Below are 56904 nucleotides of genomic sequence, written 5' to 3' on the forward strand. Positions count from 1 at the left end.
GTTATCTTTACAGATATCCCAGGACGGTTACTGGGCAGCGGGCTGAACATCCCTTCCACCCGCGAGTTGGCTGATGTAAGCGGACTCGATGTCATTGCTTCCGTGGTGAATAAACCACTGATTGATAGAAGCAAAGGATGCTGCTGGCTTGGCTGGTTGTATTATCGGCAGGGCGTTGTATGAAGGACTATCAAATTGAACGATGCTCAATCAAGCCTTGATGAAGAAGGTAAATTGAGCGATGAAGTAGGAGAAGATCCTGATGGAAAGAGCAATGTTCTGAGTGATCATTGGAATTCTACGAGGGTTGATAACGGCATCGAAATTATGTATAGCAACAAACTGATAATAATCGATGCAACGAGCGCTTTTCTTTGAATCTCCGTCCGGTGAGAGTCGCGACGCAAGGGAAAGAACGGATTTCCCAGGTCTATGCTGAACCAACCGCTGTGCAAATAGAATAGAATAACCCAAAGAAAACGATTGTCATTAGAGCGGATGTCAAGGGAGATCCCATACAAGTATGGAGAAGACTGAGCTTAGGATAAATCTTGAAATGCAATATGGGAAGAATTCTTTTTTCATTGGTTGTTCTCCTGCAGCCAAAAGATTTTTTCAATGTGAATATTTACTGCCTGACTGATACGCAAAGCTGTTTCAACAGTTGGAATAAAGCGCCCGTTTTCGATCGCAATAATGGAGACTCTCGCAATTCCAACAAGTTCGGCAAGTTGAGCCTGGGTCATTCCAAGTTTTGCACGTAGCTCTTTGAGGTGATTTCCAACATTTTTATGTACCATAATGTTATATACTTAACATTACTGAATGAATCAAGTGTGCTTAACATAAGTCGCATTGCAGTTTTGAAGGAGATATTTTATGCTGGCTAAAAGAATCATTCCATGCCTTGATATTAAAGATGGACGCGTGGTAAAGGGTGTCAACTTTATTAATCTGCGTGATGCAGGTGACCCTGTGGAGCAGGCGCGTTTATACGATGAACAAGGCGCGGATGAATTGGTCTTTCTCGATATTTCCGCGACGAACGAGGGACGCAAGACCACGCTTGAATTGGTCAGCCGCGTGGCGGAAACTGTCTTCATGCCATTGACCGTCGGCGGTGGCATCCGTGAAGTGGATGACATGAGGAATTTACTTCTCGCAGGCGCGGACAAGATCAGCGTCAACTCTGCGGCGGTCAAGAATCCTGAGTTATTATCAGAAGGCGCGGCGCGTTTTGGGGCGCAATGTATCGTGCTGGCGATTGATGCGCGTCGAAGCGGCTTGAGCTGGGAAGTTTATGTCAACGGCGGACGAGTCCCGACAGGAATTGATGCAATCGAATGGGCAGCCCGCGGAGTGAAGTTGGGTGCGGGTGAAATTTTATTAACCAGCATGGATGCAGATGGAACTTTGGCTGGTTATAACATCGAATTGACTCGCATCATTGCCGAGGCCGTATCTGTGCCCGTTATCGCTTCGGGCGGCGCGGGGACTCCATCTCATTTTGCCCAGGTGCTGACCGAAGGCAAAGCGGATGCCGCGCTGGCGGCTTCCCTTTTCCACGATGGCAAGTTAAAGATCGCAGAATTGAAAAGAATTGCAGGATTGGGGCGTGCCTGTGAGGATTAAAGCTGATCCGCAGATTATTGGATTTTGCAGATTTTATTTTTTTGATCTGCGCAATCTGCCAGATCTGCGGATGATTTTTTTTACTGGAGAAATAAATGAAAATACCTGAAATAAAATTTGACTCAAACGGCCTTGTCCCTGCCATTGTGCAGGATGCGGAGACGAATCAAGTCTTGATGCTGGCGTACATGAATGAAGAGTCATTACGTTTGACATTGGAAAAAGGCGAGACAATTTTCTGGTCACGCAGCCGCAGTGAGTTGTGGCATAAGGGCGAGACGTCGGGGAATATTCAGAAAGTCATTGAAATCCGCGTGGATTGTGATGCGGATACGCTTCTGATCCTTGTCCACCCTGCGGGACCAGCCTGCCATACCGGAAATCAGACTTGTTTTTACCGTGAAATAATAATTGGAGAAATAAAATGAGCATTCAATGGCTGTTCGATATAATCGAAGACCGCAAAAATAATCCGTCCGAAAAATCATACACTTCAAGCCTGTTCGCGGAAGGCTTGCCAAAGATCGCGCAGAAAGTCGGCGAAGAGGGGACTGAAGTCGTGGTGGCGGCGCTGGCGCAGGAAGATCAGCGTCTGGTCGAAGAAGTGGCTGATCTAACCTATCACACGCTCGTGCTTCTTTCTGCGCGTGGACTCACCCCCGCGCATATCCTCGCCGAGCTGGAGAAGCGCCACAAATGACGAAGATCGTTTTACTGGACATTGACGGCGTGCTGGTCAGTCACGGCGGATATCGCGCCGCTTTGCACTCCACATTGAATCATTATGCCAGCCTGATGGGACTTGACCATTTCGATTTCCCCGAAGAAAAACTGGCTGAATTGGAGAAGCGCGGAATCTTTAGCGAATGGGATATGGTTCCGCTTTTGCTCGCTACTTTGTGGAATGATATTCTTGCCCATTACCCAAAATAAATCTGCCCGCGGCCCTGTCATCCGCGGCGGTGGAGATCGGCCGTCACGTCAATGGGTATCTGCCCCGTGAACTTCCATGTCCCTGAGTTTGAGTTCACTGCGGGCAATATCCCGCCGAGGCTGCCCTGCAGCAGGGATGTTTTCCTTTTTATCCCTGCGGATCTCCGCACCAATCTTAAGTCAATCCCGTAATGTCAATTTTTCGCACACCATGCGATTGTTTCAGCACTACACCCTGGGCAGCCAATATTCAGCCAGACCTATAAATTGCCCGCAGAAATTGAAACGGACTCTTTCGCATACTCACTGACCGCTCAAAAATAGATGATGAAATTCGTGGACGATTGCGCCGATCAACCCTTCGCCTGGCTGGATTAACAGCCCGTCCTTCTGCGCCGCCGAAAGAGGTTTCTGATTCACATTTTGGGTACGCACCTGGAAGCGGAGATCGCGCTCGAACTCGTTGGGTTGGCTGATATTCCCTTGATGGCTTTTGGCAAGCTGGAATATCTTGCCGCCCAATATCAACTTGACCCCGCAGCATTAAAGAAACCTTCACCTTTTCAGGCTTTGGCTGCAACTCTCGCCGCATGGACAGGCGAAGAATGGCCTGCTTTACAGGCGGCGCATCAATGGCGCGAGACTGGCAAGTTGAATGGCATGTTCAAGCAGCTGCCGAATAAATTTGAATTGATCGTGGTGGAAGATACGATGGGGGGGATCCGTTCGACGCGCAAGGCGGGTGAGATATTAAAGGACGCTGGCTTTTATGTGGATGTGCAGGCTTATGGATTGACCTCAGGCAGTGCTTCGAAAGCTGAAGCGTTCGATCAATTTGATGTTCCGTATTTTGAAGATTGGTCAGCGTTGATGAATGGTGTTGCGCTTTAGAAGGGATGTCGCTGCGAGCAGGTTTATCGCGAAGCAGCCCCCTGATATAAGGAGATTGCTCCCTGGCACTGCGCGCCAGGGCAAGTGTCGTCGGGCTAAAGACCTTCTCGCAATGACATTATTGTAGCTTTTCCAACTCTTCCCAGCGTTGATATGCTTGCGCGAGTTCATCGTGTAATTGATTTAACTTGTCCACTGTGGATGTGATCCTGGCGCTGTCTTGTTGATAGAAGGAGGCATCGGCCATTGCGGCGCTGAGGGCGTGGACTTCGGCTTCTGAGGGATCCGATGCGCTGGGGAGTTCGGTGAGTTCCTGTTTTTGCGCTTCGAGTGCGCGTTGTTCCTTGTATGTTAATTTGCGCGGAGCCGACGAATCTTTCGGCGCTGATTCTGTTTGGGTTGTTGAGGCAGGCTTTGCTGAGTCTGAAGCGGGCTTGTCGAGCAGATCAGCCTGCCGCTTCCACTCATCATATCCACCGACAGTTTCTGTGACTTTGCCATTTCCATCCATTGCAAGCGTGCTGGTGACGATGTTATTAAGAAAGGCGCGGTCATGACTGACGAGCAGGAGCGTGCCATCATAGTCGAGCAAAAGTTCCTCGAGAATTTCCAGCGTTTCAACATCGAGATCGTTGGTGGGTTCATCCAGCACGAGCAGATTCGCGGAACGGGCAAAGAGCCGCGCCAGCAAGAGACGATTGCGTTCGCCGCCCGAAAGCGCGCTGATGGGCGCATTGACCCGCTCGCGCGTGAAAAGAAAATCTTCGAGATAGCCCATCAGGTTGCGCGTGCGCCCGTTGATCGTGACCGTGTCGCGCCCCTGCCCGACGTTATCCAAAATGGATTTGTTGTCATCGAGCTGCGCGCGCAGTTGATCAAAATAAGCGATCTCCAAATTCGTGCCGTATTCAACGCTTCCAGTTTGCGGAGTTAATTCATTGAGCAGTAAACGCAGCAAAGTTGTTTTGCCCGAACCATTTGGGCCAATGATGCCAACCTTGTCGCCGCGTTGAATGGTGGTGGTGAAATCGCGGACGATGGTTTGATTGCCATAAGAATAGCTGACGTTCTCCGCCTCGATGACAAGTTTGCCAGAACGCTTCTCAGCCTGGATTTGCATCTTCACTTTGCCTGGGCGTTCACGCCGTTCGAGCGCTGCTCGCGCAGACGCTTCAGCGCGCGCACGCGGCCTTCATTGCGTGTGCGCCGCGCCTCGATGCCTTTGCGGATCCAAACTTCTTCCTGCGCCAGTTTTTTATCGAAGAGGATATTTTGCTCCGCTTCGGCGGAGAGCATGGCTTCCTTGCGTTCGAGAAAGGTTTGTAACTGCAATCCCAATCGAAGAGATGACCGCGATCCAGTTCAATGATGCGCGTGGTTAACTTTGCAGAAAGATGCGGTCATGCTTGACGAATAATAATGTGCCGCCCCAGCGCTTTAGAAAATCTTCGAGCCAGTTGATCGAGTCAATGTCAAGGTGGTTGGTGGGTTCATCCAACAAAAGCAGATCGGGCTTTTTGACCAGTCCGCGCGCGAGCATGACGCGGCGCTTCATCCCAGCTCGCGACGATGTCAAATACTTTGCCTTCAACACCAGCGGGGACTTCCTGCGGTAGATAGGCCACACGTAAATTTTGCTGACGGGCAATGGTTCCGCTTAGTGGTGAAATGTCGCCATTGACCAACTTAAGCAAAGTGGACTTCCCCATGCCGTTCCGACCCAACAGGCCGACCCATTCGCCCTGTTCGATCTGCAAGTTGATCTCGTCAAATAGGCGCGGTCCGCCGAAGCCGAGACTCACATCCTGTAAACTGATTAATGCCATATATGATCCATGTCCTTTGAGGTGGAAAATATACTACGAAAAATTGATAATCAGGGAAGAAAAAGGCGGCCGCCAGAAGACCACCGCTGAATGAGTTTTAAAAAAAAATAGCAGGTTGGGTTGTTTGTCAATTCCGGATATACAAAAAACACATCTGCCGGTATAGGTTCTTTTATTCAGGCAAAATATCTGGAAGATACCTGTTGAGTTGTTCTAGATTCCTCTCTACTATTTCAATAATGATGATGTCGGGATTGAAATAGTGGATGGATTCTTTGTTTAAATATTGGGACACGCTCGTTAGGTGAATAAAATGCGATTTTTTGAAATTTAAACTTAAGAAATCATTCAAGTAGGTAGCGCCAAAAGAATCGTGGAACATAAGGAGCGTTGGCAGATCACTATCTGGGATTTGGGAAAATTGATTGTATCCACTGTAATCTTCTGGTTGTTCTGTATGAACTGTGGTCGTTTTTGGCGTGAAATATAGACTTGACTCTTTAATGAAATTTGCGTTCATCAGCTTTGAAATATCCTGTACATCAGGATCCGTTGTCACTAAATTAAAATCAGCGGCCTCGTAGGGCTGAAGTTCAGGATGCGAACTTGCGAGAACGTTAATGATCTTCGTGTATGCCGTAAAGGCGCCATAGCCATTCCAGTGGGTGTTTGTTTTGTAATAGACATCCTGATCCTGGCGTGCGGCCCGTAACGCCGGCCTGAGGTCCAGGATTAATGGCGGGTTGTTTGTTCCCAAATAGGAAATTAGGCTGTCAAGCCTTGTTTGCGCGGAGAGGGGCTTTATCTGATCTGGAAGTTTGTCCGGATAAATACTGGCTTTGTTGGGTGCAACTACAATTACCAATGAAATACCCTGCTCATTTAAGTATTGGTTTAGACTCGTTATTTTCTTTGCAATATCCTCCTTGCTTTTAAATCCTTCCACATTCTGAAAGTCGTCGATATTGCCGTCGCTTGTGTATTCCATCCAGCCGTTTTTCCAATTAGCGCGTTCGGATATACCCTGTCTTTCAAGGTGATTCGGAATAAATTGCCTTGCTCTATAAGCCAGTCCTTTTTGTAGAGATTATCCTGAAAGTCTGCCATGCCGGAGTAAAGACTCTTGGCCATTATGAATGCGGTGGTACAAAAAATAAAAAGAAGGAAGAATTGGGAATAGCGATGGGGTGGCGATGGTATGTTGGACATGGTTGAACCCAATATTCTTAAAAGTTTGCGTAAAGATTCGGCTGAAAACTGCTGCCTAGCAGCAGGGCAAGCCCTAATATAAACAACAAGACAAGCGATGCATCTTCAAAAAATAATAATAAGAAAATACGATGTCCGTCAAACTTCGCACAAAATTTATTCCATACGGAAGAAATGGGTAGTGAAAAGAAAATACCCGCTGTCAACGCGAGGATGAAAGACGGCTCAATAAATGGCAGTGGAGTTGACGCGCTGAAAGGAATCGGCGTCAGGTTTGATGTGTTGCCAGCCAAACGACCAAAAAACTCAAAAGCAAAAAGCAGGCTGTTCGAGCGAAAAAATACCCAGCCCGCGCTGATGGTGAACAGGGTGTATATGTGACGGATTGGCCGCCATGCTTGTTTTAGCGAATGTCCAAAACCGGCGCTTTCCACGGCTAATGCAAATCCGTGCAGCAGCCCCCAGACAATAAACGTGGGTTTGAATCCATGCCATAGACCAGTTAATACAAAAACGATAAGAATGTTCATTTGCTGGCCGGCCCACTTAAAACGCCTTCGCTCCAGCGGAAAAAATACATATTCACGGAACCAGGTGGAAAGGGTCATATGCCAACGACGCCAAAAATCGTTGACGCTTTGGGCAATATATGGGAAATCAAAGTTTTCAGGTAAACGGATGCCGATCATCATTCCCAGACCGACTGCCATGTCGGTGTACCCGGAAAAATCAAAGAAAATTTGTACCGCAAAAGCGATTAGTGCCAGCCATGCAAATTTAGGCTCAACATTGGCTGTGGGAAGATTGAATACCGCATTCACCATCGGAGATAATTGGCTGGCAATCAATGCGCGTTTTACGAAGCCTTTGAGGAAACGTCGAAAACCTGCTGCTATATCGTCGCTGGAGGGATTGAGCTGCTCCATCTGTCGTGCAAATGACTTGTAATTTGTGATCGGCCCGGAGATAAGCTTTGGGAAGAATAACAGGTAGGTTGACAATGCGATAAAGTTTTTTTCAACGGATATTTTTCCACGCCAGACATCTACCAGGTAGGAGATAACTTGAAAGGTGATATAGGATAGACCGATGGGAACTGCCAGCCCGCTTGCAGGGAAGGACGGGATTTGAGGTAGGTGCAACTGTATAAAATCAGACTCACCAAAGGCAGTGCTGAACTTGAAAAAAGAAAGGATCGCCAAATCCACCACAATTGCAGCCCAAAGCCATAATGAAAAACGCCCGCCAGTTTCCCTGGTTTTCGCGATGACAAGCCCCGCGGCGTACCCGGAAATTACGATGCCGCCCAGCCACCACAAAGCTGTCTGCTCTCCCCATGTTAGAAAAAGAACACTTGCTGCCAAAATTATGGGCAGCTTTAATCCTTGGATTTGGAACAGGTAATTATTGATTAAATATATAGATAAGAAAACAGGCAAAAACAAAAACAAAAAAAGCGGTGAAGAAAGATCCATGAGTCGCTATTGCCTTTGAAATTGCAGGGATGTGTTGAATGACTTAATCTTTACTTCGATGGATTCAGCGTATTTGCAGGAACCGAGACTCACCTCTTTAAAATCGATTAATGCCATAGATGATTCTCTTCCTTTGAGGGGGAAAATATACTACGAAAAATGGATAATCAGGGATGGAATCTTTGCCTTGCTGTGATACTTTTAGCTCAAAAACGTATAATGTTGTAGGATGACAAATCAAATACGCTTCTTCGGAAAATCGCTCGTTCCCGCCCGCGAGGTGGATTGGGAAGCCGCATATCAAGCAGACTTACCCCGCCTCTTTAACTTCTTCCGCTATCGAGTTGGCGATGACCATGTGGCTGAAGATTTAACCGCTGAAACATTCGAGAAGGCATGGCGGAATCGTCACCGATACCGGTATGACTTGGCCGCATTCTCAACTTGGCTGTTTACTATCGCCAGGCATATACTCGCCGATTACTTCCGCAAACCACATCCCGAAGTTTCGCTTGATGCTGCCATTCACGTATCTGATGACGAGACCGTGGAAGGTTTGATCCAAAAACGTTCAGAATTTGAGCGGCTTTCAATCCTGCTCGCCCAACTAACAGACCGTGACCGTGAATTATTTGCACTCAAATACGGCGCCGGCCTTGCCAATCGCACAATTGCCAAGTTGGTTGGAATGAGTGAATCCAATGTTGGCACCATTCTTCATCGCGTAACGCAGCATTTGCGCGTTGAATGGGAGAAATAACCATGAACGATGATTTCTTTTCGAAGTTTCGCCAATCGCCTCGCCCTGATTTTAACCAAACTCTTTACACAAAGCTCGTCCAAGATGCAAAAACAGGAACGTTTATTAGTCGGCGTTCTACTTCAAAACGAATAGCCTTTGTACTGGCTATCCTATGCTTGACCTTTGCCTTGATTTTAACCGTGTCGCCAACTGTCCGTGCGGCGGCCCTTACGGTTGTAGAAAATATTATTGAAAAGATAACGGTGAGAGGTGTGACGGTTTTGGTCAGGGATGAGCTCCTACCCACACCTGCTAAAGGCCAAGAAAGTGAGTCATATTCTGAGGTTTGGACTCCGTTAAGCCCTCAAGATATTTCTACTAACTACCCATTCTTTGCAAAATTACCAACTTGGGTTCCAGCTGATTATGTGCTTCAAGAACGGGCAGCCCTTTATTACGGTTCCATAATCGAGACTCCGCCATCTTCTGCTCTATTTCAGTGGAAAGATAATTCTGGCGAGACGATTCAGCTTGAGGTAAGGGAGGGCTCTTGCCCTAACGGGTTATTATATGATTCTAACGGGCCTTTGCATGATTATAGATCAGATTGCACTGTTGCAACTTTCGTCACCGTAGGACCAGAAAATGAACCACAAGTAATAGCGATAAATGATCAACCCGCCGTCTTTTTTCGTGGCGCTGCATGGCTTTCTGATTTATCCGGTTCAGTTCGAAAATGGAATCCTTCTCGCTGGGGGCCAACCAAGGATGATACAAAAGGTGCGTGGATGATCTGGGAAAACACTGGAAGAACATTCATGTTGGTTGCTACATCAGCGACAATCACAAAAGAAGATGTAATCCGTTTGGCCGAATCCATTCCTTAGTTTTAGTACACTGTATGCGATTGATTGTGTCGCTTGGCAACACCTTTTACTTCTCACTCCCCAACTCCTTAAAAACTTTTCCCTATTTGCCGACCTTGCCGTCTTGCCGCTGGATGTTTTCACGATCCATTTTTCTCCAAACCTTGACATACTTCAGCGATGACCTACTGTCCCAATTTTACATGCCTTTACCAATTTTGAACCTTTTCGCATCTCGCTGGTACATACTATCGAGAAGCAGATACAATGCAAACAGCAGACCTTGCCATTCACTGGAACCCGCAAGAGACGCAGCCCGCCATGACGCAACCCACCGACGACCTCGACCTGATCCATCGCATGCAAGCTGGCGATGATGATGCCGTGCGCGATCTGTACGCGCAGTATGGTCAGCGACTCTATGCGTACGCGTTGCGCCTGACCGACGACCCCGCCACCGCCGAAGATGTGACGCAGAACACGCTTGTCACTGCATGGCGCACGGCAAATAAATTTCGCGGCGAGGGCCGCCTCATTGCGTGGCTGTTGGGCATCGTCCATCACACGGCGATGAAGGCCATTCGCAGCACGCCTCATTTTTTAGGCGAAGCAGAAGAAACCATCCCTGCGACTCTGCCCACGCCCGAGGAGCAGGCCCAAGTTAAAGAAGAGAAGGTTGGGTTCGTGATGGCTTGCAAAGCCTGTCGCCTGAACATCGCGCTGTACTCGAGCTCATCTTCTATCAAGGGCTGTCGCTCAACGAAGCCGCGGCTGTTTTGAAATGTCCCGTTGGCACGGTCAAGAGTCGTTTGAGTTATGCGCGTCAGCATTTGCGCGGCGTGCTCAGCCGTAGCGAGGAGAATTGGCGATGAACCACGAAGAACAAATTATTTTATACGCCGCGAATCAACTCGATGAACAAGCGCGCGCCGATTTTGAAAAACATCTCGCGGACTGTGCGGACTGTCAGGCGGATCTGCTTCTCTGGCGATCTGTCGCGGATGAAATCAACGCCTCAGACTCACTCATGCCTGCTCCCGTCCATTTGGCAGATTCTGCACTGGAAGCAATACGCCAACCGAACAAACTCACACGCGCATTGCGCAGCACGGGACAGTTATTGCGCATGCAAATGCTCATCATCCACAACGAGTTGTGGATCGGCTCTGCCGCTTTGATGTTCATCTTTTTGGCGATGGCGTTATTGGTGAAGCGCGTGGAAGTGCTGTATTTCTTTGCGCCGATGATCGCCGCTGGAACAGTTACGCTGATCTACGGCTCGGAGAATGACCCCGCCGCCGAGTTGACCTTTGCCACACCCATCTCACCGTGGAAAGTCTTACTGGCACGGCTCACTCTTGTCTCTGCGTACAACGTGTTTCTGGCAGGCTGTGCCACGCTTGTCCTGCTTCTCATCATTCCACCGCGAGCACTGGGAGAATTCATCCTTGGCTGGCTCGCCCCCATGACATTCCTCTCCGCGCTCGCGCTCATGCTCTCGCTGTGGATCGGCACTGGCAACGCCTTGTTCATTGCATACCTGTTTTGGTCGGCGCAATATGCTTCTCTCATATCATTTGGCGAATGGTTCGCGTTTGATCCTCCGTGGCTCGAAACCTATCGCCAGTTCTGGCAAAACCCCGCCATGCTTTTCGTTTTCGGTTTTGCGCTCATCGTGTTCGCGCTCTGGTCATCAGGCCGCGATCAGGTGCAGTGGCGTAGATCGATAGCAATGTAAAAACCTTTTAACCACAAAGTGTCACAAAGGTACACGAAGGTTTTCCTTTGTGACACTTTGTCTCCTGCATGATAAAGAATTTGGAGAAACCCATGTCTCGTTTTATCGGCGTCTTTCGCCATGAATTCAATATGTCCATTCGCCGCTCAGGCATGTGGATCGCTTATGGACTGTTGTTCCTGTTCTACACCGTCTCCGTCCTTTGGCCTTCGCCTGATGAACGGGATATTTTCACCGATGCCACACTCTGGCAATTCGCAGGCCAACTGGCGTACACCTTCAATCTTTTTCTGCCCGTTGCGGCTGGCATCCTCGCCGCGGACCGAATGCAGCGTGACTTTCGAGTAGGCGTGCATGAGTTGCAGTCCAGCACGCCGCTCAGCAATTTGGTGTACATCCTCGGGAAATATTTCGGCGTGCTCGCGGCTTCCCTTGCTCCCGTTCTTGTGTGGATCTGGGTTGTGACAGCCGGCCTCGTAGCCACTGGCAATGCTCCCATCAATTTGATATTTGCCATGACGGTTACATTCTTCGCAATGATCGTCCCCTGCCTTTGCATTCGTCATTGCCTTCTCACTGGCATGTCCGCTCATCATGCCCTTGCGTGTGTATCAGATCCTGTTCACAGGCTATTGGTTCTGGGGAAATTACATCCCGCCAGAAATTTTCCCCACCCTCAACGGGACATTGCTCACCGCAGGCGGGATGCACGCCTATCAAGGTTACTTCGGCGGCTTTCATGGCTTGCAGGACCCGCTGACCTACACCGCCACGGATGCAACCTCAACCTGCTTGTGCTTGGTCTGTGCATCACGGCTGTGATGGTTGTCCTCAACTATTACCTGCAATGGCAGTCCCGCCGCGCATAATTTTCGGATAAAACGAATAGCTTCACGGAAAACAAAAAATGTCTTTTCCGTGTCATCCGTCCATTCCGTGTACAAAACAGGATTTTGAATGAAACGCTTTTCCTTGAAATACACTTTACTCACCTATCGCCTCGACCAGCTTTGGTTCCCGCTTGCTTTCCTGGCATTCTTCGTCATCCTGACCTTGCTTCTTCGCAACGAAGTGCAAAACTATGACATTGCTCGCGCCTATGTTGGCTTTGCTGTCCCGCTGGTTGGCGGCTTCATGGCGGCGTATGCCATCCTCGATGACCCTGCGCTCGAACTGCGCTTTGCTACACCCATCCGCGCCGCGCAGATATTGCTTGAACGCACCACGTTGATCTTTCTCATTCAAGCAGTTTGCGCCAATGCCTTTTTGCTTTTCTGCCTCATCATCGGCGTGGATTTTTCTCCACTTGGCAATTGGGTGAATGTCCAACTGTGCTGGCTGCTGCCCACCTTCACCTTGATCGCGCTCGGAACCTTTGGCGCATTGGCCGGCGCTCAAACCATGGTCGGTTCATTCCTCGTCGGCCTCGTCTGGTTCGTGGAGTTGATCGTCCGCGACGGAATGGCTGCCAACAACTGGAAATATGCCTACATCTTCATGAGCATCCTCAGCCCCGAACACCCCGACCTTGTATCGAATCAGATCGCGCTATTCGCTCTCACTATTGCCTTCCTCTTTGTCGCATGGGCTTTGCTGCGAAAACAGGAAAGGTATATCTAATCCGTCATTGCGAGGGCGACAGCCCGAAGCAATCTCCAAGACTGTAATTGAGATTGCTCACCGCACTGGCGCGCGGCGCAAGTGTCGCCGCAAAAAGCGCGGCTCGCAATGACGCAATAAAAAGGAACTCACCATGATCGAAATTACTGGACTCACCAAAACCTACGGCTCTGGAAACAAAACGGTCAACGCCCTCAACGGCGTGGACTTGCAGATCAACTCTGGCATGTTTGGCTTGCTTGGCCCCAACGGCGCAGGCAAGACCACCCTCATGCGTATCCTCTCAGGCATCGTCAATCCCAGCGGCGGCTCCATCCGCGTCAACGGACATGACCTCACCACCGAAGCGGGCAAGTACGCGGTCAAGTCCATGCTCGGCTATCTTCCGCAGGAACTTGGCATGTACACCGAACTGACCGCCGAGCAATTCGTGGATTACATGGCCATCCTCAAGGGCCTGGACGACTCCCGCAAACGCAGCCAACGTGTGACGGAAGTGTTGGAGATGGTCGGTCTGCGCGAAGTGGCGAAGCGCAAAATAAAAGGCTTCTCAGGCGGGATGAAACGCCGCGTCGGAATCGCTCAAGCCTTGGTCAACGACCCGAAAATGCTCATCGTTGACGAGCCAACAGCGGGGCTTGACCCCGAAGAGCGGATTCGCTTCCGCAATTTATTGGTCAACCTCGCCGCGGATCGTATTGTCCTGCTTTCGACTCACATCGTCGAAGATATCGGTCAAACCTGCCGTGATCTGGCTGTGCTTGCAAAAGGAAAGATCCTCTTCCGCGGCAGCCCCGCCGAAATGCTCAAAGCCACCGAAGGCCATGTGTGGACGTTGACCATGTCTGGTTTGGAGAAGCCCAATCACGATCTCACTGTCGTCTCCATGCTGCATCTCGCGGAAGGGACTCAATATCGGCTGGTCGGTGCAAATGTCAACGGGTATTCGAGTGCCCAGCCCACGCAGCCCGGTTTGGAAGATGGGTACGTTTGGCTGATGAAGAATTCCAATCAACAAGTGGAAGTCGCGTAAACAAAAAGAGCATCCTGTTCAAGGGATGCTCTTTTTGTTTCCTGATGATCTATTTTACTAGGATGGCTCCAGCCGCTATTGGGTCAAACCCCAGCGGCCATTGGGTGAACGTATTGTATTTCGTCTCTTTTAAAATTGTCCCGCTCAAGTTCGCACCAACTAATTTGGAATAGCTTACATTCGCATCGGTCAAAATGGCGCCGCTCAAGTCAGATTCGCTCATGTCGGTGTCGCTCAAGTTTGATTCTGTAAGGATTGCCCCATGGAAGTTAGCCTTGCTCAAGTTGGCTCCATCTAGGTTTGCTTTATATAAGTTGGCATAACGCAGCTTGGCTTTATCAAGGAATGCGCCATTCAGGTCTGCTCCGCTTAGCTCAGCTTTGCTCAAGTCCGCTCCGCTGAGGTCTGCTTTGCTGAGGTCAAGGCCCGCCAGTTGCAGCGGTTTTTCTCCATTCAATAATTCGCCGAGTTCTTCTTTTGTAAATTGCATTGCGTTGCCTTTCAGTATTACAGAATGTTTCTTCTAGTTTACATCAAGTTCTTTAAAGAACTTTTCTTTATTTGCCGAACGCGCCGTTTTTCCGCTGGAGGTTTTCACGATCCATTTTTCTCCAACCACCTTGACGTGCCTCAGCGCAATGGCGGAGCTTTTGGTCACATGCTTGCGGATCGCGTCCGCGATGGCTTCCTGCTCGGACGGTTCTTCGCTGTCCACTTCGGCGATGATGACGACTTCCTCCGTCCCTGCTTCTTCATCGTACATGCCAAACGCCACCGCGCGGCCAGGATGCACGCCGGGCACTTCACTGGCCAGCGCTTCGAGGTCCTGCGGGTAAATATTTTTTCCACCGACGATGATCATATCCTTTTTGCGGCCTGAGACATACAACTCACCGTCCGAAAGAAAACCGTAATCGCCGGTCAAGTACCAGCCATCGCGCATCGCCAATTCGGTCGCATCGGGGCGGTTGTAATAACCGCTCAACATGCAGTCGCTTTGCAGCATGATCTCGCCGACCATGCGGTCAAGGTTTTCCTCACCGTTCTCGTTGACCACGCGGATTCTTGTGTTATCAAGCGGACGTCCCGACGACATTACTTTCATGGATGGGCGATCCGCTTTCGGCGGAGTCACGATGCGTTCCATCATGAAGGATTCGCGGTCGATTTCAACGACAGTTGGTCCGGTTTCCAATGAACTTTGAGTGACCCCGAAGACATTCTCTGCCATCGCATATGACGTTTGCAAAGCTAGCGGATTCAGCCCGAACTTCTCGAACTTCTCCGCGAAGAGGCGATGGCTTTCAGCGTGGACAGGTTCGGAGCAGTTGATGATCGCCCGCCATGAGGAGAGGTCAACACCTTCAAGGTTTCGCTCGCGGATCTTGTTCGCGCAAAAGTTGTAAGCAAAATTGGGAAGCCAGCTTAATGTCCCTTTGTATTGCGAAACAGCCTGCATCAACTTGTAAGGTGCGCGCACCCAATCGAAAGGCGACAATTCAACGACCGGCACGCGCAAGAGAACTGGCATGAGGAAGCAAGAGATCAATCCCATGTCGTGATAAAGAGGAAGCCAGGAGACGATGACATCTTTTTCGGGGTCGAGTTGAATGGCTTTGCTGTATGCCTCAAGTTGATTGAGCACAGCTTTGTGCGAGAGCGCCACACCTTTTTGCAAACCCGTTGTCCCGGACGAATGCTGTAAGATGACAATATCTTCTGGTGATGCCTTCATGCCTTGCAATGAATCGAAATCAGGTTCAGATTGCCGTTCGATGGTATTTGTAATGATTACCCTGCGAATCGAGTCGCCGGGCACGAGTGCCGAGCGCGCCTCAGATTCGAACTCGGCAGATGTGATGATCGCTACTGGTTTTGTGATTGAGATTAACGAAGCCAAATCCGCGCGATACCGTTCTGGTGATAGTTTCTCGCTCAAGAACGGCATGATCGCGGGAATCGCGCCATGTAGAATCGCACCCCAAAAAGAGAAGGCCAAATCCTGTCCGTGCTGAAGGATGAGCAAAACCACTTCGCCGGGTTTGATTTCTTCGCGGGCATAAGTCAAGGCGTATTGATTCGCGCCGAGGATCAACTGGCGATAGGTCAACTCCGAATCAGGCTGACCGGCAAATTGCAAAACAATGCTCTTTTTCTCAGGGACTTCCAAAAAGGAGCGGTGGAGAAGGTTTGAGAGTGTTGTCATGAATTTCCTGTCCGCAGATTTGGCAGATGGCGCAGATTTTTCTTTAAAATCTGTTCAATCTGCTATCTGCGGATTATTCCTTTACTGCCGCGAAGCGATCAACTCTGTCAGCTGGGACAAATTATCGAATGTCTGGGCATTCAACTCGGTATCCTCGATGCGCACATTGAAGGTGTCTTCAATAAATAATGCCAGATCCATCAAACTAAAAGAATCGATCAATCCGCTGGAGATCAGGGACTCGTCGGGTGTGATAACTTTATTTGCTTGTTTCAATATTTTTTCTGCAATGAATTTTGCAAGGGTGGCAGTGATATTTTCAGTCATGGGTTCTCCTATTATTTATTTATTTTACTTCTTACAGCATCCAGCACCTGCAGTGCTGTGAGATTCCGCACAGGCCATGCGCGTTCCATGTTTGCTGGATCATCAAAGTAATAATTTTTCCCAAGCGATAAATGGAAACCATCGTTAAGACCCAGGTCAAAACCATTGTTTGGCAGGTCGTGGACCGCGGCCCAGAAATTCCATAGGGGAACATCGTAATCGCTGGCGATCTCTGCGATCTTGGCATTGATACTGTGATTACCTTCGAGGTTATCAGCTTTTGTCGCAAGGATCGGTACCACGCCTTGTGAAATGGAATATTCAACGATCTTGCGCATATAACTGCCATACTTGGCGGCGGTTTGTGAATTGAAATTCGTCTCCATACTGATCAGCACAACTGATGGATGGTTCAATCGGATCTCGCAAGCCAGCGGGGTTTCACCTTTCTCGCATAATTTCGGATCTGCCCGTAGAGGAGAAAGCACCGCCGCCACATTGAATCCATCCTTAACCGCCAGGCTCTGGCGTGAGAAAGATCCCTGATAATGATCAATTGTAGGCTGTAGATTAGTGTATTCTCCGAGATTGTAACGGTCCTCATGATCGAAATCCACCAGAAAGAAATCTGTGCTGGTTTGGCAGTCACCAACCTTTGAGAACGCATTTGGGTCATTTCCCAACTCAAGGCCGTGTCGATAGATTTCTATGACTGTGTCGCTTATAGCTGGTACGATTGGTAGGTCCTGCCATTCTCCCGCCGCCAAAGTGGGGTGTGCCGTGGGAGGGAGAAACACCTCGGTTGGGATTTGAGTCTCTGCGGCTGGCGGCGCGGGTTTTTGTATGGTCGGTGTTGAACTTTTTAAAGAAGCGGCAACGGTGGGCTGAGTGGCATTGTTGCCGCAGGATGCTATTAATAAAGAGAGTGCCAATAGCAAGATGAACCGAACTTTATACATTCCTTCTCCTAAACTTATTTGCATATCCCCTCAATAGTGGGTTTGATTTTTTGAGCAAGGAATGCTTCCCCTGCAGGGGTGAGGTGGATCGCGCTGTTGGTGAATTCACTTGCAGGGACCGCATCCCAAAGATCCGTATAAGTCCAGTTATTTTTCAGGCTTAGCTCGCTCATCATCGAACGATATTGATCATAGGCCCAGCGCGGGTAAAAGAAATTATAGCGGATATCGCTGTTTATGCCTGTGCTGATCAACATTGGTTCGTTGACAATTATGACGGCGGTGTCTCCTGCCATATTCATGCCAGCCTCAAGAACATTCAACGCAAGCAGGTCTTCATCCATTACAGGCGGCTCGAACTTATGAAATTTTTGGTCGGCTTCCAGGTCAGTTTGCGCCTTCTGATAATCAGTCGGGTAGGTCTGATCAATGCCGGTGGCAGCCCACATCACACCATACAATTGCAGGCGGAATACATCTGCGAGCGCTCTCTGCTTCCCGATAATAGTACTACCCCAAAATGAGTCCCGGATAAAAGCAGGGTCATTCGCGTCAACCATAAGCCCGTATCTGGTTGCCAGACGAAGGAGGGTTTCCTCGTTGTTGGCGACCAATGGTGATGCGGTCTGTTTTTCCACTGGGAATGCTTCCAGGGTGGTCAGCCAAATGATCAAGTCTGGTTGATATTTCATTGCATGTGACAGCAGAAGCACATCCTTGGTCAACGAAATGGTTGGATATCCCAGATTATAGGCGCGGATACTTTTCCCGCACACTGAAAAATCTGCAGAATTAAGCTGCCCTGCGAGAGTCTCCTCAGGTTTTAGCAATGTCCCCCAAACAGAAGAATCACCGATCAGGATCACGCGGAATTCATCAACTTGTTTATTATCACCATTGATTTCATGCGACGCGAACATCGCATCCAGGTCAAACAGGCTCAGGTTATAAGCCTTGGCTGAGTTCTCCCCAAACGGCAGCCGTTCCCGCCCTGGAAAAATGACATTGTATGCCGAAAGACTACCAACCCGCGGTTGCAGAATGGCGAATACTACATTAAAGATAATGAAGAGAAGGAAGCCTTTTAGAATGATATTAATTGTTTTCATAAAGCCTCATTATCTCATCCCAAACAATTTCAAAAATACCTGCACCGAAGTGGACGTTGAAGATAAGGCGAAAAATATCCAGCCAAGCGCGACGAAGTTAAATGTAATTACAACTCCGCTTATATTCAAAATGTTTTTTCTAAAAGGAGTTGTCGCCCACTCCCCAGCGCGGACTTTGGCCATGTCATTCCAACGGTTATGAATGAAGAGACCAACTCCATGCCATAGTCCCCACAGCGCAAAATTCCACGTTACGCCGTGCCAGAATCCGATCAATAGCATTGTCGCGATCTGTGTTGATGCGATCATAACCGGCGCAGGCATGGGGTTGTTCCACGATCTCAGCCAGCGTGTGACCGGGTTGAAGAAATACGCGCGGAACCATTGCGTCAAGGTCATGTGCCAGTTATTCCAGAACTGAGTCAGGTTTGGTTTTAGATAAGGCGCAGAAAAATTCTCAGGTAATTGAATTCCCAGAAATTTGGAAATGCCAATGGCAATGTCGGTGTATCCGCTAAAGTCAAAGTAGATCTGAAATGCGTAGGCGTAAAGAAGAATCCACATCCAACCAGTTGTGCGGACTTGTAACGCATTCGTATCGTTCAGCGCGATCAAAGCCAGCGCATCCGCCACAACGAATTTTTTGAACAAGCCCAGCATGAAGCGCTGACCCGCGATCAGCAATTCATCGTTTCCAAGTGTGGATGATTTTCGCAGATCTTTGATAAATCGTTCAATGCGGTCAATGGGACCTGCGGTGAAAGCGGGAAAGAAAATTACATAGGTTACGTATTCGGCCAGATCAACAGCGGGCAGTCGACCCATTTGGCGGTCACGCAGGGTGTGGATGATGCGGAAAGCGACGTATGAAAATCCCAGCCAGCGCAGGTCAATGGCTTTTGCTTCGGTCAGTGATTGATCCGTAAGGGAGCGAATTCCGTAACTGACCCAATACGCCAGAGCTGGAATTTTTATGGATAGGAAAAATGCGATCAGACCAATGATGCTGACCGCTAATAAAGCGGCGTGGAAGTGCGTCACGCGAGTCACTAAAAGGAAGATGATGCTCGAGAATGCCAGGATCAGCATCAAGGTTAAAGATTGAGGCGGGCGGGACGGGGTGAGGATCGAGTCGAAGGGCAGGAAGCGGGTCAGGTTAAGAAGTAGAACAGTCCCGGCGAGAATCGCAACGACGCCCCAATTCTTTTTTTCGCGGCGTGATTCTTCGGCTGCGGTGATGAACCAACTGAAAACAGTGATGGTTAGTGTTGCAAGGGGAATCCAAAAATCGAATCCGCGTAAAGGCAGGGCAGGCTGCAGCCAGAAAATGAACAGAACGCTCGCGATCAGTAGAAAATACTTGCGGCCGCGCTCGCGCATGACCAGCCCCCAGAACAAAGCGGCCGCCGCAACGATCAGGATTTGGATGATCGTCATTTAGAAACCTTGATAGATCCACGTTGGACTGCTGTCTGCGGTGAAGATGACCAGCGCGATCAGGATCAGGCAGAAGATCAGAGCGAAGATGTTTTCGCGGGATAGGATTCTTTTCATAAAAATTATTAACCACAAAGGGGCACGAAGAAAAATCTTTGAGATCCTTCGTGACCCTTCGTCGTGAAATTCTTTTAGCGGACTCCGCAAATCAGCCAGTCGCCGCTTTGTTCCACAACTTGATAAGTGCGGGTGGACAGGTCAAGTTCCTGGTTTTCGCCGTTGTAGCTGAGGATCATCTTTCCGTCGCAGTGGACCAGGGTTGCCTCTCCGTCTGTGCCTGTCTCCTGACAGGCGAAACCATCGAGAGTCGAAGTCACCGCCTGAAGTGAATCCAGTTCGATCAACGCATCCGATTCCCAGTCCGCGCAGGAAAGCGCTGAGAGTTTGTCCGCATCGTTCGCAACGATTGCGTTGACGTAACCTTCCACTGCTCCGACGGCAGGACTGGATGCGGCGCTCGATCCGCAGGCGGATAACAGGATGCCCAGCCCAAATATACAAATAAGCAATACTTTTTTCATTAAATTCTCCATTGTTGGGGGGTTGAGTAGGCACTCCTCACTTTGTATCAGGTCGTTGCGATGGCGCTCTTGTCTTTGCCCGGGAGCAAGTCTGCCTATAACGACAGTATGATTTGCGACATTTTGTTGATTATGAAAAACAATGGCGGATTATAGCATGGAGATATTTGCCGGAATATCTTTTTTGGTGGAGGCGGGTTTTATTGTGCAAACCATTTCTTCAGGAGTTTCACTTGAATAATTACATCGCCCTCATCATTACCTTTGCACTTTCCATGCTGTTTTTGCGTTCCATGGATTACATCGCGCACCGCGGCTGGATGGACAGCAAGCTCAGCCGCAAGGTCATTCATATCGGGACGGGGCCGCTGTTTGTGTTGTGCTGGTTCCTCTTCCGCGATACGCCTGACGCGCGCTGGCTGGCGGCGCTGGTGCCTTTTGCGATCACAGTTCAATTTGCATTGATTGGCTTTGGCGTCATCAAGGATGATGCTTCGGTGCAGGCCATGTCCCGCACGGGTGATCCGAAGGAGATCTTGCGCGGTCCGCTTTATTACGGGATCATGTTCGTGGTCTTGACTCTGGTGTACTGGAAGGATTCCCCGATTGGCATTATCGCCTTAATGATGATGTGCGGCGGCGACGGCATTGCAGATGTTGTGGGACGCCGTATTGCTTCGCCTAAACTCCCGTGGAGCCGCGAGAAATCCATTGCGGGGACATTGGGCGTTTTCGCGGGCGGGTGGTTGATGTCTTTTGGAATACTCTTTATTTATGTTCTTGCCGGTGTTTTTTCTGCGCCGATTACCAGTTATCTTTTTCCCATTACAACAATAGCCCTCGCGGGTGCGGTAGTCGAGTCATTGCATTACAAGGATATTGATAATGTCACAATGACATTGGCTTCGACGTTGATCGGGAGTTTGTTCTTCTGATTTTCAAGGCTATGCGTTCAAATGATACGTGTGATATGCGTTCTCACAGGGATTGCCCCATGCGATGTGCATTTCGCGCATGGTCAGGTCGATCACCATGGCATTGATGGTCTTTTCACGGTCAAGCGGGTCAAGCCCTTCGATATTATGGTTGCAGATTGAGTTGGGGATGTTGACGTGGTCTTTCTGAATGGCTTGCAGGCTTTTGATGGTGTGCTGCTGGCTCTGGCGCAACAGGCGTGACGCACGGAAATAACGCACACGTGATGAAAGTAATTCTTCGGGGTCTTTCTCAATGTTTTTCATCTTCGGGTCAATGTAGTGATTGGTGTGAACCATATAACCATCGTGCCCATACAGGATCTCAAAATTGCGCGCCGAGACTTCGATCGAATAGATCTCGCCGCTTTCGTGGATGATCAGGTGGTTGTAACCCGCTGCGCGGTGTTGAACCAGGGTACGGCCGATCGCTCCCGAAATGCGTTTGGATGATAGTACTGCGCGCGCAACTACAAGACGCGGGATGCCGACACGCGAGTCGCTTGGGTAGACCGAGTCTATTAGCTGACAAATGCCATAGGCATTGAATCCCACATTGGGCAGCAGCCCGCCGTAGGTCATGGCAAGAAACGGGGGTTCCTTATCAGGTGTGGCGGAAATAACAAAGGTATCGTTCTCATCCTCGGGGATCCAATCTTCATTATGCGCGGCCAGGATGTGACCGTCCGCGGTGCATTGTTCGTTGACCGCCATGCTGGTGCAGCGTGTCAGGTGTAATGCGTCGGTCGTGACTGCTTCCATTACATTGAGCACGACAATATCATCGAAGGCGACATTAGCGCCTTCGGCGATTCCGCGCATTTCATCAACATATTGCGGATAGCGTTCTTCTGCGAAAGGCAGGTATTTGCGGGACTGGATCTGCGCGCCTTCCCAGGAAAGCTCAAGGTCGTTATAAGCCGCGTCGATCAAGACATGGGCGTTGGCGATACTGTTTGCGATTTGGGGGCGCATGGCTTCGCCGATCTGGCGTCCCATTTCGCGGTGTGTACCTGCAATTTCAATCAGGGGTGGGGGGGTGGTATGAACTGGTGTGTTTGGGATTTCGTGCTTGAACATATTCTTCTCCGAATGAAAACCGCCCTGAGGTTATCCTCAGGGCGGGGCAGATTATATCATGCGGATTTAGGGCCAAATTTACGAGGTCGGCGGGATGATCTCAACCTGCGGCTGGATCATTTTTCCAGGCGCTGAACGAGTGCCGAACACTGTCATGGCTACGGCGCCGATCGCGATCAGAGAGACCAGGAAGGATGCCAACCAGCCAAGGCACGGGATCATCCCGACAAGCCCGACAACCAGCACGAGCAGGAAGGTTCCCAGGCCTGTTGTGAGCACAGGCGCCCAGGTCTGATTAATGGCTTTTGTAAAGCGCTCGCCTACTTCCTGACCAAGCGCAACCATGCCGAACAGCCATCCCAGCGGAATTATCAACGCCACGATCAGTGCCACTGGAATGAGCAGGATCGTAACTGCCAGGATGATAATGGCTAGCGGGGCGACAACAATTGTCAGTAATCCGAAGCTTCCAGACATTAAAGGTTGTTGTGCCATGGCATCCACCACGCGTTCCAATTGTGGCTGCAGGAATAGTGTCAATAGCATCCCGATCAGGGCAATTGCTACTGCACGCCCAAAGACGCCTGCTACTTCCCAGAATGGATTAATGTTCACATCGACTGAAGGAGCGTCGGGTACATTGGGTGTGTTAGGTACGTTCGGTACATTGGGAACATTAGGTACTTCCGGTATCGTAATGGGCGGAGCGTTATTGACAATATTACCGCTGACTTCCGCACCGGGTTCCTTCTTGACCTGGCCGCCCATTGTGGTGACATCGCCTTTAACAACTGCAGTCTTGGTCAACAAAAGTTGACCTCCAACCACAACGATGTTGCCGTTGACCTGGCTGGTCACTGTCAAGTTTCCGCCGACCAGAACCACATCGCCGTTTGATTCTCCGTCCATGTCAAGATTTCCGCCGACCAAAACCATATCACCATTTACGATGGCGTCTTTTTCGATCGAGACATTTCCTCCGATCACGGCGAGGCTTCCGTCGAGTGTCTTATCACTCTTCAGGGTGTAGTTCTGCCCCAACAGGAACACGTCACCATTGGGGCTTTGCGCGTACGCGGTGCTGCCGGGGACGAGCAGAAGTGCGAGTAAGAGAAAGAGAATTGTTATTTTTGTTTTCATGCTGAAACTCCTTGCGGGGCGCGGTGACTAAACCGCCAAATTGACACGATCCACAATAGGCCGAACCCGGCCAGGGCGGATACGAATACCATCCATACATACGGCGGGATGAATCCCGGCGCAACACGGACCAAGACAGCCAAAACCTCGGTCACGGCTTGCAGGGAGGTTATGGCAAATAGAAAATAACCGATGACCACCGTGATCCACTCGACCGGTGCGGTAATGACAGAGTAAATAGCGGGAGCGGTAAACCATCCGAGCAGACCCAGTCCGCTCAAAACCAAAATGATCACGCCCCAAAGTCTGCGGCGTCGTTCGGCGATCTTTTGCGCGGCAAGCCGCTGCTGGAAGCGCACCGAGAATCCCGCCGCAGGTGCGATCACATTCGCAGAACGCAAAGCCAGCCCTGTTGCAGAAAGAGCCGTGCAATGTACGCATGTCCGCAGGTGTGAATTAAGTTCGCGTTTTTCAACGGGTGTTAGATTTTTGTCGTTCAATAGCCATTCTTCAAAAGGCTGGTGATTCATAGGGTCTCCTTTCGGTCTCGATACGAGTTTCTTCTTCCTGCCATAGTCCAGCCAGTTCCTTGCGGGCGCGGTGTAACCTGCTTTTTACCGCGCTGACCGTCAATCGTAATGATGCGGCGATCTCTGCCTCGGAATAATCGTACCAATATCTCATAATGACCGCGGCTCGATCGGTGTCATCCAGGTCTTTTAGCATGGACTGGATTCGGTCACGAGTCTGTCCCTGGACGGTTTCAGCCTCGGGGTCGGGTGAATCGGGGTCGGGTAGTTCAAATGTGTTGCCTTCATCATCTTCCGCATCCATGGAGAACATGGAGAATTTGCGTCGGCGGAGCCTGTCAATGCAATAGTGCGCGGCGATGGAAAGCAGCCACGTGGCGAACGGTCTTTTCTGATCATAACGATGCAGGTGTTGATAGGCGCGCAAAAATGTTTCCTGCGCGGCATCCTCTGCCAGGTCAGGCTCTCCCAACATGCGATAGCACAGGTTGTAAACTGGGGTTTGATAGGTTTCGACGAGTTTGGTAAAAGCCTCGTCACTGCCTTGTTGAGCCTGAGTTACCCAGGCCGTTTCTTCGTTCACGCATGCTCCTTGTGGACTTTCTACCTATCTTACGCAGAAGATGATGGAAAGTTGCACTTAATGCGAATGCCCGTCTCCTTCCGGACCGAGAAATTGCTCCCATTTCCTAAGCGACTCAGCTCTGGAGGCAAAGAAAATGGCGATCGTAGTTGTGAGTGGAACAGCCGCGATCAACCCAAGCGAGCCGACCAGCGTCCGCACGATCTCCTCGGCAATAAAGGAAAAGTTGACCAGATACCCATAATCTCCCTTTGCAAAAGAGAACATCAACAGCATGGGCAGGGATGCGCCTGCGTAGGCCAGCACAAGAGTATTGACCGTGGCCGCGACATGGTCCTGCCCGATCCGCATGGCTGAATTGTACAGATCGCGGAACCTGAAATCCGGGTTGGCGTGGTGAAGCTCAAAGACAGCCGATGCCTGGGTGGTGACCAGGTCATCCAAAACCCCCAGCGCGCCGATGATCATGCCGCCCAGTAAAAGTCCGCGCAGGTTGATCGGCGTTTCCATCAACTGCATCAGGAACATCACATTTTCATCGCCAGTGCCGTTCAATTTTGTGAACACAACAAATAAAGCCGACAGCGCGCCTGTTATGAGCAGGACGATCACCATGCTGATGACCGCCGCATGCGTTTTGAGTGTCCAGCCGTAGGTGAGATATAGGGTGACACCGAGAAGAATGATCGAGCCGATAATGCTTACAGTCAGCGGGTCTTCCCCTGCGAGGATATGCGGAATGATATAGCCGATGATGATATATAAACTGAACACCGTGCTAAGAAGTGCGCGTACACCTTTCCAGCGGCTGATTAGGATGATGGAAACTGCGAAAATCCCTGTTAACCATAAGATCGGTGTTGTGCGGACAAAATCTACAAAGTAAGCATTGACTACATTCTCAGGTGTTTTGCTGATGGAGACCACCACCTTTTCGCCAATTGCAAGATTGTAGTCGTCCGAGCGGATCTGGCGTTTGCCGTAATCTATTTCCATGACAATGCCGGCATATTGCCCTTCAAGAATATTCACACGCGCGACCTGATAGGTCTGCATATGTCCGCCCATGTCGATCTGGCCTTCTTCGATGATCTGGGTCACTTCAGCGCGGACTGTATCTGCGCCGTAAGTGGAAAACCCGTCGCCGGGGATGGTGACGTTGTTAAAATATGGCCATGCAAAAAATACGGCAATCGCAGCCAGAATGAGAATGATCTGCCATTTAAATTTTTTCATATATCCCTAAGCAAACGCTATTCGTTACTTAACCAAATCATTGGCAGTGGATTGCATCTGCGCCAGTATCGCTGCAACTTGTCCGCTGGGTGTGCTGACGCGGTACATGTGTCGGAATCCGTCTCCAAGCACGATCTTTACTCTGCGCCAGGAAGCTGCCTGAGGTTGTACTTCGCCTTGTGGCAGGAAACTGATCGCTTGCGCCCACTGCGGGTGTGTCTTTTCGTAATCGGCAAGCAAATCAATCGTTGAAGTACGCAGTGGAAAGAGATGGGTCGCTTCCACCCAGCGGGCATCCTGTTCATTCTCAAGCAGCCAGCGTACGAACAACCATGCGGCAAGTTGACTTTCGTCCGTTGAATCCAGAATGACATATGATGAACCATATACTATCAGGGTGTCTTGATTCTCTGCGGGGTATGGAATTACCTTCCATGTGTCGGTATTATTGGCGCTGGCAAAAGCACGGGCCACGGTTGGTAAATTTTCAAGGGTCGCAGAAATAAACAGGGCTTCGCGATCTACAAATGAAGCAACGGGATCCATCTCAGAGGTGGTCTGCCATGCGCAGCTTGTTTCAGAAAGTTCGCGCAGGAATTTAAATGCGTCAATATTGTTTGGTTTGAGGAAGCGATAATTATTCCCTTCCAATACTCCGCCATCAAAAGCCAGCAGCCAGGCATAGGCAGTTGCTGGCTCGGTGTCCACAGCCCAGCCACCCATGAAGTCATTTTGCGCCGCCTCATCTTTTTGTAGAGATTGCTGTGCGCGGCAAGCTTGTTGACGAAAATCCTGCGGGTCGGCGGGTATGGAATTAAAACCCAGCGTGCTGGCCCACGTTTCATTCCAAAGTAAAAAATTCGCAGTGCGCTGGGCAGGGATCGCAACGCGAATATCTTCAGATATATCCTGTTCCAAAAATACAGACGGGATATCGTTTGAGTCGATCCCAAATTCTGGATCATTCACATAAGGCGTCAGGTCTGTCACAAAATCATCAGCGTTCCATTCCAGGGCATGTTCAGGCAGCGCGATCACGAGGTCAGGTTTTTCCGCTGTTGGTAAAGAAGCTGTGACAGTTTCATATAAATTGCTAAAGTTGACTTGACTCTGTACCGTGACGTTGATGCCCCACTCATTTTGTGCATTGAAATCTGCGACGAATGAATCAAACAGGGTCGACTCGATCCCGTACCACGGAGTCCAGACAGTGATCTCGAGGCCTTTCAACGTTTCTTTATTAACAGCGAGTCTGCTGCCCGTTTCGACAGTGGATTCAACCTGTGGTTTTTTTGTAGCGCTTGGCGTAGTGGATGGCTTGGCTGTCGATGTTGTGTTCCCGGCGGCGCAAGCTGAAAAGAGAATGGATGTAATAAATAACTGTAAAAATATTTTCTTCATGGCGCAAGTGTCATAAATGGGACTGGCATCAAGACTAAAAAGAAGACAATGATCATGGCAAACCCGACCAGCCGTCGGACGGGGTCGAGCGTGGTGATCTGATCGAGTGGCTCCGCGTTAACCCTTCCCAGCCAATATAGAATGATCGCCCACAGCCACCAGCCGTTCCAGAAGTAGCCAGCTACGACAAGTAATCCGACAATGAATGGGAATGCTTTTCTTGCCTTGTCGCCGAATAAGGCATAGATCACATGCCCACCGTCTAATGTGCCAGCGGGGATGAGATTTAATGCGGTCACGAGCAGCCCTGCCCAGGCCGCGAAGGCCACAGGGTGAATGAACACATCCAATCCCCCAAATGGAACCGGTCGGCCTGTAAAGAAATATTTAACCCAGTACAAGATTCCCTGCGGTTCAACTGGAGCAGGGAGCAGCCTTCCAAAGGTCGCGAACTTTGCAAATAGATAGATCAGCGAATTCCCTTCGAGAAAACCATTTGGGTCTGGCTCGATGATTCCGGTTGTCGAAAGTGCTAGCCCTAAAAATAAAACGGGGATCGCGACGATAAGCCCTGCTATTGGCCCCGCCACCCCAATGTCAAAAAGCACGCGTTTGTTCTTGGGAATTCCGCGCATGATGATCGCCGCGCCCATCGTTCCGAGTAATCCAAGCGGAGGTGGAAGTGGGATAAAGTACGGCAATGTTGCTGGCGTCTTGTGATAACGGCTCATGAAATAATGCCCTAGTTCATGCGCCAGTAAAATCCCGAGCAGACTTAATGCGAACGGCCAGCCAGATAGGATGCTTTTTAACAGCATAAGCATTTGACCGCCAAAATCGGTTGGGAAGTCACCTTCAGGCTGCGCGCCCGCCAGCATCACGCTTAATACGGTCAATACGAAAAGGATGATGTTCGTGGATATCTTGTCCTTTTTCAGTTCTGGCGGTTTGGGCGCAAGATAGATCACTTGGCGGCCGCCTTCGATCTTAAATAGGGGGATGATATTATATGGGATGAGCGCATCCGCCAAACGGTCGTAGAGTGACGCGGAATCTTCATCCAGTAATTGTCCGCGATAGCGCAGAAAAAATCCCTTGCGCGGGTCTTCACTGGTGACATCTTCTATATGAAAGACTCGTGCTACTAAATTGGTTAATACTTCGGTTTCAGGAATTGACATGTGTTTCCTCTTATTTACGAAACCCTAAAGGTCTTGCGTTTCTGACATCAGAAAAGAATACAAGCAGACCTTTAGGGTTTTACAGCACTAAAGCGGGAGTGGATGGGAGTCGAACCCACCGCGGCTCGCAACGCGACCCGCCACAGGTGTTGAAGACCAGGAAGCCCACCGGGACCTAACCACTCCCGCTTGCAAGGATAACCGAGAGAAGATAGATTCGCAAGTTGATAATTGATGATCCTCCTAGAGTATGCAAAATCCGTTCATTTGCCGAATTTGCATTCCAGAACTTGCAATTCTCAGTGGCTGTGCGGCGACCATAGGATGGTGGTCTTTGAGTAAAAATGTTCCCTGCTAAATATCGAAGCTATGTAAGAAAGGCGCTGCCTGAATTAAGTTGGGCGAAAAGATGAAAAGTGATCCAATCGTAATGACCATGCAGATCACGCAAAATAAAATAAATCCCCCGGCCATGATCCCGATCCACGCCATTGGACGCCCCGATTCATTCCGCTGGTGAATCCGATTTAAGGAGATTATTCCGAAGACCAGCGCGAGAATCCCAAACAGAAAGCTGAGCGGGAAACATATGATTGTAGTAAATGGGAATGGGAACGTACTTAGGCATAAAAATAGAAGCGTTAAGATACCAAAGACTAAACTTAGGGTGGATTGTGCGTTTATTGGGGAATGTGTATTTTCTTCTTTTGTTTCCATAATGGAAAATGTGGTGTATGAAATATAAAAATAAAACCGTCCTATTATAAGGACGGTTTTATTTGGCTGTCGGGGCGAGAGGATTTGAACCTCCGACCTCTTGCACCCCATGCAAGCGCGCTAGCCGGGCTGCGCCACGCCCCGATTGAGCGAAGCGGATTATAGCCGTGTTTTCTTATTCTGGCAAATCGAAATGGCGGATTTATTTATGCTAAAATATACGAACTGGAGCATCCCATGTCAGATATGATAGAAGTAGTTATTGATAGCATCCGAGTTCACTTAATGACACCTCAGCGCATTGTTGTATTAAAACAAGTTGGCGCTGAAGAACGCTACCTTACCATTTGGGTGGGACCTTATGAAGCAGAAGCGATTACGGTCGCCCTGCAGGAAGTTGAAATGGTGCGCCCGCTTACGCATGACCTGCTAAAGAATGTCTTTCGCGAATTCAATGCGCGCATTACCCGCGTAGAGATCGTCCGCTTACAGGATAAGATTTACTATGGGAATATTGTCGCTGAAGTGGATGGACGCGAGATCCTTGTTGACTCCCGTCCCTCTGATGCCATCGCCATCGCGGTGCGTTCACATGTGCCGATTCTTGTTCATGAAAGTGTAATGGAAGCGGCTGGCATGGCGCCTGATTCGGACCTGCCGGAAACAACGGCCGCGCCATCGCGCAGGGAAAGCGCTCCAGAACCGCTCTCAGATGATGCCAACGACCGTCTATCTATTTTCAAGGATTTCATAGATAAGCTCGATATAGATAATCCCGATACAGACAAGCCCGACTCTCCCATACCCTAAAGTTGGTCCAACTCAATGGCTGATCATTTCCCTGAAGACATCCCCTACGGGGATGATAAATCCGCCGCCCCATCGCCATCAGCGCTTCCGCACAACCGCGAAGCTGAAGAAGCGGTTGTAGGGGCGGTTCTGATTAATCAAGAGGTTTATTATGATGTCGCCCAGTTCCTCTCGGCGGATGATTTCTACATCCACCGTAACAAATGGATTTGGGAGGCGTTTACGCGTTTGCACGAACAGCGTATCCCCATTGACCTGTTGACCCTCTCTGAAGAACTCGACCGATCCAATCAACTGGCTGATGTTGGCGGTTCTTCTTATATCACCTCACTTATCAATCAAGTACCGTCTTCGTTAAACGCGGAGTCATATGGCCGTATCGTCGAGGGACATTCCGTCCGTCGAAAGATGATCACGGCTGCGAACAAGATCGCGTCGATTGCCTACAATGAAGCCTCATCCATCGACGATGTGATGAACGAGGCGGAGAAGGCTGTCTTCAATGTCAGCGAGCGCAGACTCAAACACGACCTTCAGCCGATCTCGGCTGTGTTGAGCGATTACTACGACCGAATTGATGAGCTTGCCAAACACCCCGATGAAATTCACGGCGTGCCGACAGGTTTTATTGATCTCGATAGATTGTTGACTGGCTTGCAGCCTTCAGATCTGCTCATTATCGCGGGCCGCCCTGGTCAGGGCAAAACAGGCTTTCTGCTTTCCATCGCCAAGAACGCCGCCCTGACCCATAAAAAACATGTCGCCATCTTTTCATTGGAAATGTCCAATGAGCAGGTGGTCCAACGCTTAATAGCCCAAACTACAGAAATTTCCTCACAGCGCTTGCGTAATGGCAAGCTGCTTGAAAGCGAATGGCCGCTATTTACTCACGCGGTCGAGGTTCTTTCAGATACTCATATTTATTTGGATGATACGCCCGCCATCACGCCTTTGCAGCTGCGGACGAAGTGCCGCCGCCTGCATATGGAATTCGGCATTGATCTGATCATTATCGACTACCTCCAACTCATGGGCGGGGATTCGCGCAATGATAATCGCGTGCAGGAAGTCTCGCATATCTCGCGCAGTTTGAAAGTGCTGGCGCGCGAATTAAATGTTCCTGTCTTAACCGCCGCGCAACTAAGCCGCGCGGTTGAACAGCGAACCGATAAAAAACCCGTGCTCTCCGATTTGAGAGAATCAGGTTCTCTCGAACAGGATGCCGATATCGTTATGTTTATCTACCGTCCTGATGAGTACGAAAAGGATTCAGATAAAAGCAATATCACGAAAATTGTTGTGGCAAAACATCGTAACGGACCTGTCGGCGAGATCGATCTAATATTCCGCGGCGAATTGACAAGGTTTGAGAACGCCACAACAAAAGTATTCAATCCGAATCAATGATGTTTTGAAAATGACGACTTTCAACGGTTTCACTTCCTCTGAAACATTCACTCAATTGCCTGATTCGCTTATTCATCTTTTAAAAGAGATGGATGATGCGGCGGAGTTGAAGGTGACCCTGTATGCCATTTGGCGTATTGAACATATCGAAGGCCATTTTCGGGCGTTATGTGAAACCGATTTCGAGGCTGAGGTGTTGGGGATGGGGCTTGAGGAGATCCAGAGCGGGCTGAGAAAATCTGTCGAGCGCGGAACCATGCTTCGGGCGCAGCATGAAGCGGATGTTTTTTATTTCCTCAACTCGCCCCGTGGACGTCTCGCTGCCGAAGCGTTCGAGAAGGGTCAATGGCGCGAATCCGCAAAGATATTTTCCGCGCCCATGAACAAATCAAATATCTTTCGGTTGTATGAAGAGAACATTGGAGCGCTCACGCCTTTATTGTCAGACATGCTGCGTGAAGCCGAGAAAAATTATCCGGGTGTGTGGTTCGAAGAGGCGTTTGAAATTGCTGTCAGCAGGAATGTTCGCAATTGGAAATATGTGGAAGCCATTTTGACGCGCTGGAAGGAAAAAGGGAAAGATGAAAGAAAAGATCAACAAGACACTGTCAAAGATGCAAAACGATACGCCGAGGACGAATTTTCAGAATTCTTCAAGTGAGAGCAATATAGTAAAGCCACTCGGAGATCCCAACTGCCCGCATTGCGGTGGAATTGGATACGTTCGTTATGATGTTCCTTTGGGTCATGAAAAATTCGGCAAAATCGAGTCGTGTGTCTGCCGCGCAAAGGATATGGCCGATGGCGCGCGCAGTCGTTTGTTTGCTTTAAGTAATCTGGATCGGTTAAGTCATTTGCGTTTTGAAAACTTTAAAGCTTCGGGGAATGACAAGGCAAAGTTCATGACGCCGCAGGAAAAGGAAAACCTGCACAAAGCATTTGAAGCTTGTGAAGAATTTTCCCGCCTGCTTGCAGGCTGGGTGCTGCTTGAAGGCGGCTACGGCTGCGGGAAGACACATCTTGCCGCGGCGATCGCGAATGACGCGGTCAGCAGGGGAGTTCCGACGCTTTTCATTACCGTGCCGGATCTGTTGGATTCATTACGATTTGCTTATGCGGATCCGGAAACCACTTTTGAACAACGCTTTGATGAGATCCGCAGCGCAGACTTGTTAATTCTCGATGACTTTGGAACCCAGAATGCAACAGCCTGGGCGCAGGAAAAATTATTCCAGATCATTAATTACCGCTATATCAATAAACTGGCGACTGTTATCACAACTAATTTGATGCTGGACGAGATCGAAGGTCGTATTCGTTCACGTTTGCAGGATGATGAATTCGTAAAATATGTCAAGATCAGCGCGCCGGACTATCGCCGTCCGGAAGAGACCAGCAATCCCGGTATCTCGATGTTATCCCTGCCTGAAATGAAAGCCATGACCTTTGAAAAATTCCAGATGCGTGAGGATGAGATCGGCAAGGAAGCGATCACAACCACCATCACCGAGAAGCAGGATAAGTTCGGGAATAAATATAAAGACAAGGAAATTACGCGTGTCAAAGTCACCAAGGAAGATGTCAAGACTTTACATGAAGCCTTTGGCGCGGCAGCGCATTTTGCCGAAGAGCCGCATGGCTGGCTGGTATTGCTCGGGCAATCCTTTTGCGGGAAGACCCATCTGGCTTCTGCGATCGGCAATTACCGCATCGGTCTCGGCGGGCAGGCGCTTTTGGTGGAAGTTTCGGCTTTGCTCGATTATTTGCGTCAAACCTTTCGCCCCAGCTCCGAAGTCCCGTTCGATCGCCGTTTTCATGAAATCCGTACCACTCCTTTATTGATCCTGGATGATCTGAAGGAAAGCGGAGCGAGTTCCGTCTGGGCTGAGGATAAGTTGTATAGCGTCTTGAATTACCGCTACAACGCACATCTGCCTACGGTGATCACTTCCACGATGCGGGCTGATGCTTTTGCGCTGAGTTACTCCAACTTGTGGAACAAATTACTCGACCCAACCATGTCACAGATCCTTGTGATCGACATGCCCCCGTATCGGCGTGTGATGAAGGCAAATAGGCCAAATCAGCACAAAAAGAAGTAATTTGGACAAGTCATCCCTTATATGTGATGACTAATATTTATCAAATATGTGATAAATATCTTGTCAATAATCAGACCTGCATGATACAATTTTTGGACAAAACAGCCTATTTTATAGGCTGTTTTTCATTCCCCATTAACACGAGGTTACAAAAACATGGTCTCCTCATTTTTACTCTCTCTGCGCGAAGGGCTGGAAGCGGCTCTCATTATTGGTATCGTGCTTGGCGCACTTCGCAAGATCCGCCGTACAGACCTTGCGCCGGCCCTCTGGATTGGAACCTTGGCCGCAACTGGCGTTAGCATTCTCGCGGCGGTTCTGCTTACTATCTTCGGCCTGAGCCTCGAAGGCAATGCCGAAAAAATTTATGAAGGTATTACGATGTTCCTCGCAGCAGGCATCCTGACCTGGATGATCTTCTGGATGAGCGGACAGGCACGCCACCTTAAAGGCGAGCTTGAGGAAGGTGTTAATAAGGCCGCCGTTTCGACAGGGAAGCGTTCTCTCTTTTGGCTGGCTTTTTTCGCAGTGGTGCGTGAAGGCGTGGAGCTTGCCCTGTTTATCACCGCCGCATTTTTTGCTGGCAATAATGAACAGGTTGGCACGAATACCATTCAAACCCTTGCGGGCGTTGTGCTTGGACTGGGAACCGCCATACTGCTGGGCTGGTCATTACTCGCCACCACAGTACGGCTTGACCTGCGCCGCTTCTTTCAGATCACAGGCATGCTGCTTATCCTCTTCGCGGCTGGGCTTGTCGCACATGGCATCCATGAATTTAACGAGATCAACTGGATACCTTCCATTGTTGAGCATGTTTGGGACGTGAACTCATTTATTGACGAAACCTCCGTCTCCGGCGAATTGCTCAAGACCCTCTTTGGATATAACGGAAACCCCTCACTGACAGAGATGATCGGATACATTGGCTATTTAATCACCGTCGGTATTTTCTTCGGCCGCAGTACATCGAAACGTGATGTGAAAGCGGTTCAACCTCAAGTGTAGAAAAAACACATTGAAAGCAAAAACAGGTTTCGGGTCAGGTATGACGCGAGACCTGTTTTTCGTTACAAAGTTCCCGCGAGGGTATACTAGGGCAATGAACACTCTTCCCATCCCATCTTTTTTTGATACCTCCCGCGTTGGCGAGATCTGGAAAGTGGATTACGCCGCCCGTGCAGATCAGGCACGCGACTGGGCGCATCAATACAACCTGACGCCTGCCTCCGCTTCGATGGACAGAATCTCACTTTTGATTATCGACGCGCAAAATACGTTTTGCATTCCAAATTTTGAACTCTTCGTCGGCGGCCGCAGTGGACATGGCGCAGTGGACGATAACGTCCGCTTGTGTGAATTTATTTATCGCAACCTGGGCAACATCACACACATCACCGCCACCATGGACACGCATCTTTCGCAGCAAATTTTCCACCCGATATTTTTTGTGGATAAAGATGGAAATCATCCCGCGCCGTATACGGATATTCATGCTGATGAATTGCGCGCTGGCAAATGGAATTTCAACTCAATTCTTGCGCCTAATTATCAGATCGCGCCTGAATATGGGCAGCAAATGATGATCCATTACGCTGAAGAATTGGAGCGCAAAGGAAAATATGCGCTGACCATTTGGCCGTATCACGCCATGCTCGGCGGCATCGGTCACGCGCTGGTGCCAGCCTTGGAGGAAGCCATCTTCTTTCATTCCATTGCAAGCCTCGCTCAACCAGATTTTGAAATTAAAGGTGATAAACCTTTCACCGAAAATTATTCAGTTGTTGGTCCCGAAGTCTTGACCGGCCCAATGGGCGAGACGTTAGGGTCGCGTAATCCAAAATTCATTCAACACTTACAGGAAGTGGACAGGTTGTACATCGCGGGGCAGGCCAAGAGTCACTGCGTTGCATGGACGGTTTCCGACTTGCTCGATGATATTCAGTCAACAGATCCCAAACTTGCGGAAAAAGTTTATCTTCTCGAGGATTGTTCATCACCAGTTGTAGTCCCTGGTGTTGTTGACCATACCGATGCGGCAAATGAAGCGTATGTCCGCTTTGCAAATGCTGGGATGCAGATCGTAAAATCCACAGATGTTATTTGATATTCACTACACACGCATAGCCAAGAAAACAAGGTTACAATATGTCCATTTTTGATAATATCCGTCTTACAAATGAAACTTTTAAATTAGATATTGACCGCATGCGCCGCGGCTGGTATTCGGATAAATATTTCGAGAATATCAACCGCATGTTGATCGCGCTCTCCAAAGAGGGATATACCTATTCTGGCGAACATCACAACCTGCCGGCAGGTGTCTCTGCGGAGAATATATCCGTGGGCGATATTGAAGTGGAAATGCAGTGGTTCACGCGCCGTGTGGGCACGACCGTGATCGTCGGTGTGGATAAATCTCTGGAGATGCTCCGCCATTGCACGGGCTATTGGGAGAATGAGCGCTTCATCGAAACCGCTGATAAATTGGAAGTGTGGGCTGTGCAGGACGGCGATGTGACCGAGTCGCCAGATGGCAATCCGATGAACGTCCAGCCGGTCATCAGGGTGCGCGGACGCTATCGTGATTTCGCCCTGCTTGAAACACCCACCTTGGGAATCCTGACTCGCTCAAGCCGTGTATCCAGTAATGTCTATGAGACTTTAACTGCCGCGCGAGGCAAGCCAGTTTTATTTTTCCCCGCGCGTTTTGACTTGCATGAAGTCCAGGCTTCGGATGGTTATGCCTACAATATCGCGGTGCAAAGATTCAATATGGATTACTCGCAAAAGCTGGGACCATTCGTTTCGACCGATGCGCAGGGAGATTGGTGGGGCGGCGCTGGCGGCGGGACGGTGGCCCATGCCGCGATCGCATCCTTCCTCGGCGACACAGCCGAAGCGATGATGGAGTTCTCGCGGATTCTGCCCGCGCACATTCCACGCATTGCGCTGGTGGATTTCAATAACGATTCTGTGCGTGATTCACTGCGCGCGTTGAATGCTCTGTTCGCAAAGTATCGTGAATTGGTGGATGCGGGGAATAAGGAAGAAGCGGAGAAATATAAACTATATGGCGTGCGTTTGGATACCAGCGGAACCTTGCGCGATGTGTCCGTCCTGCCGCTTGGCGACCCAAGCCTTGACCTGGGAGTGAATCCGCGGCTGGTGTTCAACATCCGACAGGCATTGGATTCTGAATCAGAAAACTGGAACCTGCCTGAGGATTGGAAGGAAGCGGCGCGGGAATATTGTCACAATGTGAAGATCGTTGTCTCTGGCGGATTCAATCCAGAAAAGATCCGCCGATTCGAAAAATTGGGAGTCCCCGCTGATATTTACGCGGTCGGTTCGTATCTGTTCAGCAATAACGGCGCCACCGCATCTGACTTTACCGCCGATGTGGTGCGCGTGAAAATTCACGGCGAGTGGCTGGATATGCCAAAGGTGGGCCGCAGGCCGCGCGATAATGCGAATATGGAAAGGGTTTGGTAATCAAGGCAGAGTGCGGACTTCAGTCCGCATTCCTGTTTAACCAAACCTGCCCATAATGTAATCTTCAGTTTTCTTTTGTTTGGGATTCGTGAAGAGGGTTTTCCCATCGCCGTATTCGATGAGTTCACCTGTCAAGAAAAACGCGGCGTGATCGGCAGTCCGCGCGGCTTGTTGAACGGAATGCGGCACAAGAATAACGGTATATTCTTTTTTCAACTCAGAGAGCGCGGCTTCCACTTTGCCGGTTGAGATCGGGTCAAGGCCGGAGGTGGGTTCGTCGAGCAAAATTATTTGAGGCTGCAAAGCGATCACGCGCGCGAGACATACACGCTGCTGCTGCCCGCCTGATAATGCGATGGCGGGTTCATCCAAACGATCTTTGATTTCATCCCAAATTGCCGAGAGTTTCAAACTTCGCTCCACGGCTTCATCCAATTTGGATTTCCGTTTTTCCCCCATCAACTCCAATCCGTAAATAATATTTTCGCGAATGCTCATCGGCAAGGTGACAGGTCGCGCGAAAACCATTCCCACCTTGCGGCGCAATGCGATCACATCTGTTTTCGGGTCAAGGATATTCTCCCCATCGATCAGGATTCGGCCCGAGATGGCCTTGATCTCGGTCAGATCATTCAGACGATTGAGGCAGCGCAGTAAAGTGGATTTCCCGCCTCCTGCCGGACCGAATAAAACTGTCACAGCGTTCTGCGGAATTCCCATGCTGACATTCCGCAGGGATTCAGTGCCGTCGGAGTATTGGAGGGAAAGATTTTCGATTATGATTTTGTCTACCATTGTCTTCTCGCTCTTGCACGTGAACGGATCACTGTAGCAATGACATTCATGGATAATACAAAGACAAGCAGAACCAGCGCCGTCCCATATTGGATCTGGATCGGCATTTCAGGGACTTGGGTGGAAATGACAAACAAGTGATACGGCAAAGCCATGGTCGCATCAAAAGGAGATTGTGGAAGTCTTGGCAGGAAGAATGCCGCGCCTGTAAATAAGATGGGAGCGGTCTCGCCTGCGGCACGTTCCAAGCCAAGAATAACTCCCGTCAGAATACCTGGTAAAGCTTCTTTAATAATGATTCGGCTGATGGTCTGCCAGCGCGTTGCGCCGAGAGAAATGCTCACTGTGCGGAAGGATTGCGGAACTGCTCGCAGCGCTTCTTCGGATGTGCTGATGATAACGGGCAATGTCATGATCGAAAGCGTGAGCGATGCGGCCAGAATGGATGTGCCAAATTGCAAGAACAGCACGAATAATCCCAGCCCAAATAATCCATACACGACCGAAGGAATGCCCGCCAGGTTAATGATCGCAAGGCGGATGATTCTGGTCACCTGGTTATCTTTGGCATACTCTGAGAGATAAATGGCGGCGGCAATTCCCAAAGGCACGGAGAAGACGGCTGTGCCAAGTGTCAGATAAAGTGTGCCAATGATGGCGGGCAGGATCCCGCCCGCGCGCATTCCGTCATGCGGAAAGCCTGAGAGGAATTCCCATGAAATGGCGGAACCGCCTTTTATAAGAATGAAGATGATCGTGCCGATGATCGGTATGATGGTAATGATCACCATCATTGTGATGGCTATGAATCCAATTCTTTGAACTGTGTGACGGTTTCGGGAGAGGAATTTGGTCATCATGATAATATCCTCTCGGCCCGCTTCTTGGCGCGGAAGACAACAGACGATGCGATCACGTTCACGACCAGCGAGATGATGAACAGCACCATCCCGATGAAGAACAGGACATGATAATGCGTGCTGCCATTTGCGACCTCGCCCATTTCAGCGGCGATGGTGGCGGTCATGGTGCGGACAGGGGAGAAGAGACTGCCAAGTCCAGTAGCCAGAACAGGCGCGTTGCCTGTGACCATCATGACGGTCATGGTCTCGCCGATGGCGCGTCCCACGCCGAGCATGACAGCGGTCAATACACCTGACTTGGCGGCGGGTAATGTCACACGCCAGATGGTCTGCCATTTTGTCGCACCCAAAGCCCATGCGCCTTCACGATATGCGCGCGGAACTGAGTCGAGCGCATCCTCGGCTACAGACACGACGGTCGGCACGGCGATCCCTCCTAAAAGCAAAGAACCTGTCAAGGCTGTCAGACCAGTTGGCAGGTCCAGAAAGACGCGTAGAAATGGGGAGAGTACGAGTATCCCAAGAAATCCCAATACAACGGAGGGAAGTCCGCCCAACAATTCCACCAGCGGCTTTAAGATTTCACGCATCCAGCGCGGAGCGATCTCGGAGATGTAAATTGCGGTGCCGATCCCAAATGGAACTGCGATGAGCGCCGCGCCGAGAGTCACGATCAATGAGCCAGAGAGCAGCGGCAGGATTCCGAAATAACTTTCAATGGGATACCAGCGGAAATTAAAAAGTGAAGACGCATCCACTTCACCGAGTGTTGGCAGACCTTCGCGTAGAAGGAAGAAAAAGATAAGCGCAACAAATAAGATGGCTGAATAACCAGAAGATTGGATCAATCTGGTGATGATGAATTCACGCCATGATAAAGATTTTTCCATAGGTCTCCTGTAGGGATGCAGCAATGCTGCACCCCTACTGTGAAATTTATTTTATTGCAGGCACAAAACCCAATTCCGCGACAATAACTTGTGCTTCGTCTGAAAGGATCCAGTCGAGATAATCTTTGATGATGCCGGCCGGTTCGCCGTTGGTGTACATGTACAGGTCGCGCGCGATGGCATAGGTCTTATCGTTCACAGTATCGATCGAAGGCAGAACATATTCGCCGCCTGCTTCTTTTGCGATTGCGATCATCTTTAGATCTTTCGGCACATAACCGAGTCCGTCATAACCAATTGCGTTCGGGTTATCGCGGACTTCTGAAATGATGCCTTCCGATGAAGGCAGTAATAATGTGTTCGTCGAGAAAAGTGTTTTATCTTCCTTGCTCCCCAATCGCAAAACGGTCTCCAAAAAATAAACGTGCGTACCTGAATTGGTCTCGCGTGACAGCCGCACAATGGGGCGGTCTTCCCCGCCGACTTCATTCCAGTTCGTATACTTGCCGCTGTAAATATCCGAGATCTGTTGCAGCGTTAACTCGTTCACAGGATTATTCGGATTGACGATGACAGCGATCGCATCGCGCGCGATGATATGTTCAACCGGAGTCACACCATTGGCTTGGGCTTCGGAAGTTTCCTCATCTTTGATCTTGCGTGACGCGTTGGCCAAATCAACCGTGCCGTTGACCAGCGCCGCGATCCCCGTCCCCGACCCGCCGCCTGTCACCGAAATGCGGACATCTGGGTGGTTGCCCTGATATTTCTCCGCCCATGCCAGCGCAAGATTGACGATGGTATCGGAACCTTTATTTTCGATGTAATTTGCGGGGGAATCAGATGTGGATGAATTGTTAGAAGAGCCGCAGGATGACAAAATGAAAGAGGAAAGAAAGAAGAATAAAAGTAGGCGTTTCATCGGGGCGGATTATAGTCGGTGGTAGACACGCACACAAGTAGACAGGAAGAACTTTTCATCCTTCATCCTTCACATTTCATCCCTGGTTTTTGATACAATCATCCCTATGACTACAGACCAATCCGCCTTTTCTGTCCAACAATTGGATTTTTATTACGGCAAATCAAAAGCGCTTTCAGGGATCAACCTTGAGATCGAGCCGCAAAAAGTGACCGCGTTGATCGGGCCGTCAGGCTGCGGAAAATCCACGTTCCTGCGCTGTTTGAACCGCATGAACGATACGATCCATGGTACGCGCGTGGATGGAACGATATTGCTCAAAGGCGAGGATATTTACGACGAAAAAATGGATGTGGTCAACCTTCGTCAGCGGGTGGGCATGGTGTTTCAAAAGCCGAATCCATTTCCGCAGTCCATTTATGACAACGTGGCCTTCGGTCCGCGTGTGATGGGGATGGATGTAAATATGGACGAAGTCGTTAAGAGCAGTTTGGAACGTGCGGCATTATGGGATGAAGTCAAAGATGATCTGAAATCCGACGCGATGGGATTATCGCTTGGCCAGCAGCAGAGATTGTGCATTGCGCGCGTGATAGCCGTTCAGCCTGAAGTGATCCTCATGGATGAAGCCACCTCCGCGCTGGACCCGATCGCCACCCTGCGCGTTGAAGAGCTGATCGCGGAATTAAAACAGGACTACACCATTGTCATTGTGACTCATAATATGCAGCAAGCCGCGCGTGTCTCGGATTTCACAGGCTTGTTCTGGCTGGGAGAGATGGTGGAATTTGCGAATACCAGTGACATGTTCACCAGACCGAAGGAAGAATTGACGGAAGCATATATCACAGGAAGAATGGGGTAGGAAACGAGCTTGTTATTTGTGGATCAGTTATTAGTCAAATACAAAAGAGGACACAAGTCTGTGTCCTCTTTTGTATTTGACTTTCAATCGTTCTACTTTATCTCAAACTCATCGTCTGTAGCTTTGATCTCGGACATATTGCCTGTTGCGATGAAAATCGTCCGTTCGCAGATGTTGGTCACACGGTCTGCGACGCGTTCTAGGTTATGCGCCACCCATAATAACCAGTTGGCGCGTTCAATGGATTTCGGGTCTTGAATAATGAACAACATTAATTCACGATAGATCTGGTTATAGAGCGCATCCACTTCATCATCTTCAGCGGGAATCGTTTTTGCGGCTTCCACATCTTCTTTTACGAAGGCGGTCAGGGAACGGTGAAGCATGTCAGCGCCGATCTGGGCCATGCGCGGAATATCAATCAGCGGCTTGAGCAAAGTTTCTTCACCCATGCGGATGTTGATGTTGGCAATGCCCTTGGCGTAATCCCCCATGCGTTCGAGTTCGGAGATGATCTCCATGGTGGAAGCCAGCAGGCGCAGATCATGCGCCATGGGCTGCTGTGTGGCGATCAGGATCATCAACTGATTCTCGATGTCGAATCGTTTTTTATTGATCTCTTTATCATCCGCAATGATCTTTTCCGCGCCTTTGATGTCGCGTTTTTTAAGGACTTCCACTGAAGTGATAATGGCATGTTCCACCATGCTCCCCAAGAGAAGCACTTCATCTTTTACTTGCTGTATTTCGTGTTCGAATGTTTTTCGGATCATAATACCTCTGGCGATTTGTATTTCTTATTTTACTACCAGCAATACCATCTGACGATAGTTACGTGGAGAAATGCCTTGTTGAGTCAACCAAAGGCGCAGATAATCTCTAATTTGATCGCGCATGAGTCGGGTGGAAGTGAGACGCTGCTGGTCATCATATTTCGCTAGGTCATCAAACGGCCATCCCAGCCAGGGCACACAAGAGTCCCTCCGGCAAAAAAAAACTGCCCGTCAGAATTGACGGGCAGCGTCTTCGCGTGGAAGACAACTAAGGAGGAGAAGAACGAACGCTGATTACTTTTCTGCCGCAACAACAGAATGGGTAAGCAGCGATAATTCAAAAGGTTGGGAATGCCAGTTCCAGGTGTTGAGATCGGAAATGGCGCGATAGGCGGTCAGGTCAAGCTGCAGCGGCGTGACGGAGACAAACCCCGCCGCCAACGCCCCGACATCTGTCCCTGATTCTGAGACACCCGTCGGCGCATCGCCGCCGATCCAATAATACGGTCGTCCGCGCGGATCGATGCGCTCGTCGAGACGGCTGTGATAGACGCGCAACCCCTGACGGGTGATGCGGAAACCATGAATATCTTCCGCTTTGAGAAAAGGCACATTGACATTCAATAGCGTGTCTTCGGGCAATCCATGCGCCATCACGTTTCGGACGGCGATCCCTGCGGCATGCGCGGCGGGTTGAAAATCAATTGGACCGACATGTCCCTCGGGCACTTCGAGCGAAACTGCAACTCCTGGGACGCCTGCGATCACCGCTTCCATCGCGGCGGTGACGGTTCCTGAGTAAGTGACATCATGTCCGAGGTTGGCACCGACATTGATGCCGGAGACCACCAGATCAAACTTCTCTTTGAAATACCCGAGCATCGCCAGCGCGACACAATCGGATGGCGCACCGTCGCTTGCCAGCGCCACCGTCCCATCTTCAAGATGGAACTCGCGCAAGCGCAAGGCGCGGTCCAGGGTTTTTACATGTCCGCTGCCAGACCAGTTGCGGTCCGGGGCGAGGATGGTGACTTTCCCAAAATTACACATTTCATGCGCCAGAGCCAAAAGCCCGGGCGCAAGCACGCCGTCATCATTGGTCACTAAAATATTCTTCATTTTCTAACTTATTCCTTTTCGTTTTTTCTAATTGCTGCTTTATGCGCGCGCAAGACCAGTTATACGCACGAATGCGCTGCCCATATAGCTCATGCCCCAGCTGCTGATGATCCTGAAGGCGCTCCATTCTTTCTGCCTGCGGACTTTTGTGGTTTTGTTTTTCAAGGCGATCAATAGGTCAGCCGCTGTGTTTCCTTCAAATTCAGTTGCGCCCAGACCGATCGCGTCCACAACATGCGCATCGCTGTTTCCCACATGGGCGATATCCAACCGATTTGCCAGGATGCTGGCGTAGTGATTGCTGATCCTGTCCAGGGCGCTGGCGTTGTAGGTTTCGATCCCGATCAGGGTTTCAGCCACTTGCGGGTTGCGCAGGGCTTTCAATATTGTTTTGGCGCTCAGGCTTTTCATGCCCATGCCGCCAGCCATCGGGTGAGGGGCGATACACACCCCGCCCAGTTCGCGCACCCGCAATACGGTTTCAACCAGTGACAAACCAGCATCCACTTTTTCCGTGATAAACAAAGCCAGTAGGTCGCCGTCAGCGGTGGTGATCTCAATTCCGGGGATCAACTCCACCCCGTAGGCTGGGGCAAGTTCCATCGCCTTGAGCGCTCCGGCAATTTCATCATGATCTGTAATGGCGATCACATCCAGCCCGGCTTGTTTTGCGTGTGATAAAACGGCAGCGAGGGATGCTGTGCCGTCGTAACTGTAAATTGTATGTAGGTGTAGATCTGCAAGTCCCATAATGTTCTCCTTGTTACAAATATAAGTTTATCCACTCCCAATTAAGAGCCTGTGAAGGTTGTTTTATGATCTTGTTAACAAAAACCACCCGCAAAGAATGCGGGTGGCTTCCTCAAGGAGGTGAGGAGAAGAAAACAAGTTATGCGGTTTTGCGTTTCTTCAGGAATTCACGGCGTTTGCGTGTCGCATCAACACTGAAGACTACAACCATGGACAGGAAAAGAAAGGATGGGAAGATGGTTTCCATAATGACTCCATTTGTATGAAGTGATGATACAGCCATTTCTTTAATAAAAACCTAAAAAGCGGTTAATATCTGGTAAACAAATCAAGATATATCCGCTCGGCCGCGTTTGAGGCGTGTTTGAGGCTGCCTGCGTTTGGCTTTCAACACATCCAGGGATGTGTGCAGAACACGCTCACAGGTTTGGGCAATGTGCTGGGCGGAGATGCCGTCATTCTGGATGGGCATTAACTGCTTTAGTTGATCTGCATTCAGGTTGGTGTGAACTTCCTTTCCCAAAGCGATCGCGACAAAGGTACAGGTGGATTGCTGGGTGATGACCACCTCTGCCTTTGCGATCATTTGATCAACGCTGCCATGCGTGAACACGAGTGCGCCCGGCGCAAATTTATATATCTCACGGATTGCCCTTGGTGTATCTTCCAAAGGATGCAGCTTAAATATCAATTTCCGCCCGCCTGCGATCTGATTGCATTTGCGGATGAAAGCAGGACGGTCGTCCCATCGGAAAGTTTCGCGCAGCGGAGAGGTGGCTGCAAGAACGTATCCGTGAAAGGGGAATGAATTATTTTGCGCGCTTTTCAGGTTGTCAAAATTTGGTATCCCGGTCACGGCGATTTTACCTTCGTGCACCCCTTTGCCAATGAAGAGATCTGCGTAGCCCTCGGATGCCACGCAGAATATGTCATACTCATTCGAAAGTCCGTTGGTGGACGTATTGGCTAGATAACGGGGAAGTTTCAACCATTTGACCAGGTGAAACATGAGGCTCTCCGGCTCCGTGATACCCTCCTGTACCAAAACCACTCGTTTATTGCGAATATTGTTTTGAATGATCAGGTCGCTGCAAGTGACCACCAGATCATACGAACGGGCTTCTCCCCGCAGGTCTATCCTTAGGTTGTGACGGGCAAGATATTCCATGGTCTCACGTTTATGGCGTCCGCCCAGCACCGTGAAATTCAGCCAGCCCAGGCGGGCTGCAAAACCCTCCAACCCATCGGCGTAATATGGAGTGAAATAACAAGCATGTTCTTTCATCATAGACTGGGCGATCGCGTACATTTGGGTGGTCTGGTTCAGTGACCCGCAGATAAACAGGATATTTCCCATACGTTACTCCGTTTAGTTTGAAGTCTAAGCCCGGAGTGTTAAGCCGCCGGTAACAGCAAATTAAGACTTTGTTTAAGTCTCCAGCTGTCTGACAATTTAAGAATATGAGCGGTGTTCCAAAAATAAATGAGCCAGGTTTGGTTTGGTTTGATAGTTATTTTTATTTACCAGTTGTTAACAACACCTTTTGAGGATGTTAACTATCGTGGAGTATCTTATGAAGACCTCTCCCCACGAAGAGAAATAATATGACTCGCAAAAACCTTGACCATCGACTCCAAGGTATTCGCGACGAACTCTTGTACCTGAGCAGTATGGTGGAAGCCGCATTGGTTAATTCAGTATCTGTGCTCAAAAGTCATGATTTGGAAAAATCGAGACTTGTCCATCGCAATGATTTACGAATCAATGCAGAATGTTTTGAACTGGAAAGGCAGATCATCTTTACGATCGCGAGAAGCGCATGTTTTGTTTGACCTGTGCCTTCTCGCCTCATCCATGAATATAATATTTGTACCGAACTGGAAAGGATCGGCGATTATGCCATGACGGCATTTATCCGCACCAACGTGCCTTCTGCCATTCGTATCATCTATTGATGCGATGTACAATCCGCTTTTTTCAGAGTTGATGAATTTTGTAATTCACGGCGTGCATAACACGGAACGCGCCCACTTATACTATAAAGAACGTCACGCCATTCATGGTTTTTCCAAGGTCGCTTGACAAGAATTAAAACTCGTGGCGTCATCTGAATAAATGTGGCACAAGTGGCGGACTTTCGGCTCGTATACGAAGCCAAAACATAAAAATCCTGACCTTGGAAAAGCCATGCCACGCCATTGCCCTGGCGGGTTATATCGAAGACAAAGGTGAGATAATTGCCTTTTGGCGCACTGCGCCAGATCAACCGTTTCCACAGGAGAAAAGAACATGAACTTATATATCATTCGTCACGCAATTGCTGTAGACGAAGGCACGCCTGAATATGAACAGGATAGCGAACGCACTCTCACAGACAAAGGTAAAAAGAAAATGCGCCAGATATCGAAAGGTTTGCGTACTCTCGGCGCAGACTTTGACCTGATCCTGTCCAGTCCGTATGTCCGTGCCAAAGAGACTGCTGAGATCCTTGCGGATGTTTTCAAGGTCAAAGCTGAAATCGCTTTCAGCGATAATCTTGTCCCGATGGGTGATCCTGACTTGTTGATCGCTGAAATGAATGAAAAATACAACGCGAACAGTATTGCATTGGTTGGGCATGAACCCCAACTAACCGCCCTGGTCAGTTTGCTGGCGGCTGAAAATACAAGTGTGGACATGACCCTCAAGAAAGGCGGTGTGTGCCGACTTTCCGCCGACGATCTTCACCATTCCCGCAAAGCTACGTTAGAATGGTTGCTTACGCCCGGTATCCTGGTTGAGATCGGCGAAAAATAAAGATCAAGAAAGAAAAATATATGGCTGAGCAAAAAAATAATCCGCCCGAAATCATTCCTGTTGACCTTACTTCTCCCGCTCTTTATATTAACCGTGAGTTGAGTCTGCTCGAATTTCAGCGCCGCGTGCTCGAAGAGGCCTGGGATGAATCCAAGCCATTGCTTGAACGCGCAAAATTCCTTGCCATCTTTGGCTCGAACATGGATGAGTTCTTTATGGTGCGCGTCTCGGGTATTCGCAAACAGGTTGAAGCGCGAATCATGGAAGTTTCTCCCGACGGCCTAACTCCGCCGGATCAGCTGGCGGCGATTCGCAAGCTGGCTCTCGAATTAATGATCGAGGCGCAGCACTGTTATCAACGCAAACTTTTGCCCAAGCTTGTTAAAGCGGGCATCCATATTATTGACTATCAAAAATTAAATAAAACGCAAAAAGAACGAGCGGATACTTACTTCAAAGAAGTGATCTATCCTGTACTTACGCCGCTCGCATTGGACCCCGGACATCCCTTCCCGCATATTTCAAATTTAAGTTTAAATCTCGCCATTGTGATCCGCGACAAAAAAGGGAATGAAAAATTTGCGCGTCTTAAAGTGCCAGATACTTTACCGCGCCTTCTGCCGATCAAACGTTCTTCGGGCGGAGTCCGTAAAGATGGGACAATTCCACATCAGCATTATTTCGTCTGGCTTGAACAGGTCATTGCATCCAATCTCCATGATCTGTTCCCCGGCATGGAAGTGACCGCCGCTCATCCCTTTCGTATTGTGCGTGATGCCGATATCGAAATTCAGGAACTCGAAGCCGATGACCTGCTTGAGACCATGCAGCAGAATATCCGCAAACGCAAGTTCGGCTCGGTGGTACAGGTGGCCGTCTATGAATCCATGCCTGAGAATATCCGCGAACTGTTGGTGGATAATCTTGAAGTAACCCGGAACGATGTGTATGTTTTGGATAGTCCACTTGGCTTGAGCGGATTGTGGCAGTTATATAGCAATGTGGAACGCCATGATCTGAAAGACAATCCTTACAAACCTCGTGTTCCCAAGGCATTTAGACATGCCGCAACTGCAACGGATATCTTCGAAGCGATCCGAAGCGGAAATATCCTGGTCCATCACCCGTATGATTCATTCAAGCCCGTTGTTGATTTTATCAATGCCGCTGCGCGTGATCCGCAGGTGCTGGCGATCAAGCAAACACTGTATCGGGTTGGCCCAAATGCGCCTGTGGTCGAAGCCCTGCTCGAAGCCGCCGAGCGCGGTAAACAGGTGGCGGTGCTGGTTGAACTCAAAGCGCGCTTCGATGAAGAATCAAATATCAGTTGGGCGCGCGCCTTGGAAGAAGTGGGGGTGCATGTGGTCTATGGTCTCGTTGGTTTGAAGACCCATTGCAAAGTCACCATGGTTGTCCGTCAGGAGGGTGAGGGCATTCGCCGATATTTGCATCTTGCAACGGGCAATTACAATGCGAACACCTCCCGCATTTATGAAGACATCGGCATCTTTACCTGTGATGAAAACATGGGCGCGGATGCGACCGATCTTTTTAATTATTTAACAGGATATTCCACAAAGCAGGAATATCGCAAATTGCTGGTCGCCCCTGTCAGCCTGCGTAAAAAATTAGAAAAATATATCCTGCGTGAGATCGAACATGCCCAGCAAGGGCGCAAAGCCCACTTGATCTTCAAGCTTAATTCGCTGGTTGACCCGCATATGATCCAGCTTTTGTATCAGGCATCCCAGGCGGGCGTGAAGGTTGAACTGCTTGTGCGCGGCATGTGCTGCCTGCGGCCTGGCATAAAAGGCATAAGCGAAAATATTCGTGTCATCAGCATTGTTGGGCGTTATCTCGAACACAGCCGCTTGTTTTATTTTCATAATGACGGCAAGGAAAATATTTATCTCGGCAGCGCAGACCTGATGACCCGTAATCTCAATCATCGTGTTGAAGTTGTCTTCCCGATCGAAAATAAGGATCACATTCATCATTTGCGTCATCGTGTTTTGGATACTTACTTAAAAGACAACACCCGCGCGCGCATTCTTCAATCAAACGGCACTTATACACGCCTCGTTCCTGAAGCGGGAAAAGAGATTGTCGATGTTCAGGAAAAATTTATGAGTTGATCGGAATTACAAAATAAAAAACACTTCCGCGTCCTTCGTTGCTCTCCGCCCAAATTTTTCCGCCGTGCGCTTCGATGATGTGTTTTGAGATCGAAAGTCCAAGTCCCGTACCTGAACCTGTGCGGGATTTGTCGACTCTGTAGAATCTTTCAAAGATACGGGTGAGACTCTCCGCTGGGATACCGACTCCCGAATCCCGCACAGCGAATCGCACGCCGCCGGTAACTGATTCAGTTTCGAGAGAAATATCTCCCCCGGGCTTTGTGAACTTGACCGCGTTATGGATCAGATTCACCAGCACCTGCTCCAGCCGTGATTTATCCGCGCGGATATTTGGCAGACCATCCTCACACTTGATCGACAACTTCAGCCCTGCGCGTTCAGCCTGCATTCTCATGCGGTCGGTGGCAGATGTGATCAAACTCTTGGGCGCCAGCGGCGCGAGGATCAATTCCACCTGACCTGACTCAATGCGCGAGAGGTCAAGCAATTCTTGTGCCATCTGCGTCAGCGCGTCCACTTCAGTGCTGATCCTGCCCAGGAAACGCGGACCTGCTTCCGGGTCCGATAGAGCGCCGCTTTGTAATGTCTCAGTTAATGCTTTAAGTGAGGCGAGCGGAGTCCGCAGTTCATGCGAAACATTTGAGATGAAATCCCGCCGCACAGTTTCGAGCCTGCGTACGCGGGTCAGATCCTGCACCAGCAGCAGGCTTCCGCTCGCATGGGTATCAGGGATGGCGATCAACTGCAAAAATTGATGGCGGGCGGGCAGTTCAACCGACTCGCTTTGCATCTCATTGGTTTGCTGACAACGCCGCCACGCGTCCACGAGTTGATGGTTGCGTACAACTTCGGTGACACTGTGGCCAGGCGCGTTTGAAATTTCAAAGAGTTTTTGCGCGGCTGGGTTCGCAAACTGGATCAGTCCATTTGCATCGACAATGATCACTCCATCGGTGAGCTGTTCAAGCACAGTGGAGAGACGCGCATTTTCTGAGTTCAATGTCGAAAGTTGATTTTCAAAATGAATTTTTAACGAGGCGACAGCATTTGAAAGATTTTCGATTTGTTTCAGATCAGTGGGGAGTCTTTCCGGCGCAATGCGTGCAAGGCGGGCGTATTCATCCACTCGTTTTTTTAAATCATAATATCGCCACGCAAACCACGCAGCGACAAGAAATAAAATAATGCTAAAAAATAATTGAAACGAATTCATCCTGGCTTTCGACCTTCAACTGTTTTTCATCCTTCAAACCGATATCCGCCGCCGCGTACTGTCACAATGCGGGTGGGGTTGGATGAATCCTCTTCGATCTTTTGGCGCAGCCAGCGGACGTGTACATCCACAGTACGGCTATCGCCGATGAAATCCCAGCCCCAGACACGCTCAAGGATGAATTCGCGCGAAAGCATCTGGCGGCGGTGTTCGGCGAGGAAGAGCAGGAGTTCATATTCTTTTGGTTTTATCGGTATCGCTTCACCGTTCAATGTGACCTCGCGGCGGGTAAGGTCAATAGTAAGATTATCAAAAGTTAATTTTTCGTGTGGCGTGTCGGCATCTTTTGATTTTCCCATTTCTTCGCGCAACAAACGCGCGCGTCTAAGTTGTGACTTGACGCGCGCCATTAACTCACGCATCGAAAACGGCTTGCTCATGTAATCATCCGCGCCGACTTCGAGACCGACCACGCGGTCAATTTCGTCGTCGCGCGCGGTCAGCATCAAAATGGCAGTGGACATTTCCTTGCGCAGAATGCGCGCAACTTCGAAGCCGTCCATTTCGGGCAGCATGATATCCAGCACGATCAGGTCAGGTTTTAATCGCCGCGCAGCTTCGAGTGCGGAGCGGCCATCTCCAACTGTTTCCACCATATAACCTTCTTTTTTCAGGTTATAGGCAAGGGTCTCTTGTAAAGAGAGTTCATCTTCAACGATCAGAATTGTTTCAGGCATTGATGGGAATATACCATAAAGGAAATATTGTCTGTTAATGGGAGGTTAAAGAAAAGAGCCTGCCGCTCGGGCAGGCTCTCATTTTAGGGAATGATCTCGAATTCGATTGTTTGCTGAAGATTATCGTTTAAATATAAGTCAACTTTGTATTTCCCGGCAGGCCATGGATTGGCACTGTGATTCGACAATGTTTTATAATTTTTTACCGTTGCAACATCGGTGATATCAGACCTTACGGCGCCCGGCAGAAAACCTTTTACATCCACCACCGACCAGACGATCCGGATAACGTTTTTATTGGAGGGATCATTGATATCAAAGAATAAATAAATGACCTGATCGGGCTTATATTTATTTGTGGTGAAAACACCCTTGACATCTGATGCCAGAAATCCATTAAAGATGCCTTCCTGCGCAGCAGCGGTTGCCGTGGGCGGCTCAAGGGTTGGGGTAAAGGTGAACGGCACCTCAGTGGGGGGAATAACAACTGTTTCTGTTGGCAGGATGGGCAAAGGAGTGGCAGTGACAATCGCAGTAATGATCAGCGGGGCTGGGGTTGGGGATGGGCTGGTATCGTTTCGGTTCAATACAAAGGGAATAATCGCAGCAACAATGGTCGTCGCCGCGCCAATGATCGCTATTAATACATTTTGACTGATCTTGGATTCCTTTGCCCCTTCGCTTGAAGATTTGTTTTCCATGGATTCACCTTCCTTTTTTAAGATTTTATATTAAGCAGCCAGATTGTCAAGAAAAATCCGTTGAAATTGCGATTGATTTTCCCCCATTGTAATGCGATATGCTGGAAATATGAGCCAAATAATCTTGTTTATATGTATGACAGGAAAATTTAGGTGGAAATTGTTTCTGCAAATTTTGCGGGCGTAGAGCGAAGAAAAATGAAAGACCGTCAGTTGTGGCTGGCGGTCTTTTGCTTGTTGTTATGCTATTGAGTTGGCTTTCTGGATCTGCGTGTGAGTAGTTTCCACAATCCCCAGATGATCAACGCGGGCGGCGCAAGGATCGGGATAAGCACTACAAAGAGCCAGATCAGGAAGTTCACAATGCCTTGATATGCGAAGGTAACGGTCTCTTTGGCGTTGTTGAAGGTCTCACCGGGGTTCCACGGATTCGGAGTCGGGGTGACAACGGGCTCCAACTCGGGCAGTTCAGGTTCAAAGTTAATGGTGATCGTAGAGTAAGCGGAACGGTCTTCCAGGTAATTCATCTGCCCTTTGATCTGTTCGATCTGTGACTCTATGGCAGAAAGTTCCTGGTTGATTCGCAGGGCTTCGTCAACTGTTTTGGCACTGTCAAGGAACGTCTTAATACGTTCGCGCGTGGCTTCGAGATTGGTTAACTGTGATTGCAGGTCAACGAATTGATTGGTCACGTCTTCGCCGGAAGCACTTTCGTCCAACACCTGAACTGAGAGTCCCCGCAGGCGGCTGAGTGTGTGCTCGAATTCCTGAACGGGAATTCCAATGGTAATGGCGGCGTATTTGTAATTTTTGCCATCATAATGGGGTTGAGACCACACCCGTGAGCTGACGATGTATCCGCCCGCGTCGCCTACAACTTGAGTGGCGCGGTCAATGGCGATATCGGTGTCGGTCACCAGCAATTTGATCTCGGCGTTCTTAATGATCATATGCATGGATGCTAAGGCGCCGGGAGCGCTGTCTTGTGGCGGCATGGCAGTGGCATAGATCGAGGGGAGCGCCTGGTTGCCTGCTTCCTTTGCGACATCATTCGCTCCACCTGCATTTTGGGCGGCTGGTTCTTCATAAGAAAGCGGTGCTTCAACAACGAATGCTTCTGTTGCGGCGGGCGCACCTCCACAAGCGCTGAGAATCAGAACCCCCAATAAGATAAATACGGCAAGGACATTGAATTTTGTTTTCATATTCTCCTCCAGAAAGAATATTGTCGACGTGATAATGGATTGACGATAATGGGAGGAGAAATGTTCCGTGTTGTGAGGTTTGGCCTATTTCTTTGTTGAAAATATTTGGGCTGTCTTGTTGGCCCAGCCTTCCTGACTACAGCGGACCACCAGTTCGGCCAGTTCACGCGGCAGGACATTTTTGCTCAAAATATTTTCTATTGGTATCCATAGTGGAAGATAAGTTCCATAGGCGGGGTTATATCCACTATATTCCTCGCCTGTGCCTGTGCCAAAATCCCCGCTGATTTTGTATACTAAAAAATAATGCTGTGTATTTCCGTTGATGAAGACCTCGGCAGCTTTTTGTTGGATCTCGACCACAACGCCCAACTCTTCTTCAGCCTCGCGGACCGCGGCTTGTTCCGGGCTCTCGCCTTCGTCAATGCCGCCGCCGGGAAATGCAAAATAATGTAACCCATTGCGATGGCGTTCGATGAGGGCCAGTTTGTTATTTTCGATCAGGATAATGCCGGAGCGGTTTCGCATTTTGAGATCATGCTCTGTTAAGTATGTCGCGTGTTTTGTCCACATCTTCATGGATTTTTTCGATCAATGCATCCACTGAATCAAATTTTAACTCATCACGGATGCGGGAGATGAATTCAACTTTCACTTCCTGTCCGTAAATGTCACGGTCAAAATCCAGGAAGTAGGCTTCGAGGCTGGGGGTTTGTCTTTCTGGTGTGAAGGTGGGGTTGAAACCAATATTGGTGGCGGCCATGAACTTCTCTTCACCGAGCCATGCCCAGGAAGCGTAGATGCCATTTGTTGGTATCACTTTTTGTTTTGGATAATTCACATTGGCGGTGGGGAATCCGATCTTGCGCCCGCGTTCAGCGCCGTGGATGATTTCTCCACTCATGCTGTAGTTGTAACCAAGCAGTTTTGCGGCTTCAGTCACATTGCCGGTGGAAACCAGTTTGCGAATTTCGGTGGAGGAGATCACGCCGCTTTCGTCGCTGACGGCATGGATGACCTCAACTGTGTAATTCAGCTCACTGCCAATTTCGGCCAGTCGCACTGCGCTGCCTTCGCGTCTCCTGCCGAGCGCAAAGTCATAACCAATCAGCAGGTGACTGAGGTCAAGCGTCTCTTTCAGGCGCGACATATACTCGTAGGCAGGGACAGTTGACAGGTCAGGGGTGAAGCGCTGGGTGATGACGATGTCCACGCCCAATGCCCCAAGCAGATCAGCCCGTTCCGCTGGCGTGGTCAGGCATTTAATATCCCGCCCGGTCAGCACATTTGCCGGGTGAGGGTCAAACGTTAATAGAACAGCGGGCGCATTGTTTGCATGCGCTTCTGTTGTGAGTTTGCGGATGATCTCACGATGCCCGCGATGCACGCCGTCAAAAACACCGACTGTGAGCCAGGCGTTTTTTATGGTAACTTCTTCAAGCGAATAATAATGCTGCATGGGATGAAAAAAGCCGCCATTTCGGCGGCTACATGTCATTGCGAGGGCGCACTTACACTTCGCCCAAAGCAATCTCCACACTGTTGGAGATTGCTTTGGCGGGCTATCGCCCTCCTCGCAATGACATATTAATCAGTAAAGAAAACTTTCTTGGGCTGCCATTCGCGCGTGCCATCTTCGTTGATGACCATTTCCATGAGCGCGACCAATTCGCCTTGGGTGCTTACGCCGCGCACTTTGGTTTCTGTGGGTTCGCCGACAACTTTGACGCGATGACCATGCCGAACCCCTTCCACTTCATCGGGGCTGAGTTCAACGGCGGTCCAATCGCCCAGCGCTTCGGCGGCGGGGATGAGGTATTGATACCAGTTGCCGGCGGTGAAGGCTTCCTGCAATTTTCGCAGAGGCACCGCATCACGCAGCGAGAAACGCCCGCTCTTTGTGCGGCGCAGGCCGACCAGATACGCGCCGCAGCCAAGCATCACGCCGAGATCGTTTGCGAGCGAGCGAACATAGGTGCCGGAGGAACAATGCACATCAATGACCACTTCGGGCGGAGTCCATTCGAGGACTTCAAGGTGATGCACGGTGATCTTGCGCGGCGCAAGTTCCACTTCTTCGCCCTCGCGCGCCATTTCATAGGCTTTGCGTCCCTGTACTTTCACTGCGGAATAGGGCGGCGGGGTTTGTTCGATCTCACCAACAAATGTTTTGAGCGCTTCTTCGAACTGGGCTTCCGTCACGCTGACCGGATCTTTTGTAGGCGTTACCAAACCTTCTGCATCAAATGTGTCCGTGGAGCTGCCCAATCTAATAATGGCTTGATATCGTTTATCGGAAGCCGAGACGTACTCGCTTAAGCGCACAGCGGGACCAACAAGGATGACGAGCACGCCGGAAGCGCGCGGGTCCAGTGTGCCGGTGTGACCGGCGCGGCGCAGGTTCGTTCCATTGCGGATAGCCTGCACCACGTCATGCGACGTCATACCGACAGGTTTATCAACAACTAGTGCGCCCGAGATGGCGTTCTTAATATCCTGACTATTCATTTTGCATTCCTCCTTAGATTTTCCTCTGAGTAATTATGACACATTTATCTTATTTTACAATGAGATTATGTAATTCTTATTTTAGATTTAACATTTCGCGAGTCTTTTTCAAAACTTCCTGCTGGACTTCGATCAGGCCGCCCTCGATGTCTGCTCCGGCTGCTGCGGCATGACCACCGCCTTTAAAGTGTTTTGCCACCTGGGAGACATCCACGCCGGTTTCCAGTGCGCGCCATGAGATCTTGACATGGTTGTCACTTTGTTCGACGAAGACCATTCCGACTTTGTTCCCGTCAATGGCTGAGATCATGTTGATCAGGTCTGCGTCGTCATTGCCGCCATATCCCGCGGCTTTGCGGTCTGATAGGTTCAAAGTGCCCCAAACAATTCCATGTTTGCTTTGCAGGCTGGAGAGGCCCGCTCCCCAATAGCGTGCAGCTGGATATGTTTTTCTGACTAGTGCATGCATATATATTTCGGGCATGTCCACGCCTGTTTCCATGAGAGTCGCGGCTTGTCGAAGCGCTTGCGGCGTGATGTTGGATGTGCGGAAGCCAAGCGTGTCTGTGATGATGCCGGTTAAAAGAGCCGCGGCGATGGGTTTGGTGATCTTCAATCCCCATTCTGGCAGGTGTGTGGTCAGGATCGCAGATGTGGCAACCTCTTCGGCTTCGATGAGATTTAATTTTCCAAAATTTTCGTTCGTTTTGTGATGGTCAATATTGATGTCAGGCTCGCCAAAACTTTCAAACAACTTCCCCGTTCGTTTGAAGTCCGCGCAGTCGACTGTGATGAATGTATCATGAGCTTCTGTTGGGGTTTTCTTGATGAGTTCGCTGCCTTCAAGGTATTTGAACGAAGATGGTACTCCATCTGCCAGGATCATTTGCACGGCTTTGCCTGCGTCGCGCAAGGCCAACCCCAGTCCAAGCAGCGCTCCAATCGCGTCGCCGTCCGGTCGAACATGCGAAGCGATCACAATATTTTGTGCCGCATCCAATCTATTTTTTATTTCCCCTATAATTTGGTTGTTCACTTATTTCCATCCTCCTAAACGATTAATAAAAATAGGGGGTGCGTTTTGGACACACCCCCTATAAATTATTTCTTTTCTCTTAACCCAGCCAGAACCTTCTCAATGTGGTCGGCGTTCTCCGGCGTGGGGTCCCAGTGGAATTTTAATCTGGGAAAGGCGCGCAATTCAACTCGCGCCGCGAGCGCCCTCCTAAAGAAACCAGAGGCGGACTCAAGCCCTTCGAGGATCTCGGCGGAACGCGAAGCGCCCTCGACGGCAGAGACAAAGATATGCGCGAAGGCGAGTTCTTTGTCTATTTTCACATCGTTAACGAAGATGTTCTTCAGGCGCGGATCATTAGTCTCGCGGATCA

Annotated in this window: 61 protein-coding genes, 2 tRNA genes and 2 pseudogenes (1 of these 65 only partly in view); 25 read left to right on the forward strand and 40 right to left on the reverse strand. The window is 49.7% G+C overall.

Annotated features, from left to right (window positions below):
• Positions 1 to 183, forward strand: a 183-nt coding sequence (locus tag IPL17_RS20360; RefSeq protein ID WP_345308920.1) for a hypothetical protein, incomplete at its 5' end; no start/stop codon positions are given.
• A 12-nt stretch (positions 184 to 195) separates the two neighbouring features.
• Complete coding sequence (locus tag IPL17_RS20365; RefSeq protein ID WP_345308921.1) at positions 196 to 378, forward strand: hypothetical protein; 183 nt, start codon at positions 196 to 198, stop codon at positions 376 to 378.
• A 203-nt stretch (positions 379 to 581) separates the two neighbouring features.
• Here IPL17_RS20365 and IPL17_RS20370 read toward each other — a convergent pair whose 3' ends face one another.
• Positions 582 to 800, reverse strand: a complete 219-nt coding sequence (locus IPL17_RS20370) for a helix-turn-helix transcriptional regulator (RefSeq protein WP_345308922.1) — start codon at positions 798 to 800, stop codon at positions 582 to 584.
• Between the two features lie 79 nt (positions 801 to 879).
• On the opposite strand from IPL17_RS20370, the pseudogene hisF reads away from it, so the two are divergent.
• From hisF to IPL17_RS20390, 4 genes and pseudogenes are all read left to right on the forward strand, one after another.
• Positions 880 to 1630, forward strand: a pseudogene (hisF, locus tag IPL17_RS20375) (imidazole glycerol phosphate synthase subunit HisF); the annotation flags it as partial.
• A gap of 97 nt (positions 1631 to 1727) precedes the next feature.
• Positions 1728 to 2332, forward strand: a pseudogene (hisIE, locus tag IPL17_RS20380) (bifunctional phosphoribosyl-AMP cyclohydrolase/phosphoribosyl-ATP diphosphatase HisIE).
• Positions 2329 to 2565 (forward strand): hypothetical protein, encoded by a 237-nt coding sequence (locus IPL17_RS20385; protein WP_345308923.1) that lies wholly within the window; start codon positions 2329 to 2331, stop codon positions 2563 to 2565. The pseudogene hisIE and the gene IPL17_RS20385 overlap by 4 nt, the downstream one beginning before the upstream one ends.
• A 423-nt stretch (positions 2566 to 2988) precedes the next feature.
• Positions 2989 to 3456, forward strand: coding sequence for a hypothetical protein (locus IPL17_RS20390; RefSeq protein ID WP_345308924.1), 468 nt, complete (start codon positions 2989 to 2991; stop codon positions 3454 to 3456).
• Between the two features lie 118 nt (positions 3457 to 3574).
• Here IPL17_RS20390 and IPL17_RS20395 read toward each other — a convergent pair whose 3' ends face one another.
• The 6 genes from IPL17_RS20395 to IPL17_RS20420 form a co-directional block, all read right to left on the reverse strand.
• Positions 3575 to 4576, reverse strand: coding sequence for an ATP-binding cassette domain-containing protein (locus IPL17_RS20395; protein ID WP_345309020.1), 1002 nt, complete (start codon positions 4574 to 4576; stop codon positions 3575 to 3577).
• A gap of 2 nt (positions 4577 to 4578) precedes the next feature.
• Positions 4579 to 4788: a hypothetical protein gene (locus IPL17_RS20400; RefSeq protein WP_345308925.1), complete on the reverse strand. Its 210-nt coding sequence runs from the start codon at positions 4786 to 4788 to the stop codon at positions 4579 to 4581.
• A gap of 46 nt (positions 4789 to 4834) precedes the next feature.
• On the reverse strand, positions 4835 to 4957 hold the full coding sequence (locus tag IPL17_RS20405) for a hypothetical protein (RefSeq protein WP_345308926.1): 123 nt from the start codon (positions 4955 to 4957) through the stop codon (positions 4835 to 4837).
• Complete coding sequence (locus IPL17_RS20410; protein ID WP_345308927.1) at positions 4947 to 5282, reverse strand: ATP-binding cassette domain-containing protein; 336 nt, start codon at positions 5280 to 5282, stop codon at positions 4947 to 4949. The genes IPL17_RS20405 and IPL17_RS20410 overlap by 11 nt, the downstream gene beginning before the upstream one ends.
• 172 nt (positions 5283 to 5454) lie before the next feature.
• On the reverse strand, positions 5455 to 6270 hold the full coding sequence (locus IPL17_RS20415) for a hypothetical protein (RefSeq protein WP_345308928.1): 816 nt from the start codon (positions 6268 to 6270) through the stop codon (positions 5455 to 5457).
• Between the two features lie 238 nt (positions 6271 to 6508).
• Entirely contained in the window at positions 6509 to 7855 is a 1347-nt protein-coding gene (locus IPL17_RS20420; protein ID WP_345308929.1) for an MBOAT family O-acyltransferase, read from the reverse strand.
• Between the two features lie 340 nt (positions 7856 to 8195).
• Between IPL17_RS20420 and IPL17_RS20425 the strand changes: the two genes are divergently transcribed.
• The 7 genes from IPL17_RS20425 to IPL17_RS20455 all read left to right on the forward strand — a co-directional run bounded on the left by IPL17_RS20425 (position 8196) and on the right by IPL17_RS20455 (position 13965).
• Positions 8196 to 8726: an RNA polymerase sigma factor gene (locus IPL17_RS20425; RefSeq protein ID WP_345308930.1), complete on the forward strand. Its 531-nt coding sequence runs from the start codon at positions 8196 to 8198 to the stop codon at positions 8724 to 8726.
• Between the two features lie 2 nt (positions 8727 to 8728).
• Positions 8729 to 9595, forward strand: a complete 867-nt coding sequence (locus tag IPL17_RS20430) for a hypothetical protein (protein WP_345308931.1) — start codon at positions 8729 to 8731, stop codon at positions 9593 to 9595.
• A gap of 246 nt (positions 9596 to 9841) precedes the next feature.
• The gene (locus IPL17_RS20435) at positions 9842 to 10354 is read left to right on the forward strand and encodes a sigma factor (RefSeq protein ID WP_345308932.1); all 513 of its coding nucleotides are present in this window, start codon (positions 9842 to 9844) and stop codon (positions 10352 to 10354) included.
• An 88-nt stretch (positions 10355 to 10442) separates the two neighbouring features.
• Positions 10443 to 11312: a zf-HC2 domain-containing protein gene (locus tag IPL17_RS20440; protein WP_345308933.1), complete on the forward strand. Its 870-nt coding sequence runs from the start codon at positions 10443 to 10445 to the stop codon at positions 11310 to 11312.
• 92 nt (positions 11313 to 11404) lie between these two features.
• On the forward strand, positions 11405 to 12181 hold the full coding sequence (locus tag IPL17_RS20445; RefSeq protein ID WP_345308934.1) for a hypothetical protein: 777 nt from the start codon (positions 11405 to 11407) through the stop codon (positions 12179 to 12181).
• Positions 12182 to 12269: 88 nt separating this feature from the next.
• A complete protein-coding gene (locus IPL17_RS20450) occupies positions 12270 to 12932 on the forward strand; it encodes a hypothetical protein (RefSeq protein WP_345308935.1) in 663 nt (220 codons plus the stop codon).
• A 133-nt stretch (positions 12933 to 13065) separates the two neighbouring features.
• Positions 13066 to 13965, forward strand: coding sequence for an ABC transporter ATP-binding protein (locus tag IPL17_RS20455; protein WP_345308936.1), 900 nt, complete (start codon positions 13066 to 13068; stop codon positions 13963 to 13965).
• A 49-nt stretch (positions 13966 to 14014) separates the two neighbouring features.
• Here IPL17_RS20455 and IPL17_RS20460 read toward each other — a convergent pair whose 3' ends face one another.
• The 7 genes from IPL17_RS20460 to IPL17_RS20490 form a co-directional block, all read right to left on the reverse strand.
• Entirely contained in the window at positions 14015 to 14455 is a 441-nt protein-coding gene (locus IPL17_RS20460; RefSeq protein ID WP_345308937.1) for a pentapeptide repeat-containing protein, read from the reverse strand.
• 33 nt (positions 14456 to 14488) lie between these two features.
• The gene (locus tag IPL17_RS20465; protein WP_345308938.1) at positions 14489 to 16171 is read right to left on the reverse strand and encodes an AMP-binding protein; all 1683 of its coding nucleotides are present in this window, start codon (positions 16169 to 16171) and stop codon (positions 14489 to 14491) included.
• A gap of 81 nt (positions 16172 to 16252) precedes the next feature.
• Entirely contained in the window at positions 16253 to 16498 is a 246-nt protein-coding gene (locus IPL17_RS20470; protein WP_345308939.1) for an acyl carrier protein, read from the reverse strand.
• A gap of 11 nt (positions 16499 to 16509) precedes the next feature.
• Positions 16510 to 17457 (reverse strand): SGNH/GDSL hydrolase family protein, encoded by a 948-nt coding sequence (locus tag IPL17_RS20475; RefSeq protein ID WP_345308940.1) that lies wholly within the window; start codon positions 17455 to 17457, stop codon positions 16510 to 16512.
• Between the two features lie 14 nt (positions 17458 to 17471).
• The gene (locus tag IPL17_RS20480) at positions 17472 to 18566 is read right to left on the reverse strand and encodes a hypothetical protein (protein WP_345308941.1); all 1095 of its coding nucleotides are present in this window, start codon (positions 18564 to 18566) and stop codon (positions 17472 to 17474) included.
• 9 nt (positions 18567 to 18575) lie between these two features.
• Positions 18576 to 20003: an MBOAT family O-acyltransferase gene (locus IPL17_RS20485; RefSeq protein ID WP_345308942.1), complete on the reverse strand. Its 1428-nt coding sequence runs from the start codon at positions 20001 to 20003 to the stop codon at positions 18576 to 18578.
• Positions 20004 to 20194: 191 nt separating this feature from the next.
• Positions 20195 to 20584 carry a hypothetical protein gene (locus IPL17_RS20490; RefSeq protein ID WP_345308943.1) on the reverse strand — a complete coding sequence of 130 codons (390 nt, stop codon included), beginning with the start codon at positions 20582 to 20584 and terminating at the stop codon, positions 20195 to 20197.
• A 233-nt stretch (positions 20585 to 20817) separates the two neighbouring features.
• Here IPL17_RS20490 and IPL17_RS20495 point away from each other — a divergent pair, with 233 nt between their 5' ends.
• Entirely contained in the window at positions 20818 to 21519 is a 702-nt protein-coding gene (locus IPL17_RS20495; protein WP_345308944.1) for a phosphatidate cytidylyltransferase, read from the forward strand.
• A 9-nt stretch (positions 21520 to 21528) separates the two neighbouring features.
• Here the strand turns inward: IPL17_RS20495 and IPL17_RS20500 are convergent, their stop codons facing one another.
• The 9 genes from IPL17_RS20500 to IPL17_RS20540 form a co-directional block, all read right to left on the reverse strand.
• Positions 21529 to 22638 (reverse strand): C45 family peptidase, encoded by a 1110-nt coding sequence (locus tag IPL17_RS20500; RefSeq protein WP_345308945.1) that lies wholly within the window; start codon positions 22636 to 22638, stop codon positions 21529 to 21531.
• Positions 22639 to 22716: 78 nt separating this feature from the next.
• The gene (locus IPL17_RS20505) at positions 22717 to 23778 is read right to left on the reverse strand and encodes a polymer-forming cytoskeletal protein (RefSeq protein WP_345308946.1); all 1062 of its coding nucleotides are present in this window, start codon (positions 23776 to 23778) and stop codon (positions 22717 to 22719) included.
• Complete coding sequence (locus IPL17_RS20510) at positions 23775 to 24308, reverse strand: hypothetical protein (protein WP_345308947.1); 534 nt, start codon at positions 24306 to 24308, stop codon at positions 23775 to 23777. Before IPL17_RS20510 ends, IPL17_RS20505 begins: the two co-directional genes overlap by 4 nt.
• Positions 24289 to 24891, reverse strand: a complete 603-nt coding sequence (locus IPL17_RS20515) for a sigma-70 family RNA polymerase sigma factor (protein WP_345308948.1) — start codon at positions 24889 to 24891, stop codon at positions 24289 to 24291. Before IPL17_RS20515 ends, IPL17_RS20510 begins: the two co-directional genes overlap by 20 nt.
• 57 nt (positions 24892 to 24948) lie before the next feature.
• Positions 24949 to 26127, reverse strand: a complete 1179-nt coding sequence (locus IPL17_RS20520; protein WP_345308949.1) for a YibE/F family protein — start codon at positions 26125 to 26127, stop codon at positions 24949 to 24951.
• 24 nt (positions 26128 to 26151) lie between these two features.
• Positions 26152 to 27528, reverse strand: a complete 1377-nt coding sequence (locus IPL17_RS20525; RefSeq protein WP_345308950.1) for an extracellular solute-binding protein — start codon at positions 27526 to 27528, stop codon at positions 26152 to 26154.
• Positions 27525 to 28709 (reverse strand): site-2 protease family protein, encoded by a 1185-nt coding sequence (locus tag IPL17_RS20530; protein WP_345308951.1) that lies wholly within the window; start codon positions 28707 to 28709, stop codon positions 27525 to 27527. The genes IPL17_RS20525 and IPL17_RS20530 overlap by 4 nt, the downstream gene beginning before the upstream one ends.
• 92 nt (positions 28710 to 28801) lie before the next feature.
• Positions 28802 to 28896: transfer RNA gene (locus tag IPL17_RS20535), tRNA-Sec, on the reverse strand.
• A 599-nt stretch (positions 28897 to 29495) separates the two neighbouring features.
• Positions 29496 to 29570 (reverse strand) — tRNA-Pro (locus IPL17_RS20540).
• Between the two features lie 93 nt (positions 29571 to 29663).
• Here IPL17_RS20540 and IPL17_RS20545 point away from each other — a divergent pair.
• The 7 genes from IPL17_RS20545 (at position 29664) to IPL17_RS20575 (ending at position 37240) form a co-directional block, all read left to right on the forward strand.
• Positions 29664 to 30236: a bifunctional nuclease family protein gene (locus tag IPL17_RS20545; protein WP_345308952.1), complete on the forward strand. Its 573-nt coding sequence runs from the start codon at positions 29664 to 29666 to the stop codon at positions 30234 to 30236.
• A gap of 15 nt (positions 30237 to 30251) precedes the next feature.
• On the forward strand, positions 30252 to 31643 hold the full coding sequence (gene dnaB, locus IPL17_RS20550) for a replicative DNA helicase (protein ID WP_345308953.1): 1392 nt from the start codon (positions 30252 to 30254) through the stop codon (positions 31641 to 31643).
• A 10-nt stretch (positions 31644 to 31653) separates the two neighbouring features.
• The gene (locus IPL17_RS20555; protein WP_345308954.1) at positions 31654 to 32304 is read left to right on the forward strand and encodes a DnaD domain protein; all 651 of its coding nucleotides are present in this window, start codon (positions 31654 to 31656) and stop codon (positions 32302 to 32304) included.
• Positions 32225 to 33745: an ATP-binding protein gene (locus IPL17_RS20560; protein WP_345308955.1), complete on the forward strand. Its 1521-nt coding sequence runs from the start codon at positions 32225 to 32227 to the stop codon at positions 33743 to 33745. Before IPL17_RS20555 ends, IPL17_RS20560 begins: the two co-directional genes overlap by 80 nt.
• A gap of 156 nt (positions 33746 to 33901) precedes the next feature.
• A complete protein-coding gene (locus IPL17_RS20565; RefSeq protein WP_345308956.1) occupies positions 33902 to 34753 on the forward strand; it encodes an FTR1 family protein in 852 nt (283 codons plus the stop codon).
• Between the two features lie 94 nt (positions 34754 to 34847).
• Entirely contained in the window at positions 34848 to 35852 is a 1005-nt protein-coding gene (locus IPL17_RS20570) for an isochorismatase (protein WP_345308957.1), read from the forward strand.
• A gap of 41 nt (positions 35853 to 35893) precedes the next feature.
• Positions 35894 to 37240, forward strand: a complete 1347-nt coding sequence (locus tag IPL17_RS20575; RefSeq protein ID WP_345308958.1) for a nicotinate phosphoribosyltransferase — start codon at positions 35894 to 35896, stop codon at positions 37238 to 37240.
• Positions 37241 to 37276: 36 nt separating this feature from the next.
• Here IPL17_RS20575 and IPL17_RS20580 read toward each other — a convergent pair whose 3' ends face one another.
• The 4 genes from IPL17_RS20580 to IPL17_RS20595 are packed head-to-tail and all read right to left on the reverse strand — an operon-like array spanning position 37277 to position 40710.
• On the reverse strand, positions 37277 to 38035 hold the full coding sequence (locus tag IPL17_RS20580) for a phosphate ABC transporter ATP-binding protein (protein ID WP_345308959.1): 759 nt from the start codon (positions 38033 to 38035) through the stop codon (positions 37277 to 37279).
• Positions 38029 to 38895 carry a phosphate ABC transporter permease PstA gene (pstA, locus tag IPL17_RS20585; protein ID WP_345308960.1) on the reverse strand — a complete coding sequence of 289 codons (867 nt, stop codon included), beginning with the start codon at positions 38893 to 38895 and terminating at the stop codon, positions 38029 to 38031. The genes IPL17_RS20580 and pstA overlap by 7 nt, the downstream gene beginning before the upstream one ends.
• Complete coding sequence (gene pstC / locus IPL17_RS20590) at positions 38892 to 39788, reverse strand: phosphate ABC transporter permease subunit PstC (protein WP_345308961.1); 897 nt, start codon at positions 39786 to 39788, stop codon at positions 38892 to 38894. The genes pstA and pstC overlap by 4 nt, the downstream gene beginning before the upstream one ends.
• A 46-nt stretch (positions 39789 to 39834) precedes the next feature.
• On the reverse strand, positions 39835 to 40710 hold the full coding sequence (locus tag IPL17_RS20595; RefSeq protein WP_345308962.1) for a PstS family phosphate ABC transporter substrate-binding protein: 876 nt from the start codon (positions 40708 to 40710) through the stop codon (positions 39835 to 39837).
• Between the two features lie 106 nt (positions 40711 to 40816).
• Between IPL17_RS20595 and pstB the strand changes: the two genes are divergently transcribed.
• Complete coding sequence (gene pstB, locus IPL17_RS20600) at positions 40817 to 41575, forward strand: phosphate ABC transporter ATP-binding protein PstB (protein WP_345308963.1); 759 nt, start codon at positions 40817 to 40819, stop codon at positions 41573 to 41575.
• A gap of 92 nt (positions 41576 to 41667) precedes the next feature.
• Here pstB and phoU read toward each other — a convergent pair whose 3' ends face one another.
• The 4 genes from phoU to IPL17_RS20620 all read right to left on the reverse strand — a co-directional run bounded on the left by phoU (position 41668) and on the right by IPL17_RS20620 (position 45574).
• Positions 41668 to 42348 carry a phosphate signaling complex protein PhoU gene (gene phoU, locus IPL17_RS20605; RefSeq protein ID WP_345308964.1) on the reverse strand — a complete coding sequence of 227 codons (681 nt, stop codon included), beginning with the start codon at positions 42346 to 42348 and terminating at the stop codon, positions 41668 to 41670.
• A gap of 294 nt (positions 42349 to 42642) precedes the next feature.
• Entirely contained in the window at positions 42643 to 43467 is an 825-nt protein-coding gene (gene surE / locus IPL17_RS20610; RefSeq protein WP_345308965.1) for a 5'/3'-nucleotidase SurE, read from the reverse strand.
• A 39-nt stretch (positions 43468 to 43506) separates the two neighbouring features.
• A complete protein-coding gene (locus IPL17_RS20615) occupies positions 43507 to 44217 on the reverse strand; it encodes a PHP domain-containing protein (RefSeq protein ID WP_345308966.1) in 711 nt (236 codons plus the stop codon).
• A gap of 328 nt (positions 44218 to 44545) precedes the next feature.
• Complete coding sequence (locus tag IPL17_RS20620; protein ID WP_345308967.1) at positions 44546 to 45574, reverse strand: hypothetical protein; 1029 nt, start codon at positions 45572 to 45574, stop codon at positions 44546 to 44548.
• Positions 45575 to 45822: 248 nt separating this feature from the next.
• Between IPL17_RS20620 and IPL17_RS20625 the strand changes: the two genes are divergently transcribed.
• The 3 genes from IPL17_RS20625 (at position 45823) to ppk1 (ending at position 49149) form a co-directional block, all read left to right on the forward strand.
• Entirely contained in the window at positions 45823 to 46050 is a 228-nt protein-coding gene (locus IPL17_RS20625; RefSeq protein WP_345308968.1) for a hypothetical protein, read from the forward strand.
• A gap of 457 nt (positions 46051 to 46507) precedes the next feature.
• Positions 46508 to 47014 (forward strand): phosphohistidine phosphatase SixA, encoded by a 507-nt coding sequence (gene sixA, locus IPL17_RS20630; RefSeq protein WP_345308969.1) that lies wholly within the window; start codon positions 46508 to 46510, stop codon positions 47012 to 47014.
• A 20-nt stretch (positions 47015 to 47034) separates the two neighbouring features.
• Entirely contained in the window at positions 47035 to 49149 is a 2115-nt protein-coding gene (gene ppk1, locus IPL17_RS20635) for a polyphosphate kinase 1 (RefSeq protein ID WP_345308970.1), read from the forward strand.
• Here the strand turns inward: ppk1 and IPL17_RS20640 are convergent.
• The 9 genes from IPL17_RS20640 to rbfA all read right to left on the reverse strand — a co-directional run.
• A complete protein-coding gene (locus IPL17_RS20640; RefSeq protein ID WP_345308971.1) occupies positions 49139 to 50365 on the reverse strand; it encodes an ATP-binding protein in 1227 nt (408 codons plus the stop codon). The genes ppk1 and IPL17_RS20640 overlap by 11 nt on opposite strands.
• A gap of 26 nt (positions 50366 to 50391) precedes the next feature.
• Positions 50392 to 51102, reverse strand: coding sequence for a response regulator transcription factor (locus IPL17_RS20645; protein WP_345308972.1), 711 nt, complete (start codon positions 51100 to 51102; stop codon positions 50392 to 50394).
• 83 nt (positions 51103 to 51185) lie between these two features.
• Positions 51186 to 51803, reverse strand: a complete 618-nt coding sequence (locus tag IPL17_RS20650; RefSeq protein ID WP_345308973.1) for a hypothetical protein — start codon at positions 51801 to 51803, stop codon at positions 51186 to 51188.
• Positions 51804 to 52048: 245 nt separating this feature from the next.
• Positions 52049 to 53008, reverse strand: coding sequence for a DUF4349 domain-containing protein (locus IPL17_RS20655; protein WP_345308974.1), 960 nt, complete (start codon positions 53006 to 53008; stop codon positions 52049 to 52051).
• A gap of 84 nt (positions 53009 to 53092) precedes the next feature.
• Positions 53093 to 53536 carry an NUDIX domain-containing protein gene (locus IPL17_RS20660; RefSeq protein ID WP_345308975.1) on the reverse strand — a complete coding sequence of 148 codons (444 nt, stop codon included), beginning with the start codon at positions 53534 to 53536 and terminating at the stop codon, positions 53093 to 53095.
• Between the two features lie 7 nt (positions 53537 to 53543).
• Positions 53544 to 54467, reverse strand: coding sequence for a bifunctional riboflavin kinase/FAD synthetase (locus IPL17_RS20665; protein WP_345308976.1), 924 nt, complete (start codon positions 54465 to 54467; stop codon positions 53544 to 53546).
• 128 nt (positions 54468 to 54595) lie between these two features.
• Complete coding sequence (gene truB / locus IPL17_RS20670; RefSeq protein WP_345308977.1) at positions 54596 to 55516, reverse strand: tRNA pseudouridine(55) synthase TruB; 921 nt, start codon at positions 55514 to 55516, stop codon at positions 54596 to 54598.
• A 76-nt stretch (positions 55517 to 55592) separates the two neighbouring features.
• On the reverse strand, positions 55593 to 56552 hold the full coding sequence (locus tag IPL17_RS20675) for a DHH family phosphoesterase (protein WP_345308978.1): 960 nt from the start codon (positions 56550 to 56552) through the stop codon (positions 55593 to 55595).
• Between the two features lie 65 nt (positions 56553 to 56617).
• Positions 56618 to 56904, reverse strand: partial view of a 30S ribosome-binding factor RbfA gene (rbfA, locus tag IPL17_RS20680; RefSeq protein ID WP_345308979.1) — the 3' portion only. The gene runs 64 nt beyond the window's last position; 287 of the gene's 351 nt are visible here — the last part of the coding sequence; its start codon lies beyond the right edge, outside the window; the stop codon is at positions 56618 to 56620.

It is taken from the genome of Candidatus Villigracilis saccharophilus (assembly GCF_016711665.1).

Coding starts and splice junctions, on each gene's coding strand:
- IPL17_RS20520 (WP_345308949.1), bottom strand. CDS start 26,127: ATGAAAAAATTTAAATGGCAGATCATTCTCATTCTGGCTGCGATTGCC.
- IPL17_RS20460 (WP_345308937.1), bottom strand. CDS start 14,455: ATGCAATTTACAAAAGAAGAACTCGGCGAATTATTGAATGGAGAAAAA.
- IPL17_RS20655 (WP_345308974.1), bottom strand. CDS start 53,008: ATGAAAACAAAATTCAATGTCCTTGCCGTATTTATCTTATTGGGGGTT.
- IPL17_RS20595 (WP_345308962.1), bottom strand. CDS start 40,710: ATGAAACGCCTACTTTTATTCTTCTTTCTTTCCTCTTTCATTTTGTCA.
- IPL17_RS20575 (WP_345308958.1), top strand. CDS start 35,894: ATGTCCATTTTTGATAATATCCGTCTTACAAATGAAACTTTTAAATTA.
- truB (WP_345308977.1), bottom strand. CDS start 55,516: ATGAATAGTCAGGATATTAAGAACGCCATCTCGGGCGCACTAGTTGTT.
- pstC (WP_345308961.1), bottom strand. CDS start 39,788: ATGGAAAAATCTTTATCATGGCGTGAATTCATCATCACCAGATTGATC.
- IPL17_RS20580 (WP_345308959.1), bottom strand. CDS start 38,035: ATGGTAGACAAAATCATAATCGAAAATCTTTCCCTCCAATACTCCGAC.
- IPL17_RS20645 (WP_345308972.1), bottom strand. CDS start 51,102: ATGCCTGAAACAATTCTGATCGTTGAAGATGAACTCTCTTTACAAGAG.
- pstA (WP_345308960.1), bottom strand. CDS start 38,895: ATGATGACCAAATTCCTCTCCCGAAACCGTCACACAGTTCAAAGAATT.
- IPL17_RS20470 (WP_345308939.1), bottom strand. CDS start 16,498: ATGACTGAAAATATCACTGCCACCCTTGCAAAATTCATTGCAGAAAAA.
- dnaB (WP_345308953.1), top strand. CDS start 30,252: ATGGCTGATCATTTCCCTGAAGACATCCCCTACGGGGATGATAAATCC.
- IPL17_RS20500 (WP_345308945.1), bottom strand. CDS start 22,638: ATGTTCAAGCACGAAATCCCAAACACACCAGTTCATACCACCCCCCCA.
- IPL17_RS20510 (WP_345308947.1), bottom strand. CDS start 24,308: ATGAATCACCAGCCTTTTGAAGAATGGCTATTGAACGACAAAAATCTA.
- sixA (WP_345308969.1), top strand. CDS start 46,508: ATGAACTTATATATCATTCGTCACGCAATTGCTGTAGACGAAGGCACG.
- IPL17_RS20570 (WP_345308957.1), top strand. CDS start 34,848: ATGAACACTCTTCCCATCCCATCTTTTTTTGATACCTCCCGCGTTGGC.
- IPL17_RS20505 (WP_345308946.1), bottom strand. CDS start 23,778: ATGAAAACAAAAATAACAATTCTCTTTCTCTTACTCGCACTTCTGCTC.
- IPL17_RS20475 (WP_345308940.1), bottom strand. CDS start 17,457: ATGTATAAAGTTCGGTTCATCTTGCTATTGGCACTCTCTTTATTAATA.
- IPL17_RS20525 (WP_345308950.1), bottom strand. CDS start 27,528: ATGAAGAAAATATTTTTACAGTTATTTATTACATCCATTCTCTTTTCA.
- IPL17_RS20485 (WP_345308942.1), bottom strand. CDS start 20,003: ATGACGATCATCCAAATCCTGATCGTTGCGGCGGCCGCTTTGTTCTGG.
- surE (WP_345308965.1), bottom strand. CDS start 43,467: ATGAAGAATATTTTAGTGACCAATGATGACGGCGTGCTTGCGCCCGGG.
- IPL17_RS20410 (WP_345308927.1), bottom strand. CDS start 5,282: ATGGCATTAATCAGTTTACAGGATGTGAGTCTCGGCTTCGGCGGACCG.
- IPL17_RS20480 (WP_345308941.1), bottom strand. CDS start 18,566: ATGAAAACAATTAATATCATTCTAAAAGGCTTCCTTCTCTTCATTATC.
- pstB (WP_345308963.1), top strand. CDS start 40,817: ATGACTACAGACCAATCCGCCTTTTCTGTCCAACAATTGGATTTTTAT.
- IPL17_RS20435 (WP_345308932.1), top strand. CDS start 9,842: ATGCAAACAGCAGACCTTGCCATTCACTGGAACCCGCAAGAGACGCAG.
- phoU (WP_345308964.1), bottom strand. CDS start 42,348: ATGATCCGAAAAACATTCGAACACGAAATACAGCAAGTAAAAGATGAA.
- IPL17_RS20620 (WP_345308967.1), bottom strand. CDS start 45,574: ATGGGAAATATCCTGTTTATCTGCGGGTCACTGAACCAGACCACCCAA.
- IPL17_RS20545 (WP_345308952.1), top strand. CDS start 29,664: ATGTCAGATATGATAGAAGTAGTTATTGATAGCATCCGAGTTCACTTA.
- IPL17_RS20625 (WP_345308968.1), top strand. CDS start 45,823: ATGACTCGCAAAAACCTTGACCATCGACTCCAAGGTATTCGCGACGAA.
- IPL17_RS20430 (WP_345308931.1), top strand. CDS start 8,729: ATGAACGATGATTTCTTTTCGAAGTTTCGCCAATCGCCTCGCCCTGAT.
- ppk1 (WP_345308970.1), top strand. CDS start 47,035: ATGGCTGAGCAAAAAAATAATCCGCCCGAAATCATTCCTGTTGACCTT.
- IPL17_RS20440 (WP_345308933.1), top strand. CDS start 10,443: ATGAACCACGAAGAACAAATTATTTTATACGCCGCGAATCAACTCGAT.
- IPL17_RS20565 (WP_345308956.1), top strand. CDS start 33,902: ATGGTCTCCTCATTTTTACTCTCTCTGCGCGAAGGGCTGGAAGCGGCT.
- IPL17_RS20665 (WP_345308976.1), bottom strand. CDS start 54,467: ATGCAGCATTATTATTCGCTTGAAGAAGTTACCATAAAAAACGCCTGG.
- IPL17_RS20530 (WP_345308951.1), bottom strand. CDS start 28,709: ATGTCAATTCCTGAAACCGAAGTATTAACCAATTTAGTAGCACGAGTC.
- IPL17_RS20560 (WP_345308955.1), top strand. CDS start 32,225: ATGAAAGAAAAGATCAACAAGACACTGTCAAAGATGCAAAACGATACG.
- IPL17_RS20465 (WP_345308938.1), bottom strand. CDS start 16,171: ATGACAACACTCTCAAACCTTCTCCACCGCTCCTTTTTGGAAGTCCCT.
- IPL17_RS20490 (WP_345308943.1), bottom strand. CDS start 20,584: ATGAAAAAAGTATTGCTTATTTGTATATTTGGGCTGGGCATCCTGTTA.
- IPL17_RS20450 (WP_345308935.1), top strand. CDS start 12,270: ATGAAACGCTTTTCCTTGAAATACACTTTACTCACCTATCGCCTCGAC.
- IPL17_RS20385 (WP_345308923.1), top strand. CDS start 2,329: ATGACGAAGATCGTTTTACTGGACATTGACGGCGTGCTGGTCAGTCAC.
- IPL17_RS20615 (WP_345308966.1), bottom strand. CDS start 44,217: ATGGGACTTGCAGATCTACACCTACATACAATTTACAGTTACGACGGC.
- IPL17_RS20455 (WP_345308936.1), top strand. CDS start 13,066: ATGATCGAAATTACTGGACTCACCAAAACCTACGGCTCTGGAAACAAA.
- IPL17_RS20650 (WP_345308973.1), bottom strand. CDS start 51,803: ATGGAAAACAAATCTTCAAGCGAAGGGGCAAAGGAATCCAAGATCAGT.
- IPL17_RS20660 (WP_345308975.1), bottom strand. CDS start 53,536: ATGCGAAACCGCTCCGGCATTATCCTGATCGAAAATAACAAACTGGCC.
- IPL17_RS20370 (WP_345308922.1), bottom strand. CDS start 800: ATGGTACATAAAAATGTTGGAAATCACCTCAAAGAGCTACGTGCAAAA.
- IPL17_RS20445 (WP_345308934.1), top strand. CDS start 11,405: ATGTCTCGTTTTATCGGCGTCTTTCGCCATGAATTCAATATGTCCATT.
- IPL17_RS20395 (WP_345309020.1), bottom strand. CDS start 4,576: ATGCAAATCCAGGCTGAGAAGCGTTCTGGCAAACTTGTCATCGAGGCG.
- IPL17_RS20415 (WP_345308928.1), bottom strand. CDS start 6,270: ATGGAATACACAAGCGACGGCAATATCGACGACTTTCAGAATGTGGAA.
- IPL17_RS20425 (WP_345308930.1), top strand. CDS start 8,196: ATGACAAATCAAATACGCTTCTTCGGAAAATCGCTCGTTCCCGCCCGC.
- IPL17_RS20640 (WP_345308971.1), bottom strand. CDS start 50,365: ATGAATTCGTTTCAATTATTTTTTAGCATTATTTTATTTCTTGTCGCT.
- IPL17_RS20555 (WP_345308954.1), top strand. CDS start 31,654: ATGACGACTTTCAACGGTTTCACTTCCTCTGAAACATTCACTCAATTG.